At 71.0% G+C, this 57,278-nt stretch carries 49 protein-coding genes (1 of these 49 only partly in view); 22 read left to right on the top strand and 27 right to left on the bottom strand.

All coding sequences use genetic code 11. From position 1 onward, the window contains the following. Positions 1-265, bottom strand: the 5' end (the start) of a protein-coding gene (locus ABZX61_RS13305) for a hypothetical protein (protein WP_355194232.1). It extends 656 nt beyond the left edge of the window; only the first 265 of its 921 coding nucleotides appear in the window; its start codon is at positions 263-265; the stop codon falls past the left edge of the window. A 632-nt stretch (positions 266-897) separates the two neighbouring features. Between ABZX61_RS13305 and ABZX61_RS13300 the strand changes: the two genes are divergently transcribed. The 3 genes from ABZX61_RS13300 to ABZX61_RS13290 all read left to right on the top strand — a co-directional run bounded on the left by ABZX61_RS13300 (position 898) and on the right by ABZX61_RS13290 (position 3,910). After that, entirely contained in the window at positions 898-1,797 is a 900-nt protein-coding gene (locus ABZX61_RS13300) for a PAC2 family protein (RefSeq protein WP_355194230.1), read from the top strand. Positions 1,798-2,032: 235 nt separating this feature from the next. Then, positions 2,033-3,073 (top strand): Gfo/Idh/MocA family oxidoreductase, encoded by a 1,041-nt coding sequence (locus ABZX61_RS13295; RefSeq protein WP_355194228.1) that lies wholly within the window; start codon positions 2,033-2,035, stop codon positions 3,071-3,073. Positions 3,074-3,352: 279 nt separating this feature from the next. Then, a complete protein-coding gene (locus tag ABZX61_RS13290) occupies positions 3,353-3,910 on the top strand; it encodes an RICIN domain-containing protein (RefSeq protein ID WP_355194226.1) in 558 nt (185 codons plus the stop codon). A 90-nt stretch (positions 3,911-4,000) separates the two neighbouring features. On the opposite strand, the gene ABZX61_RS13285 is transcribed toward ABZX61_RS13290, so the two are convergent. Next, positions 4,001-4,783 (bottom strand): tyrosine-protein phosphatase, encoded by a 783-nt coding sequence (locus ABZX61_RS13285; RefSeq protein WP_355194224.1) that lies wholly within the window; start codon positions 4,781-4,783, stop codon positions 4,001-4,003. 73 nt (positions 4,784-4,856) lie between these two features. Between ABZX61_RS13285 and ABZX61_RS13280 the strand changes: the two genes are divergently transcribed. Continuing rightward, on the top strand, positions 4,857-5,729 hold the full coding sequence (locus ABZX61_RS13280; protein WP_355194222.1) for a hypothetical protein: 873 nt from the start codon (positions 4,857-4,859) through the stop codon (positions 5,727-5,729). Positions 5,730-5,739: 10 nt separating this feature from the next. Here ABZX61_RS13280 and ABZX61_RS13275 read toward each other — a convergent pair whose 3' ends face one another. Continuing rightward, the gene (locus ABZX61_RS13275; protein ID WP_355194220.1) at positions 5,740-8,220 is read right to left on the bottom strand and encodes a tetratricopeptide repeat protein; all 2,481 of its coding nucleotides are present in this window, start codon (positions 8,218-8,220) and stop codon (positions 5,740-5,742) included. Between the two features lie 117 nt (positions 8,221-8,337). Further along, positions 8,338-10,440, bottom strand: a complete 2,103-nt coding sequence (locus ABZX61_RS13270) for a M6 family metalloprotease domain-containing protein (protein WP_355194218.1) — start codon at positions 10,438-10,440, stop codon at positions 8,338-8,340. A gap of 106 nt (positions 10,441-10,546) precedes the next feature. Here ABZX61_RS13270 and ABZX61_RS13265 point away from each other — a divergent pair, with 106 nt between their 5' ends. Beyond that, the gene (locus ABZX61_RS13265) at positions 10,547-11,704 is read left to right on the top strand and encodes a helix-turn-helix domain-containing protein (protein ID WP_355194216.1); all 1,158 of its coding nucleotides are present in this window, start codon (positions 10,547-10,549) and stop codon (positions 11,702-11,704) included. A gap of 109 nt (positions 11,705-11,813) precedes the next feature. Next, complete coding sequence (locus tag ABZX61_RS13260; protein ID WP_355194214.1) at positions 11,814-12,803, top strand: amidohydrolase family protein; 990 nt, start codon at positions 11,814-11,816, stop codon at positions 12,801-12,803. Between the two features lie 3 nt (positions 12,804-12,806). Here the strand turns inward: ABZX61_RS13260 and ABZX61_RS13255 are convergent, their stop codons facing one another. Further along, positions 12,807-13,226, bottom strand: a complete 420-nt coding sequence (locus ABZX61_RS13255) for a MarR family transcriptional regulator (RefSeq protein WP_350723039.1) — start codon at positions 13,224-13,226, stop codon at positions 12,807-12,809. A 70-nt stretch (positions 13,227-13,296) separates the two neighbouring features. Between ABZX61_RS13255 and ABZX61_RS13250 the strand changes: the two genes are divergently transcribed. Together ABZX61_RS13250 and ABZX61_RS13245 are read left to right on the top strand one after the other, a co-directional pair. Next, positions 13,297-15,030 carry an ABC transporter ATP-binding protein gene (locus ABZX61_RS13250; protein WP_355194211.1) on the top strand — a complete coding sequence of 578 codons (1,734 nt, stop codon included), beginning with the start codon at positions 13,297-13,299 and terminating at the stop codon, positions 15,028-15,030. Between the two features lie 158 nt (positions 15,031-15,188). Next, entirely contained in the window at positions 15,189-15,515 is a 327-nt protein-coding gene (locus ABZX61_RS13245) for a DUF5709 domain-containing protein (RefSeq protein ID WP_350723043.1), read from the top strand. A gap of 77 nt (positions 15,516-15,592) precedes the next feature. On the opposite strand, the gene ABZX61_RS13240 is transcribed toward ABZX61_RS13245, so the two are convergent. Continuing rightward, positions 15,593-16,246: an HAD family hydrolase gene (locus tag ABZX61_RS13240; protein WP_355194209.1), complete on the bottom strand. Its 654-nt coding sequence runs from the start codon at positions 16,244-16,246 to the stop codon at positions 15,593-15,595. Between the two features lie 77 nt (positions 16,247-16,323). Here ABZX61_RS13240 and ABZX61_RS13235 point away from each other — a divergent pair, with 77 nt between their 5' ends. Together ABZX61_RS13235 and ABZX61_RS13230 are read left to right on the top strand one after the other, a co-directional pair. After that, positions 16,324-18,327, top strand: coding sequence for a catalase (locus ABZX61_RS13235; protein WP_355194207.1), 2,004 nt, complete (start codon positions 16,324-16,326; stop codon positions 18,325-18,327). Between the two features lie 106 nt (positions 18,328-18,433). After that, on the top strand, positions 18,434-19,156 hold the full coding sequence (locus tag ABZX61_RS13230) for a Uma2 family endonuclease (protein ID WP_355194205.1): 723 nt from the start codon (positions 18,434-18,436) through the stop codon (positions 19,154-19,156). Here the strand turns inward: ABZX61_RS13230 and hrpA are convergent. Beyond that, positions 19,146-23,018 (bottom strand): ATP-dependent RNA helicase HrpA, encoded by a 3,873-nt coding sequence (gene hrpA, locus ABZX61_RS13225; RefSeq protein WP_355194203.1) that lies wholly within the window; start codon positions 23,016-23,018, stop codon positions 19,146-19,148. The two genes, ABZX61_RS13230 and hrpA, sit on opposite strands and share 11 nt — an antisense overlap. Before the next feature lie 110 nt (positions 23,019-23,128). Then, a complete protein-coding gene (locus ABZX61_RS13220; RefSeq protein WP_355194201.1) occupies positions 23,129-24,193 on the bottom strand; it encodes an ADP-ribosylglycohydrolase family protein in 1,065 nt (354 codons plus the stop codon). Positions 24,194-24,265: 72 nt separating this feature from the next. Between ABZX61_RS13220 and ABZX61_RS13215 the strand changes: the two genes are divergently transcribed. Beyond that, positions 24,266-26,191 (top strand): Xaa-Pro dipeptidyl-peptidase, encoded by a 1,926-nt coding sequence (locus ABZX61_RS13215; protein WP_355194199.1) that lies wholly within the window; start codon positions 24,266-24,268, stop codon positions 26,189-26,191. 57 nt (positions 26,192-26,248) lie between these two features. Here the strand turns inward: ABZX61_RS13215 and ABZX61_RS13210 are convergent, their stop codons facing one another. The 6 genes from ABZX61_RS13210 to ABZX61_RS13185 all read right to left on the bottom strand — a co-directional run bounded on the left by ABZX61_RS13210 (position 26,249) and on the right by ABZX61_RS13185 (position 32,176). Next, entirely contained in the window at positions 26,249-27,979 is a 1,731-nt protein-coding gene (locus ABZX61_RS13210; RefSeq protein WP_355194197.1) for a hypothetical protein, read from the bottom strand. A gap of 44 nt (positions 27,980-28,023) precedes the next feature. Beyond that, on the bottom strand, positions 28,024-29,190 hold the full coding sequence (locus ABZX61_RS13205; RefSeq protein ID WP_350723058.1) for an FAD-dependent oxidoreductase: 1,167 nt from the start codon (positions 29,188-29,190) through the stop codon (positions 28,024-28,026). After that, entirely contained in the window at positions 29,187-29,891 is a 705-nt protein-coding gene (locus ABZX61_RS13200) for a hypothetical protein (protein WP_350723060.1), read from the bottom strand. The genes ABZX61_RS13205 and ABZX61_RS13200 overlap by 4 nt, the downstream gene beginning before the upstream one ends. A gap of 84 nt (positions 29,892-29,975) precedes the next feature. Further along, complete coding sequence (locus ABZX61_RS13195; RefSeq protein WP_355194194.1) at positions 29,976-30,185, bottom strand: hypothetical protein; 210 nt, start codon at positions 30,183-30,185, stop codon at positions 29,976-29,978. Positions 30,186-30,197: 12 nt separating this feature from the next. Continuing rightward, the gene (locus ABZX61_RS13190) at positions 30,198-31,433 is read right to left on the bottom strand and encodes a hypothetical protein (RefSeq protein WP_355194192.1); all 1,236 of its coding nucleotides are present in this window, start codon (positions 31,431-31,433) and stop codon (positions 30,198-30,200) included. Continuing rightward, complete coding sequence (locus ABZX61_RS13185) at positions 31,430-32,176, bottom strand: hypothetical protein (protein WP_350723066.1); 747 nt, start codon at positions 32,174-32,176, stop codon at positions 31,430-31,432. The genes ABZX61_RS13190 and ABZX61_RS13185 overlap by 4 nt, the downstream gene beginning before the upstream one ends. A gap of 202 nt (positions 32,177-32,378) precedes the next feature. Here ABZX61_RS13185 and ABZX61_RS13180 point away from each other — a divergent pair, with 202 nt between their 5' ends. Continuing rightward, positions 32,379-33,641, top strand: coding sequence for a Scr1 family TA system antitoxin-like transcriptional regulator (locus tag ABZX61_RS13180; RefSeq protein WP_350723067.1), 1,263 nt, complete (start codon positions 32,379-32,381; stop codon positions 33,639-33,641). Between the two features lie 184 nt (positions 33,642-33,825). Beyond that, on the top strand, positions 33,826-34,659 hold the full coding sequence (locus ABZX61_RS13175) for an SAM-dependent methyltransferase (protein ID WP_355194189.1): 834 nt from the start codon (positions 33,826-33,828) through the stop codon (positions 34,657-34,659). 46 nt (positions 34,660-34,705) lie between these two features. Here ABZX61_RS13175 and ABZX61_RS13170 read toward each other — a convergent pair whose 3' ends face one another. Beyond that, the gene (locus ABZX61_RS13170; RefSeq protein WP_355194187.1) at positions 34,706-35,512 is read right to left on the bottom strand and encodes a DUF4253 domain-containing protein; all 807 of its coding nucleotides are present in this window, start codon (positions 35,510-35,512) and stop codon (positions 34,706-34,708) included. A gap of 108 nt (positions 35,513-35,620) precedes the next feature. On the opposite strand from ABZX61_RS13170, the gene ABZX61_RS13165 reads away from it, so the two are divergent. After that, positions 35,621-36,199, top strand: coding sequence for an HAD-IA family hydrolase (locus tag ABZX61_RS13165; RefSeq protein ID WP_355194185.1), 579 nt, complete (start codon positions 35,621-35,623; stop codon positions 36,197-36,199). Here ABZX61_RS13165 and ABZX61_RS13160 read toward each other — a convergent pair. Continuing rightward, positions 36,160-36,843, bottom strand: a complete 684-nt coding sequence (locus tag ABZX61_RS13160; protein WP_350723075.1) for a TenA family protein — start codon at positions 36,841-36,843, stop codon at positions 36,160-36,162. The genes ABZX61_RS13165 and ABZX61_RS13160 overlap by 40 nt on opposite strands. A 280-nt stretch (positions 36,844-37,123) precedes the next feature. Further along, positions 37,124-38,179, bottom strand: a complete 1,056-nt coding sequence (locus ABZX61_RS13155) for a TIGR03118 family protein (protein WP_355194183.1) — start codon at positions 38,177-38,179, stop codon at positions 37,124-37,126. 220 nt (positions 38,180-38,399) lie between these two features. Between ABZX61_RS13155 and ppgK the strand changes: the two genes are divergently transcribed. Then, on the top strand, positions 38,400-39,122 hold the full coding sequence (gene ppgK, locus ABZX61_RS13150) for a polyphosphate--glucose phosphotransferase (RefSeq protein WP_350723078.1): 723 nt from the start codon (positions 38,400-38,402) through the stop codon (positions 39,120-39,122). A 17-nt stretch (positions 39,123-39,139) separates the two neighbouring features. Here the strand turns inward: ppgK and ABZX61_RS13145 are convergent, their stop codons facing one another. Both ABZX61_RS13145 and ABZX61_RS13140 read right to left on the bottom strand, forming a co-directional pair. Continuing rightward, complete coding sequence (locus ABZX61_RS13145) at positions 39,140-39,895, bottom strand: hypothetical protein (protein ID WP_355194181.1); 756 nt, start codon at positions 39,893-39,895, stop codon at positions 39,140-39,142. Then, a complete protein-coding gene (locus tag ABZX61_RS13140) occupies positions 39,895-40,203 on the bottom strand; it encodes a hypothetical protein (protein WP_350723082.1) in 309 nt (102 codons plus the stop codon). Before ABZX61_RS13140 ends, ABZX61_RS13145 begins: the two co-directional genes overlap by 1 nt. A gap of 166 nt (positions 40,204-40,369) precedes the next feature. Here ABZX61_RS13140 and ABZX61_RS13135 point away from each other — a divergent pair, with 166 nt between their 5' ends. Both ABZX61_RS13135 and ABZX61_RS13130 read left to right on the top strand, forming a co-directional pair. After that, positions 40,370-40,774 (top strand): YbaB/EbfC family nucleoid-associated protein, encoded by a 405-nt coding sequence (locus ABZX61_RS13135; RefSeq protein ID WP_355194179.1) that lies wholly within the window; start codon positions 40,370-40,372, stop codon positions 40,772-40,774. A gap of 92 nt (positions 40,775-40,866) precedes the next feature. Beyond that, the gene (locus ABZX61_RS13130) at positions 40,867-41,526 is read left to right on the top strand and encodes an FCD domain-containing protein (RefSeq protein ID WP_350723085.1); all 660 of its coding nucleotides are present in this window, start codon (positions 40,867-40,869) and stop codon (positions 41,524-41,526) included. A 183-nt stretch (positions 41,527-41,709) separates the two neighbouring features. Here the strand turns inward: ABZX61_RS13130 and ABZX61_RS13125 are convergent, their stop codons facing one another. Next, on the bottom strand, positions 41,710-42,588 hold the full coding sequence (locus ABZX61_RS13125) for a hypothetical protein (protein ID WP_355194177.1): 879 nt from the start codon (positions 42,586-42,588) through the stop codon (positions 41,710-41,712). Positions 42,589-42,749: 161 nt separating this feature from the next. On the opposite strand from ABZX61_RS13125, the gene ABZX61_RS13120 reads away from it, so the two are divergent. After that, positions 42,750-42,965, top strand: a complete 216-nt coding sequence (locus ABZX61_RS13120; RefSeq protein ID WP_355194175.1) for a hypothetical protein — start codon at positions 42,750-42,752, stop codon at positions 42,963-42,965. A 105-nt stretch (positions 42,966-43,070) separates the two neighbouring features. On the opposite strand, the gene ABZX61_RS13115 is transcribed toward ABZX61_RS13120, so the two are convergent. Next, positions 43,071-43,589 (bottom strand): nuclear transport factor 2 family protein, encoded by a 519-nt coding sequence (locus tag ABZX61_RS13115; RefSeq protein ID WP_355194173.1) that lies wholly within the window; start codon positions 43,587-43,589, stop codon positions 43,071-43,073. A 460-nt stretch (positions 43,590-44,049) separates the two neighbouring features. Here ABZX61_RS13115 and ABZX61_RS13110 point away from each other — a divergent pair, with 460 nt between their 5' ends. Then, the gene (locus ABZX61_RS13110) at positions 44,050-45,159 is read left to right on the top strand and encodes a histidine kinase (protein ID WP_355194171.1); all 1,110 of its coding nucleotides are present in this window, start codon (positions 44,050-44,052) and stop codon (positions 45,157-45,159) included. Next, positions 45,156-45,824 carry a response regulator transcription factor gene (locus ABZX61_RS13105; RefSeq protein ID WP_350723094.1) on the top strand — a complete coding sequence of 223 codons (669 nt, stop codon included), beginning with the start codon at positions 45,156-45,158 and terminating at the stop codon, positions 45,822-45,824. Before ABZX61_RS13110 ends, ABZX61_RS13105 begins: the two co-directional genes overlap by 4 nt. Here the strand turns inward: ABZX61_RS13105 and nirD are convergent. From nirD to ABZX61_RS13075, 6 genes are all read right to left on the bottom strand, one after another. Then, positions 45,779-46,099, bottom strand: a complete 321-nt coding sequence (gene nirD / locus ABZX61_RS13100; protein WP_350723096.1) for a nitrite reductase small subunit NirD — start codon at positions 46,097-46,099, stop codon at positions 45,779-45,781. The two genes, ABZX61_RS13105 and nirD, sit on opposite strands and share 46 nt — an antisense overlap. Then, on the bottom strand, positions 46,096-48,522 hold the full coding sequence (nirB, locus tag ABZX61_RS13095; protein WP_355194168.1) for a nitrite reductase large subunit NirB: 2,427 nt from the start codon (positions 48,520-48,522) through the stop codon (positions 46,096-46,098). Before nirB ends, nirD begins: the two co-directional genes overlap by 4 nt. Continuing rightward, on the bottom strand, positions 48,519-49,913 hold the full coding sequence (locus tag ABZX61_RS13090) for an FAD-dependent oxidoreductase (RefSeq protein WP_350723100.1): 1,395 nt from the start codon (positions 49,911-49,913) through the stop codon (positions 48,519-48,521). The genes nirB and ABZX61_RS13090 overlap by 4 nt, the downstream gene beginning before the upstream one ends. Beyond that, a complete protein-coding gene (locus ABZX61_RS13085; protein WP_355194165.1) occupies positions 49,910-51,931 on the bottom strand; it encodes a molybdopterin oxidoreductase family protein in 2,022 nt (673 codons plus the stop codon). Before ABZX61_RS13085 ends, ABZX61_RS13090 begins: the two co-directional genes overlap by 4 nt. Before the next feature lie 4 nt (positions 51,932-51,935). Further along, positions 51,936-53,246 carry an MFS transporter gene (locus ABZX61_RS13080; RefSeq protein ID WP_355194163.1) on the bottom strand — a complete coding sequence of 437 codons (1,311 nt, stop codon included), beginning with the start codon at positions 53,244-53,246 and terminating at the stop codon, positions 51,936-51,938. A gap of 207 nt (positions 53,247-53,453) precedes the next feature. Continuing rightward, positions 53,454-53,930, bottom strand: coding sequence for a GNAT family N-acetyltransferase (locus tag ABZX61_RS13075; protein WP_355194161.1), 477 nt, complete (start codon positions 53,928-53,930; stop codon positions 53,454-53,456). A 126-nt stretch (positions 53,931-54,056) separates the two neighbouring features. Between ABZX61_RS13075 and ABZX61_RS13070 the strand changes: the two genes are divergently transcribed. Next, positions 54,057-55,970 (top strand): hypothetical protein, encoded by a 1,914-nt coding sequence (locus ABZX61_RS13070; RefSeq protein ID WP_355194159.1) that lies wholly within the window; start codon positions 54,057-54,059, stop codon positions 55,968-55,970. A 61-nt stretch (positions 55,971-56,031) separates the two neighbouring features. Next, positions 56,032-57,009 (top strand): aldo/keto reductase, encoded by a 978-nt coding sequence (locus ABZX61_RS13065; protein WP_355194157.1) that lies wholly within the window; start codon positions 56,032-56,034, stop codon positions 57,007-57,009. Positions 57,010-57,278 lie beyond the last annotated feature (269 nt).

The raw sequence follows: 57,278 nt of genomic DNA, 5'->3' as shown, positions 1-57,278 counted from the left end.
CGAGGAGCGGCGGCAGGGCGCGGGCCAACGCGGAGGCCCGATGTCCCATCAGCTCGCCCTCGCAGAACGCGTCGTCGAACGCGAAGAGCCAGTTGTACCAGTCGTTGATCAACCGGAGGCTGTCACGCGGCACGGTCGGGTTGGTCCGGGCCGCGAGCAGGCCGATTTTGGAGCGCCGGAAGTGCTCGATCGCCTCGGCGCCGGTGAGCATGTTCGTGGCGGCCAGCCATGCGTGACTCTCCGCGTCGACCTCCGCGGCGTGCACGTGGATCTCGTTCGGGAACGGACATGGCAACGGAGGGATGTGGAGTGGTCGCCTACCAAATGTTTGCGCAGAAGTAGCCACGTCATCCAGCATGACGAGGCGCTGCACGAAAGGCCACAGTCGGCAACTTCGAGGCCTTTAGTGCTTATTTCATACTATGAATCGCTTTGCGTGAACCATTGGATAAACTGGTCATTTACCACAATCGCGTCGCACGCAACGCCGGCGGCGAGCCCGTGCGGCGCTCGTCGCTCTCATTCGGTAACGCTCTGACCACGACAGACTCCTTTTGTGGTGAGCGGCGTCAGACCGAGGCCGTGGACCCGGCGGGAATCGGCGCCCCCGCTGTTACGAGCAGGCGAAACCGTCCTGGCGTGACCGTAATGAGCCGCGAGCACCAGCAAAGTGTCACCTTTGCCGTCGGTCGCCTCGACCGGTGCCCGACCTCGGCCTATGCCCTCAGCATCCCGGCGGCACCCGTCCTGGCCAGGGCGAACATCCCGGTTGCGAACCCCCGATCTTCGGGTCCGTGGCGATGTGTCCTATTGACACTCGATAGGGTGCCGTGCGCGGAATCGTTCCGACTCGCCGTAGGTTCTGGTGAAGAGTACCTAGGGAAAGGCTGTCCAACCGTGTTCGACCCGAAGGATCTCTACGAGCTCGCAGACGACGCGCCCGAGCTGCCCGATCCGGTGTTGCTGTACCACTTCGACGGCTTCGTCGACGCGGGCTCCGCCGGACGCCTCGCACTGGGCCACCTGCTGGCCGAGCTGGAGCACCGGGTCGTGGCGACGTTCGACGTGGACCGGCTGCTCGACTACCGGTCTCGCCGGCCCATCATGACCTTCGACACTGACCGATGGGTGGAGTGCGAGAGCCCGGAATTGGCCGTTCATGTCGCCAAGGACGCGACGGGAACGCAGTTCCTGGTGATGAGCGGGCCCGAGCCCGACCGGGAGTGGGAGCTGTTCACCAAGGCCGTGTCGGACCTGGTGGAGCGCTTGAAGGTGAGCAAGATCGTGACGCTCCACGGCATCCCCATGGCGGTCCCCCACACCCGGCCGCTCGGCCTGACGATGCACGCCAGCCGGCCCGAGTTGATCAACTCCCAGACGAGCGCGTTCGGACGGGTCCAGGTGCCGGGGAGCGTGGCGGCGCTGCTGGAGTTCCGGCTGGGGGCGCAGGGGCACGACGCGCTGGGGTACGCGATCCACGTACCGCACTACCTCTCGCAGGCCGAGTACCCGACCGCCGCCGTCACCGGCCTGGAGGCGGTGACGCGGGGCACGGGGCTGGTGTTCCCGCTGGACGGGCTGCGCGACGCGGCCCGCCGTACGACGACGGAGATCGAGGAGCAGATCCAGGCCTCCACCGAGCTCTCCACCGCGATCACGGGGCTGGAGCAGCAGTACGACGCGTTCGCGGGCGGCGCCGAGCGCGAGAACCTGATGGCCGAGACGACCCCGATGCCCACGGGCGACGAACTGGCCGCCCAGTTCGAACGCTTCCTCGCCGAGCGCGACGACGAGTAAACACCCATATTTTACGGTGGCCCGAGCCGGCACCACCCGCCGCACGTGGCCGGGGCCTGTCCAGGGTGACGCTCACCAGGTGTGCGTGGCGGGCCGCCGTCACGCCGCCCCGTGGGCCGTCTGGGTGGTGCCTTCGTGACCCCGGAAACAGCGATGCCTTCGTGACCCCGGGACCAGGGCCGTGGCCGGGCACCGCCTGAGGGGTCTCGACGGGGCTGCCGGATAGCCTGAGGAAATGACTGACATCCGGGTCGGACTGGTCGGCTACGGCACCGCCGGAGCGTATTTCCACGCCCCTCTCATCCACGCCACCCCCGGCCTGTCCCTGACCGCCGTCGTGACCGGCAACCCCACCCGCCAGACCGAGGTGGCCGAGAAGTACGGCGCGGTCCCGGTGCCCGACGTGGAGGAGTTGTGGGGCCGGTGCGATCTCGTCGTGGTCGCCTCCCCCAACAGGACCCACGTGGCCACCGCCGCCTCCGCGCTCACCGCCGGCCTGCCCGTCGTCGTGGACAAACCCCTGGCCAGGACCGCTGCGGAGGGCCGGGAGCTGGTGCGGCTGGCCAAGGAGCGCGGGCTCATGCTGACCGTGTTCCAGAACCGGCGCTGGGACGGCGACTTCCGCACCGTCCGCAGGCTGGTCGAGGAGGGGCGGCTGGGTGACGTGCTGCGCTTCGAGTCGAGGTTCGAGCGGTGGCGGCCGGTGCCCAAGGGCGGCTGGCGGGAGACCGGGGGTGCGGAGGAGATCGGCGGGCTCCTCTACGACCTGGGCAGCCACCTGGTGGACCAGGCCCTGCAACTGCTCGGCCCGGCGCGCGAGGTCTACTGCGAGAGCGACGTGCGGCGCGAGGGGGTGGCCTCCGACGACGACACGTTCATCGCGCTGACGCACGCGGGCGGGGCCCGGTCGCATCTGTGGATGAGCTCGGTGGCGGCCTGGCGCGGGCCCAGGTTCCGGGTGCTGGGCTCGGCGGCCGGGTTCGTGAAGTACGGGATGGACGTGCAGGAGGAGCGGCTGCGGGCGGGGATGTCGCCCGGTTCGCCGGAGTTCGGGGAGGATGACGAGGGGAGCTGGGGGCTGCTCGGCACGGAGGAGGCCCATCGTGCCGAGCGGACGGAGCCGGGGGCGTACCTGGACTTCTACCGCGGGGTTGTGGCGACCCTGCGCGAGGGGGCGCCACCACCCGTGGACCCGGAGAGCGTGATCGACACGCTGACCGTCATCGAGGCCGCCCGCCTGTCGGCCACCCAGCGCATCGTCACCCACCTGGGCTGACCCACCCAGGCGCCCGGACGGAGCACGCCGGTCTCCCGCTCGGTCGGCTCAGGCAGATCATCTATGTCCACGGCGGTCGGCGGGGTGACGGCGAACGCGTCGATGACGCGGCGCGCGACCGACGGGGACAACAGCGCGTCGCCGTCGGCGGCCACCCGCCCCAGCCCGCCGCTCTCCTCGGCGGCCTGGCTCTGGCCTGGGCTGCCAGGAACCAGGGATCCCGGAAATGAGTAGGCCCTACTCATGAGAAATCCGCCGGTCACGCCCACTCTGGATCACGTGAAACGAATTATGATCATGTCGCTCGCAGCAGTCCGCCGTACCCTCATCGTCTCCTTGACGGCAGCCGCCGGCCTCGCCCTCACCGGGATCGGGGTCGCCCACGCCGAAACCGCCTACTACGAGGTCGTCGCCGAGCACAGCAGCAGATGCCTGGACGTTCAGGACGCCAGCCGCGCCAACAAGGCCAACGTTCTGCAGGCGTACTGCGTGAATGGACGCAACCAGCAGTGGGCTCTCAGGCGAACCGACAACGGCTACTTCAAGCTCGTTGCCCGGCACAGCAGCCTGTGCCTGGACGTACAGGACGCCAGCCGCTTCCACGGCGCCGACGTCCTGCAGGCGAACTGCTGGGACCCGGGCTACAACCAGCAGTGGAGGATGCGGACGGTGCCCGGACCGAAATGGCGCGGCACCGGCCTCCCCTTCGAGCTGATCGCCCGGCACAGCGGCCTGTGCCTGGACGTTCAGGACGCCAGCCAGGCCCACGGGGCCAACGTCATCCAGGCGATCTGCAAGGACCGCCCCAACCAGATCTGGCGTCTCCGAACCCCATGAGCGTCAACCGGAGATGTTGACCCTGGCCCCGCGTCGCTTCGGCGCGGGGCCGACCGCCCGCTGCCACGCGGTAGGCGGCCGGTGGTGGCGTCAGTCGCGGAGGCGGGTGTGGAGGGCGGTCGTGTCGGCGTCGGTCCAGCCGTGCCGGGTCAGCCAGCCCATCGCCCCGCCGAACCGCTCGTCCAGCACCTGGAAGAACTGCTCGATGTAGCGGGCCCGCGGCATGTGGTCGTCCGCCGGCCGCGAGTCCAGATCGCCCCGGTACGTCGCGCTGCTCCGCAGCCGCTTGAGGATCAGCTCCAGCCGCTCCCCCGTCGCCACGTAGTCCTCGACGATCGCCTCGCGGGTCGCCCCCGCCACGTCCAGCGCCAGCGCCGACAGCACTCCGGTGCGGTCCTTGCCCGCCGCGCAGTGCACCAGCGCCGCCCCGTCGTCCAGCGACATCGCGCGCAGCGCCGCCACCACCGCGTCCGGGCGGTCGCGCAGGTAGCCGAAGTAGAAGCCGGTCACCCGCAGTTCCTCGTCCAGCCCGCGCTCGGCCCAGGGCAGCACCCGGTCGCCGTCGATGGTGTCGGCCTCGACGTCGGTGTGCGTGCCGCCCTCCGCGAACAGCGTCAAGTGGTGGTGGCGCACCTCGGGCACCAGGGTCAGCGGCCCCGGGCCCTCCATCGCGACCTCGGCGTTCGAGCGCAGATCCACGACGTGCCGCAGTTTCAGCTCACCCACCAGCACCGCCACGTCACCCGGCGTGAGGCCCTGCAGGTTGTCGGCGCGGAAGATCCGCCCGCGCCGGATGCGGCCGCCGTCGCGAGTCGGCAATCCGCCCAGGTCACGCGCGTTGACCGCGCCTTCCAGGTCTATCCACCTCGTCATCTCATCCATTATTGCGACCCTATATGTCCGCCAAATATGAGCGAATTCGAGGTTCATAACGCAGCATGAACGTATGGATCCACGAGCTCTGCCGCCCCGGCTGGTGATCGATCCAACGCTGCACCCGGAGATCTCGGTCGAGCTGCGGTCCAGCCCGCACATCCTCCGCCTGGCTCGATCCGGTGTGCGCGTGGACACCACGAAGAACCCTGCCCTCCTCTTCGTGATCCCGGCCCTCCTGATGGTGCTCGCCGTAGCGACCGGCACGGCAGCCCTGCTGGTCCCCGGTGTAGGGCTCGGGCTGATCGTCCTGTTCAGGTGGATGGCGTTGGACGGCACCTATCGATCGACCCGGCGGCGGATCCGCGCCGCCCAGGTCCACGCCAACCGCTTCATCCTCCCCGAGGACCTGGACTACCCCTGCCAGAGGCTGCTGCGCAGGGCACAGAACGCGGTCGAGGCGATCATGGCCTCCCGCGTCCACCGGGACGGCCTGATCGACACCATCGACAACCGGGTCTCACTGCCCGAGGAGGTCTGGCAGATCGCCCAGCGGCTGCGGAAGCTGTCGTCCATGCACGCCGAGCACGGCAAGATCGTCCCCCGCGAGCTGCCACCCGGCATGGAGGACGCGTTCAAGCCCTACACCACCGCGCTGGACGCCGCCTGGACGTCGCTGTCGCACCGCGTCCGCCACCTGGAGAAGTACGCGAAGCAGGTGGTCAAGGCGGACAAGGTCTACCACGCGCACCGGCGGCTCGAGGCGCTGGCCGCCAAGACCCCCGAATACCAGCAGCTGATCGCCGACACCGTGCGGGACGAGCTGGCCCACGAGCGCATCAGGGAGCTGGCCGACCAGGCGGCGCACGTGCGCAAGCTGTTCGAGGAGAGCATCGCCCAGGCCAGGCTGGCGGCGGGCGAGCTGATCAGGACCCCCCTCACGTGATCCGGGCCGCTCAGGGGCCGGCGCGTCTGAGGAGCTCCAGGGTACGGCGCATGCCGGCCTCGTTGCCGAGGCTGCGGTAGATGTCCCTGGCCTGCTCCAGCGGCTCCACCGCGGCCCCGCGGCCGCCCGCGTCGAGGTGCGCCTCCCCCAGGTAGCGCAGGCTCCTGGCCATCCACCACCGGTCCTCGAGCTCCTCGAACCCCCGCACCGCCCGCCGCAGCTCCCGCTCCGACTCCTCGATCCGGCCCAGCCGCGCCAGGGCCCGCCCGGCCGACACGGCGGTCCTGGCCACCCCCCACGAGTCGCCCAGCGCGGCCAGGATCTTCTCGGCCCGCCGGACGAAGTCCAGCTCGCGCAGCCCGTTGTCGGGGTCGCCGACCTCCCCCGCGGCCCGCAGGCAGCGGGCCTCCTCCCACAGCTCCCCCCTCTGCCTGAACATCTCGGAGGCCCGGTCGAGGCTGAACCCGGCCCTGGTGAACAGGTTGGCCGCCAGCCGGAGGTCGCCCGCGCGGTGCTCGGCGCGCGCCTGCGCGGCCAGCACCTCGCCGTAGACGCGCAGGGTCTGGGCCTCGGAGTAGCGGTTGCCGTCCCGCTTGAAGATCTCCAGGGCGTCTTCCAGCAGCTCCCTGGCCTCGTCGGGACGGCGTTCCGACATGCGCATCTCGGCGAGGTTGCGCTGGGTGCGGGCCATCCACCACAGGTCGTCCTCGCCCTTGAACGCGGTGATGCCCCCGATGAGATAGTCCTGCGCTCGGTCCAGGTGGCCGTCGCTGAACAGCGTCATGCCGATCGTGCGCATGGCCCTGGCAGCCCACCAGGTCTCCCCCAGCTCCTCGAACGTCTCCAGCGCCCGCCTGGCCTCTTCCAGCGCCCGCTCCCGCAGGCCCAGGCCGCCGTGCACGGAGGCGCTGTCGAGCAGCGCGATGGCCAGCGCGCGCCGGTCGCCGATCTGCGCGGCGGCCTCGCAGCCGAGCTCGGCGACGGCCACCCAGTCGGCCCAGTACGCGCGCAGCGAGTGGCACAGGGAGCAGAACGCCCTGGCCAGCCCCCAGGTCAGCTCCCACAGCCGGAGCTGGCGGGCCAGGTGGATCATGGCGAGCAGCGTCAGCCGCTCGGCGTTGAGCCAGTCGCCGGCCCGGACCTGCCCGTCGGCGTCGGAGCGGCGCCCGCCCTTGCTCCAGTCCTGCGGCCAGCGGTTCTGCGCGGCCTCCTCGGCGCGGCGGCGGTAGCCGTGGAGCACGCGCTCGATGGCGGCCCTGCGCCGCTCGGCCTCGTCCTGCTCGGCCAGCTCCGCGGCGAACACCCTGACCAGGTCGTGCAGCCGGTAACGCATCGTGCCGGTCTGGTCGGTGCCCGAGCACTCGGCGAGCTGGGCGTCGATGAGGGCTTCGAGCTGGTCGGCGCCGTCGAGCCCGGAGCTGTCGAGCAGCTCGCCGGCCACCCAGCCGGGCACGTCGGGCGCGGTGAGCGCGCTGAGCAGGCGCAGCAGGCGGCGCTGCATGCCCGTGCAGTCGTCGTAGCTGAGCTGCACGGAGGCGCGCACGCTCTTGTCCACCGTCGGGGCCACTTCGAGCTGGTCGAGGCGCCGGCGGGTGTCGGCCAGCCGGGCGGACATCTCGCGCATGCTCCACTGCTCGCGGGTGGCCAGCCGGGCGCCGCAGATGTTGATCGCCAGCGGCAGGTAGTCGCACAGCCGCACGACCTCCTTGGCGGCCTCCAGGTCGTCGACGACCCGGTCGCCGCCGGCCAGCCTGGCCAGCAGCTCCACTCCGTGCGCCTCGCTGAACACGCCCAGCCGCGTGTCATGGGTGCCGTTCAGGAACAGCGGCGCGCGCGAGGTGACCAGCACCGCGCAGCCGGGCTCGGCCGGGATCAGCGCCTTGACCTGTTCGGCGTCGTGGGCGTTGTCGAGGCCGATGAGGATCCTGCGGCCCTTGGTCCAGGTCAGCCAGAGCTTGCGTAACTCGTCCAGGCCGCCGGGGTCGGTGGTCAGGCGCACGTCCAGCGCGCGCAGGAACCCGATCAGCACCTCGTCGGGGCGCACCGGTGCGTCCACGCCGCCGCGCAGGTCGGCGTAGAGCCTGCCGTCGGGGAACCAGCCGGCCGTCTCGTGCGCGAACCTGGTCATCAGCGCCGACTTGCCGACGCCGCCCCGGCCGTACAGGGAGACCACGAGGGGCGGTGAGAGGCCGGGGGTCTTCCTGCGCTCGGTGAAGACGTCGTGCAGCTCGGCCAGCGCCTCGGCGCGGCCGGTGAAGTGCTCGGGGACCGGCGGCCACTGGTCGGGCGGGTGCGGGCCGGGCGCGGGGAGCGCCTGCTGCCGGGGCTCGCGCGGCTCGGTGGTGGCCCAGGTGGTCAGCCCGACGAGGACGGCCGCCGCGCCGGTCACGGCGATCTTGGCCAGCGGCGGGATCTCCCAGTCCACGGAGGCGGTCAGCACGCTCGCGGCGGCGGCCGCGAGGCCCGCGGAGATGGGCGCGGCCCATGACACCTTTCTGCGTCTTTTGCGCGGTTTGTCAGGTAGGTCCCCTGTCAACGAACACCCCCTATGGGGTAATTCAAGCCAATGGGGTACGGCTTGCGCCAGCCGTACCCCATCGTTCATCTGTTAGCCGATCACATGACAGGTGGCCGTCGCCGTCTTGCTCGGGTCGCTCTCCGAGGTGGCGGTGAGCTTGACCCTGGCCAGGCGGTCGCCGCCGGTCCCGCGCACGGCGTTCACGGTGACGAGGTCCTGCTTGCCGAACGCGACGGAGTCCAGCGCGTTCGGGAGCTGGGCGGTCCAGCCCTTGCCCTGGATCTCGGCCTTGAGCCGGTAGACGTCGGAGTTCAGGTAAGCGCTGACGTCCTCCGGGTGCTGCCCCTGCGCCGGGGCCGCCTTGCCGGTGTTGAAGAGCGGGAACTTGCAGGTGGAGATGTTCTTGGCGGTGGGCAGGCCGGCCGAGGGGAGCAGCTTGACGCCGCGCTTCTGCGGTCCCGCGCCGTCGAGCGAGCGGATGGCGACCGTGTAGGACAGCTCGCCGTCGCGGCCGCGCTTGACGTCGGTGACGTAGAAGTGCAGGCGGTTGGCCTGGTCGACGTACTCGTACTCGCTGCCCGAGTCCGTGCCGGCGTGGAAGAGGGCGTCGGCGAGCTGGCGGTAGTCGCCGACCGTGATCGGCACCTTCGTCCCGTCGGGCAGCACGTAGTCGGTCATGCCGATGTCCTGCGGGTTCGCGTCGATCACCCACTCGAACGGGGACCGGTCCTGGTTCTTGGTCTTGGCCAGCAGGACGCCGGAGTCGGGCGTGAAGGAGTCGGTGCCCACGCGGTCCACGACCTCGACCGTGTAGTTCTCGTAGCCGCCGCCGTCACACAGCGGGTTCGTCGTGACGTCGCAGGCGGGGCTCTTGTCACCGGTGTCGAAGGAGATGTTGACGCCGGACAGCTCGTTCTTGCCCGGCTGGACGGCCCGGGCCACGACCCGGGCGGTGACCAGGCCCGACTCGTCGAGCGCCTCGCGCGAGAGGCGTAAGACGTTCTGCTCGTCCACCATCTCCAGCTTGATCTTGTTGCGCAGCATGTGCTGGGCGCCCATGGACGCGCCGGCCGTCGGCGGGATCAGCCAGCGGGAGTGCGGGCCGCCGGGGCCGTTGAAGCTGCCGCGGCTGAGCATCTCCCAGACGCCCGTGTACGCCCTGCGCGCCGGCACGCCGTACGGGTTGTTGTAGTTGTCGGCGATGCCCATGATGTGGCTCAGCTCGTGGGCGTAGACGGCCATGCCCGAGCTCTCGGCCTGGACCGAGTCGATGCCGAAGCGGGCGTTCGGCCAGAAGTTGGAGCCGGCCTGCCACGAGGTCCAGTCGACGTAGCGGGTGGCCACCCAGTTGGGCAGCGCGGGGTCCGGCGGGCCCCACTCGTCCGGCACGTCCTCCTTGGTCGGGAACTTCATCATCCCGAACTCCTGCCAGGTGGACGACTCGTCCTGACCGGCGCTCAGGTAGAAGACGAAGTCGAACTGCTTGGCCACCTCCTCGCCGACAGAGGCGATCCAGGCGGCGTTGCCCTCGGTACGCAGGTTCTTGCTGCAGGTGTCGCCCGCCGGGCAGCCGGTGCCGCCCTGGAACTCCATCGCGTACTCGTGGTCCTTGCCCGACAGCGTGTAGGGCCCGAACCCGGTCAGCTCCACCCCGTACCTGCCGCCCGAGTCCTCCATCCAGTACTCGTGGATGGTGTGACCCTTGTTGAGGTCGTTCGGGGTGTTGAGGAAGTCCTGGTAGAACTTGGCCACCTGGTCGCGCGGGACGTCATGGGCCTCGGCGCTCGGGTTCGCGTAGATCGTCGAGCCCTTGGGCTGCGTCACCACGAACGACTGGTTCGGGTAGTCGAGCAGCACGAGCGCGCCCTTGAACGTGCGCTTCGACCCCTTGACGGCGGGGTCGTTCCACTTGGTGCCGGGCGGCCGTTTGTAGTCCGCCCACGTCATGTTGTCGGGATTCTCCCAGTTCTGCGGATCGATCGGCTTGATGCCGCCGGCTGGGTTGGAGCGCAGGGCCTGGGCGTCGGCGGGTTCGTCGCGCTGCCAGGGCTGCGTTTGCGGCCAGTGGTTCTGCCGCCACGGATACTCGGGATCGGTGGGGGGTGCTGCGGAAGCAGGGGTCGCCATCAGGCTCACCGGGATCAGCACGATGGCCGCCAGCAAACCCTTCAGCAGCTTCTTCGGGGCAATCACGGATTGACGGTATAGACGATATTGACGGAGATCACCGATCAGTTGTAGGGAAGAACCGTAGTCGTCTTTCCGACAATTGTTGAAATATCCACGTAAAGGTGTTGGTGTGGCGGATCTCCAGCGGACCGTGGACGAGCTCGCCGCGCGTCTCAGCCGCCCCCTGCTGCTCGAGGACCGCGTGCAGCGCGTCGTGGCCTACAGCGAGCAGAACGGCGCCATGGACGACATCCGCCGCGACTCGATCCTGCGCCGCAGCACCACTCCCGAGGTGCGACAGTGGTTCCGGGCGGCCGGCGTGCACGAGGCGACCGGGCCCGTGCGCACCCCGGGCGCGCCGCACTTCGGCCTGCTGCCGCGGGTGTGCGTCCCGGTACGGCACGCGGACGCGCTGCTCGGCTTCCTGTGGTTCGTCGACGCGGAGCCGGCCATGTCCGCCGCCGAGATCGCCGAGGCCGTGGCCGCCGCCCCGACCCTGGCGCTGGCCCTGTTCCACGAGAGCCTGGCCACCGGGCTGGCCTCCCACCGGGAGCTGGAGGCGGTCACCGGGCTGCTGGCGGGCGAGCGGGACGCGGCCAGGCAGCTCATCGAGGCGGGCGCGTTCCCGCAGGCGCAGCCGGTGACCGTGCTGGTGGCCAAGCCGCGCGGGGCCGAGCCGGACGAGGCGCTCAGGCTGGGGCTGGAGCAGGGGCTGCTGGCGCTGCGGCGGCGGCTGAACGGTCACCATCCGCTGCACCTGGTCCGCTACGACCACGCCGTGCTGCTGACCGCCGGGCCGCCGGTCTCCCCCGACGAGCTGCACGCGGCCATGCCGGTGCCGGTGGTGGTCGGGGTGGGGCGGACCAGGCCGGCGCTGGCGGAGGCGGCGGAGTCGTACCGGGAGGCCAGGCACGCGGCGGAGGTGACCTCGCGGGTGCCCGGGCTCGGGCGCACGGCCGAGTGGGCGCGGCTCGGCGTCTACCGGATGCTCACCCAGCTGCCCGACCAGGAGCTGCATCCGGGGCTGGAGGGACTGCTGGCCGACGCCCAGTACCTGCCGCTGCTGGAGACCCTGGAGACCTACCTGGACCTGGCCGGGAGCGCGGTCGCCACCTCTCGGGCGCTGCGGCTGCACCGGACGTCCCTGTACTACCGGCTGCAGCGGGTGGAGGAGCTGGCCCGTACCGACCTGAAGGACGGGGGCGAGCGGCTCGCGCTGCACCTGAGCCTGAAACTCGCCCGCCTCTCCGGTCGATATTTACCGAGAGAATCGCATAATTTGTCCTAATTGCGAACCTGGCAGGGCTCACGTTTAATGCCCTGACAGGGATGATCCGACGGGAGTGCCGATGCCGTCTGCGAAACGTGCCGGTCCGGTCCTGAACAGGCGCGCGCCCATGCCCGTCGTGGTCCATTCCGGCCCGCTCGTCCTGCCCGTCTGCGCCGATCCCATTCGCGACGGGGCCGTGGCGCTCAAGGGCGACCGGGTGGTCGAGGTGGGCACGCGAGCCTCGGTGACCACGTCCTTCCCCGCCGCCGAGGAGCGGCGGTGGACCGGCATGATCGTGGCCGGGCTGGTCGACGCCCGCGCCGCGGGGTCCGCCTCCGGGCCGGCCGCCGGACCCGGGGTGACGGCGCGGGCCGGGGTGGTCTCCGACCTGGCCGAGCCCGCCGGGGTGCCCGGGATCTCGTACGTCGAGGTGACCAGCGCGAGCGAGGAGGAGTGGGAGACCCGCGGGCGGGACGCGGTGATCACGGCGATCCGCGAGGCCGACCGGCCCTGCCCGGTGGGGATCGCGGCGCACACACCGGACCCGCAGGTGCTGGAGGACGTGGCGGTGCTGGCCAGGACGTTCGGGCTGCGCCTGCTGGTCGATCTGGACCGGCTCTCCCCCGCCGCCCTGGACGAGGCGGGGGTGCTGGGACCGCTGTGCCACGTGGCGGTCTCCCGGCCGCTGGACCCCGGGGAGCGCAAGCTGCTGCGGCTGCGCAAGACCGTGGTGGCCGTCTGCGCGTCGCCCGCCCCCGACGTGCTGGCCCTGCTCGACGAGGGCAACACCGTCGCCCTCGGCACCGGGGCCGACGGCGGTCCGACGGGCGGCACCGGCGGGGTGCTCGGGGTGGCGCGGGGCATCCGGCAGCACGCCCGCGAGCTCGGGCTGCGGACCCGAGGGCTGGACGGCAGGCTGGTGGCGGCCGCGACCATGGGCGGGGCCAGGGCGCTGGGGATGCATCGGGGCAAGGGGCGCATCGGGTCGCTGGCCCCGGGGACCCGCGCCGACTTCGCCGTCTTCGACGCCCGCGGACGCTACCCGTACGCCGCGCTCCTGGCCCAGCCACCCTGCCTCGGCACCGTCCTCGGCGGCACCGTCCTCCCCGCGGCCTGATCGCTAGCGGAACTGGGACTCCACCAGGCCCAGCAGGTCACGGAGCTGGTCGCGCTGCTCCTCCGTCAGGACCGTGAACAGGTCCTGACCCGCGTCCCGGCGGGCCTCGCGGGCGCGCTCGGCCATCCGGCGCCCCTCGGGAGTGATCACCACCAACGTGGAGCGGCGATTGGCGGGATCCACCTCGCGGCGCGCCAGCCCGGCCTCCTCCAGCGCGTCCACCACCGGCGTGAGCGAGCGCGGCACGATCCGCAGCTCGTCGGCCAGCCGCACCATCCGCAGCGCTTCCGGGGCCTCGGCGAGCGCCCGGAGAGCCCGCGCCTGCCCCGGGTTGAGCCCCAGCGGGACCAGCCGGTCCACGTACCCGCGCCGCAACCGCCGGCTGACCAGGTGCAAGAGCTCGGCGAGCTCCTTTTCTCCCATGTCGATAAGTTTAGCCGGAACAAATATGAGTTAACCTCTGTTTGAGTGGACATCTGAAAGGAGGCGCCACTTGGCGGAGGAACCACGCGCGCCCCTCGGGCGCATCATCACGCTGTTCCGCCCCTACCGCGGCCGCCTGGCCCTGGTGGGCTCCCTCATCCTGCTGTCGTCGCTGGTGTCGCTGGCCTCGCCCTTCCTGCTGCGCGAGGTGCTGGACGTGGCGATCCCGGCCAGAGACGCCGGCCTGCTCGCGCTGCTGGCCCTGGGCATGATCGCGGTGGCGGTCATCACCAGCGTGTTCGACGTCGTACAGACGCTGATGTCCACCACCGTGGGCCAGCGGGTGATGCACGACCTGCGCATCGCCGTCTACGGCCACCTGCAGCGCATGTCGCTGGCGTTCTTCACCCGCACGAGGACCGGCGAGGTCCAGTCGCGCATCGCCAACGACATCGGCGGCATGCAGTCGGTCGTCACCTCGACCGCCTCATCCCTCGTCTCCAACCTCACCACCGTGATCGCCACGATCGTCGCCATGGTCGCGCTCGACTGGCGGCTGACGGTCGTCTCGCTGCTGCTCATGCCGGTGTTCGTGTGGATCAGCCGCAAGGTCGGCAGCGAGCGCAAGCGCATCACCAACGAGCGGCAGCGCAAGCTGGCGAGCATCGCCTCCATGGTCCAGGAGTCGCTGTCGATCAGCGGCATCCTCCTCGGCCGCACCATGGGCCGCTCCGACGGTCTGACCGAGCGCTTCGGCCGGGCCTCCGACGAGCTGGCCGACCTCGGCGTGCGGACGAGCATGGCGGGACGCTGGCGGCAGTCGTCCATCCAGATCGTCATGGCGGCCATGCCCGCGATGATCTACTGGGCGGTCGGCCACACGGGCGCGATCTCGGTCGGCACGCTGGTGGCCTTCACGACCCTGCAGACCAGCCTGTTCAGGCCGATGGTCTCGCTGCTGCGGCTGGGCGTCGAGGTGCAGACCTCGCTGGCGCTGTTCGGGCGGATCTTCGAGTATCTGGACCTGCCGGTGGACATCCGCCCCGGCACGCGGGAGCTGGCGGACGTGCGTGGCGAGGTCCGCTTCGAGGACGTCGACTTCTCGTACGGCGAGACCCCCACCCTCACCGGCGTGGACCTCAAGGTCCCGGCGGGCGCCAGCCTGGCCGTCGTGGGCGAGACCGGCTCGGGCAAGACCACGCTCAGCTACCTGCTGCCCAGGCTCTACGACGTCACCGGCGGGCGGGTCACGATCGACGGGGTGGACGTGCGGGAGCTGACGTTCGACACGCTGAGCGAGGCGGTCGGCGTGGTGTCGCAGGAGACGTACCTGTTCCACGCCTCGATCGCCGACAACCTGCGCTTCGCCAAGCCGTCGGCCACCGACGAGGAGCTGGAGGAGGCCGCGCGGGCCGCGCGCATCCATGACCACATCGCCTCGCTGCCCGACGGCTACGACACGCTGGTGGGCGAGCGCGGCTACCGGTTCTCCGGCGGCGAGAAGCAGCGCCTGGCCATCGCGCGCACGCTGCTGCGCAACCCGCCGGTGCTGGTCCTCGACGAGGCCACCAGCGCGCTGGACACGCAGACCGAGCGGGCCGTGCAGGAGGCGCTCGACGCGCTGGCGCGGGGCCGTACGACCATCACGATCGCGCACCGGCTGTCCACGGTCCGCGACGCGGACCAGATCGTCGTGCTGGACGGCGGGAAGATCGTCGAGCGCGGCACCCACGACGAGCTGATGGCCCGCGCCGGCCACTACGCGGCGCTGGTGAGCAGGGATCATCCGCTCGAGCTCGTTTAACCCTCAAATGGGCATCATCCCAGTCCCATGAGTAGCCCTGGCCCCTCTGGCAACCGACGCCCACCACAGTGTCGAAGAGGGACAAGGAAGAGTTGGCCAAGGCCCTAAGCAAGGCCAAGTCATAGGATTTCGGGCCGCGTCCTGGGTAGGGGGCGCGTATGACCGAAAAACCTCCTGACCGGTTCGGCTTCAGTGACGAACAGGCGATCGAGTTCGAGGAGTGGACCGAGGATCTCGGTTTCTACCACGAGGTCAAGGAAGACGACCCCCAGCGCCGGGACACTCTCGACGAACGCCTTCGCCGCGAGGCCAGGGACCGGCTCCACGAGCCCCGCCCCAAGCACCGGCTGACCCAGCCGGACGAAGGGCTGGCGCCCGACACGGAAGGCGAGGAGATCGCCCTCGATTGGGGCGACGACGACGGGAACGACCTGTCGGCGGAGGAGCGTGCCATCCGCATCGACTCCGACGAGAACCTCACGTGATCCGTCCCCGCGCCGCCGTCACCGCTCGCGCGGCGTTCCGGCGCGGGCGTTCATCCAACGCGTCCCCACACTCGCGCTCAGCCGAGGCGTTCCAGCACGGGCAGCACGGCGTGCAGGTCGTCGATGATCGCGTCGGCGGCCGCCGCCTGCGGGCGCTCGGCGTGCAGGTACCCCCACGGGCCGCGGCGCAGCAGCGCCGTGCGCATGCCCGCCGCGGCGGCCGGGAGCACGTCGTTGTCGAGCCGGTCGCCGACGTAGAGGATCTCGCCGGGCTCCCGCCCCGCGACCGCCGCGACCTTGGCGAAGAACCCGGCGTCCGGCTTGGACACGCCCCATCCCTCGGAGGTGTGCACGGAGTCGGCGGGCAGGTCCATGGCGACCAGTGCCCCGTAGGCCCGCGCCGGCTGGTTGCCCGCGATGATCACCTGGTATCCGGCCGCCCTGATGGCGGCCAGGGCGTCGCGCACGTCGGGGTAGAGGTCGTCGGCGTCGAAGTGGTTGCGCAGGCCGTCAGGCTCGTCGCGCTCCCAGGCGGCATCCTCCGCGTCCGCGTCGAAGCCGGGGCGGATGAGCTCGAAGGCGTCGATGTGGGGGCGATCCAGCGCCGCCATCCCGCCGAGCGCGCCCATCAGCACGAACTCGCTCACATCCAGCCGCCCGGCCCAGCGCGTCCAGATGCGCGCCTCGCTGATCAGCGTCTCCCCGACGTCGAACACCACGGCCTTGATCATCAATCCCCCCGTTTCAACCCGTTCGGCCGGGCACCTAGGCAAAAGCGCCCGACAAATCCTATAAGGGGGATTTCTTCATGAAGCCAGAGCGCGATGCGAAGCACCGCCAGCTCGACGCCGATCGCGTCCCACTCGACGACCTCACCATGACCACGGATCAGGGCGTCCCGGTCGATCACACGGACGACTCGCTGCGGGCGGGCACCCGCGGGCCGACGCTCATGGAGGACTTTCACTTCCGCGAGAAGATCACCCGTTTCGACCACGAACGCATCCCCGAGCGCGTGGTCCACGCCAGGGGCGCGGGCGCGTACGGGGTCTTCCGGCTCTACGAGCCGCTCGGCGACCTGACCTCGGCGGCCTTCCTGAACGACACCTCGACGCCGACGCCGACGTTCGTGCGCTTCTCGACCGTCGCGGGCTCGCGCGGCTCGGCCGACACCGTCCGGGACGTACGCGGATTCGCCACGAAGTTCTACACCTCTCAGGGCAACTTCGACCTCGTGGGCAACAACTTCCCGGTCTTCTTCATCCAGGACGGCATCAAGTTCCCCGACTTCGTGCACGCGGTCAAGCCGGAGCCGCACAACGAGATCCCGCAGGCGCAGTCGGCGCACGACACGTTCTGGGACTTCGTGCAGCTCCAGCCGGAGTCGCTGCACATGGTCATGTGGCTGATGTCCGACCGGGCGATCCCGCGCAGCTTCCGGATGATGCAGGGGTTCGGGGTGCACACGTTCCGGCTGGTGAACGCCTCCGGGCAGGGGACGTTCGTCAAGTGGCACTGGCGGCCGGTGCTGGGGACGTACTCGCTGGTGTGGGACGAGGTGCTGCGCATCCAGGGCAACGACCCCGACTACAACCGCCGGGACCTGTGGGAGGCCATCGAGCGCGGCGTCTACCCCGAGTACGAGCTGTGCGTGCAGCTCGTTCCCGAGTCGCGGGAGCACGACTTCGACTTCGACCTGCTCGACCCCACGAAGATCATCCCTGAGGAGCAGGTGCCGCTGCGGCCCATAGGCAAGATGACGCTCAACCGCAACCCGCAGAACTTCTTCGCCGAGACCGAGCAGGTCGCCTTCCACACCGCCAACGTCGTGCCCGGCATCGACTTCTCCAACGACCCGCTGCTGCAGGCCCGCAACTTCTCCTACCTCGACACCCAGCTCCTGCGCCTGGGCGGGCCCAACTTCCCGCAGATCCCGGTCAACCGGCCGGTGAACGAGGTGCGCAACGACCAGCGCGACGGCTTCCACCAGCACCTGATCCACGAGTCGCGCACCAGCTACGCGCCCAACTCCATCAGCGGCAACCGCCCCGAGGCCACCGACGGCTACCGGCACTACCAGGAGCGGGTGGACGGCGTGAAGATCCGCGAGCGCAGCCCCAGTTTCGAGGACCACTACAGCCAGGCCACCCTGTTCTGGAACAGCATGGCGGACTGGGAGAAGCGGCACATCGTGGCCGCGTTCCTGTTCGAACTCGGGCACGTGGAGCGGCCCCCCATCAAGGAGGGCGTGGTCCGGCACCTGGGCCAGATCCACCCCGACCTGGCCGCCCAGGTGGCCCAGGGGCTCGGCCTGCCCGAGCCGCCCAGGACCGAGGTCCACTCCAACGCCTCACCCGCGCTCAGCATGACCGGCCAGCCGCAGAGCATCGCCACCCGCAAGGTCGCCATCCTCATGGCGGACGGGACGGACGCCGGCGAGGTGACCGCCCTGCGCGAGTCCCTGGAGGGCAAGGGCGCCATCTGCGAGGTGCTGGCCCCGGCGGAGGGCACCGTGGCCGGCATCCCCGTGGACCGGCAGCTCGGCGCGGCGAGCTCGGTCCTCTACGACGCGGTGGTGGCCGCCGACGGCGCGGCCCTGGCCTCGCTGGGGCGGGCGCGCTTCTTCGTCATGGAGGCGTTCAAGCACGGCAAGGCCATCGGGGCCGTGGGGTCGGGCCGCGAGCTCCTGGAGGCCGCGCGACTGCCCAGCGACGTGGGGGTGGTGATGGGGGACGGGATCGCCGAGAAGTTCGCGACGGCGGTGGCCGGCCACCGCTTCTACGAACGCGACGTGGACGCCGTCCCGGCGTGACACTCCATCGAATCGGCCGCCCCACGGGGCGGCCGATTCCCGTGGCATCGGCGCGCGCGGGATGGAATACTTAGCGTGCCCGTTCGAATACGAAGGGAGAGAATCCATGGTCGCCATGGTGGAAGAAGAGCTCCACACGGATGTAGTGGAAGTGGAGGAGGAGGACCACACCGACACGGTGGAGGAGGAGCAGCACTCCGGATCCGCCGAAGAGGAACATCACACGGACGAGGCAGAGCACGAAGACGACCCGGAGTCGACCTGGGTGCGTCTCCCCCGACGGCCAAGCACCGCCCGCGAATTGTTCGATGCCCTACCCCCCCTCCCCGGCTTCCGGGTCGAGGTCATCGAAGGGAAGCTGATTGTGAGTCCTATGGGCACCCCAGAACACACCTGGATGGCCGTGGACCTGAACGACGCCCTCTCTCCGTTGTGCAAGGAGCGCGGATGGCGAGGAGCGCCCGGCGGCCTGAGCGTCTGCGTCGAAGGCCCCCGCGACTCGCTCATACCCGACTACGTCCTGACGCACCCCCTCTGCCCTCGCTGGGGCCCGGGGGAACTGTTGTCGTCCGGGGTGCTGATGGTCGCCGAGATCGTCTCGCCCAGCAGCGTCCACACCGACCGTGAGGAGAAGAAGCGTCTTTACGCACTGGGCCGGGTGCCGGTCTACCTGCTGATCGATCCGATCGCCGATGAGCCGAGCGTGACCGCGTTCAGCGATATCAAGGATGGCGCCTATCAGGCGCTGACCAGAGTGATCATCGGCACCCCGATCAAGCTGCCCTCCCCCGTCGACTTCAAGCTCGACACCTCGATCTTCATGGCGTGAGCTTCTCCATCGCCTTGGTGATGCGCTTCTCCGAGACCGGCGTAGGCGTGCCCAACGTCTGGGCGAAGAAGCTCACCCGCAGCTCCTCGATCATCCACCGGATCTCCACCACGTCCGGATCCCCTCTCCGCACCCGAGGGAGCTTCTCCAGCACGTCGTGGTAGTCGTCCTCGACCTTGTGCACCTTGTCCATCCACTCCTGGTCCCGCCAGGGCTCCTCGGGGAGCTTGGTGAGGCGGCGGTCGATCGCCCGGATATAGCGCAAGATGTCGGACAAACGCCGGTAACCGGTCGCCGTGACGAAGCCCGCGTAGACGAGTTTGCCGAGCTGCTCGCGGATATCGTCCGTCGACGCGCTCTCCCGCAGGCCGCTCAGCTGGCCGCCCGCCGCGTGCCAGACGCTCAGGATCTGCTCCACCTTCGACAGCACGTCGGCCGCCGTGTCGTGGAGGTGAGCCCGTACGTGCTGGTAGAGGCGGTCGAAGGCCACCGGATCCCACGCCGCGCCCCCGGCGTCGAGCATCAGCTTGTCGACCGCCGCGTTGACCACGTCCTCGAACAGCGCCACCGCCCCGCCGTGCGGGCTGCGTGACAGCGCCAGCTTGGCCTGGTTGGACAGGCCGCCCAGCAGGGATTTGGCCGGGTTGGTGACATTGAGGAGGAGCAGGCGGCGCACGCCGGGCCAGTGGGAGCGGCGCTGCTCGGCCGCCGTGTCGAAGATCTTGATCGAGACGGAGTCGCCCGCGTCCACCAGCGCCGGATAGCCCTTCATCCGGCCCTGCTCGAACACCTTCGGCAGCGTCCCGAAGCTCCACGTGTGCAGGCCGGTCTGCTCCAGGTCGTCGCCGGCCTGCGAGAGCGTCTCCCGCAGGCGCGGGGCGAGGCGGCGCTTCAGCGCGTCGAGGTCCTTGTCCTCGGCCACCGTGCGCCTGCGCTCGTCGATCACCCGGTACGTGATGCGCAGATGCTCGGGCACCTGGTCCAGCTGCCAGGCCTCGCGCGGCACGCGTACGCCGGTCAGGCGCAGCAGCTCGCGCTCCACGGCCGCCAGCAGCGGCTCGCCGCCCTGCTTGACCCCCTCCAGCACCTGCTTGGCGTAGTTGGGGGCGGGCACGAAGTTGCGGCGCAGGGCCTTCGGCAGGGAGCGGATCAGCGCGGTGATCAGCTCCTCGCGCAGGCCGGGGATCTGCCAGTCGAAGCCGTCGGAGCTGACCTGGTTGAGCACCTGGAGCGGCACGTGGACGGTCACGCCGTCGGCGTCCGCGCCCGGCTCGAACTGGTAGGTCAGCTTCATCCGCTGCCCGAGCTGTTTCCAGGTGTCGGGGTAGTCGCGGGCGCTGACGTCGGCGCCCTCGTTGACCAGCATGTCCGGCGAGAACGTGAGCAGGTCGGGCGTCTGCTGCCTGGCCTGCTTCCACCAGGAGTCGAAGTGGCGGGCCGAGACCACGTCGGCCGGCACCCGCTGCTCGTAGAAGTCGAACAGCGCCTCGTCGTCCACCATGATGTCGCGGCGGCGCGCCCGGTTCTCCAGCTCCTCGACCTCGCCGAGCAGCCTGCGGTTGTCCTTGAGGAAGCGATGGTGGGTGTCCCAGTCACCCTCGACCAGGGCGTGCCTGATGAACAGCTCACGCGACAGGTCGGGGTCGATGCGGCCGTAGTTGACCTTGCGGCCCACCACGAGCGGCACCCCGTACAGGGTGACCTTCTCCAGGGCGATCACCGCACCCTGGTTCTTCTCCCAGTGCGGCTCGGAGTAGGTGCGTTTGACCAGGTGTTGCGCGAGCGGCTCGACCCAGTCGGGCTCGATCTTGGCGTTGACGCGCGCCCAGAGCCGGGAGGTCTCGACCAGCTCGGCCGACATGACCCACTGCGGCTGCTTCTTGGCCAGCGTCGAGCCAGGGAAGATCGCGAAGCGGGCGTTGCGGGCGCCGAGGTATTCCTGGATCGGCCGGCGGCCGTCCTGCCCCCGCTGCTTGTCCATGACGTCCTTGACGCCGATGTGCGACAGCAGCCCGACCAGCAGCGACGCGTGCACGTGGTACGGCTGCGCGGGCTGGCTGTTGGGCTGGGTGCCGAGCGACTGGCGCACCTGGCTGTAGATGTCCTGCCACTCGCGTACGCGCAGGTAGTTGAGGAACTCGGCCTTGCACAGCCGCCGGAAGGCGCTGGAGGACAGCTCCTGCTGCTTGTCGCGCAGGTAGTTCCACAGGTTGAGGTAGGCCAGGAAGTCGGACTCGGGGTCGGCGAAGCGCCGGTGCTTCTCGTCGGCCTGCTGCTGCTTGTCGGACGGGCGCTCGCGCGGGTCCTGGATGGACAGCGCCGCGGCGATCACCATGACCTCGCGCAGGCAGCCGTTCTTCTCGGCCTCCAGCACCATGCGGCCCAGGCGCGGGTCGACGGGGAGGCCGGCCAGCTTGCGGCCGACGCCGGTGAGCTTGCCGTGGACGTCGAACGCGCCCAGCTCGTGGAGCAGGTTGACGCCGTCCTTGACCTGGCGGCGGTCCGGCGGCTCCACGAACGGGAACGCCTCGATGTCGCCCAGCCCGATCGAGGTCATCTGGAGGATGACGGAGGCCAGGTTGGTACGCAGGATCTCGGGGTCGGTGAACTCGGGCCGGCTGAGGAAGTCTTCTTCCTCGTACAGCCGGATGCAGATGCCGTCGGAGGTGCGGCCCGAGCGGCCCTTGCGCTGGTTGGCGCTGGCCTGCGAGACGGCCTCGATCGGCAGCCGCTGCACCTTGGTGCGGTGGCTGTAGCGGGAGATGCGGGCGAACCCCGGGTCGACGACGTATTTGATGCCGGGGACCGTGAGCGACGTCTCGGCGACGTTGGTGGCCAGCACGACGCGGCGGCCGGTATGGCGCTGGAAGACGCGGTGCTGCTCGGCGGCGCTCAGGCGGGCGTAGAGCGGGAGGATCTCGGTGTTGCGGAACTCGGCCTTGCCCAGGGCGTCGGCGGCGTCGCGGATCTCCCGCTCGCCCGACAGGAACACCAGGATGTCGCCGGGGCCCTCCGAGATCAGCTCCCGGCAGGCGTCCACGATGCCCTGGGTCTGGTCGTCGTCCTCGCTGAGCGGCCGGTAACGCACCTCCACCGGGTAGGTGCGCCCGGAGACCTCGACGATCGGCGCGTCGTCGAAGTGGCGGGAGAACCGCTCGGGGTCGATCGTGGCGCTGGTGATGATGACCTTGAGGTCGGGGCGCTGGGGCAGGAGCTGCTTGAGGTAGCCGAGGATGAAGTCGATGTTGAGGCTGCGTTCGTGGGCCTCGTCGATGATCAGCGTGTCGTACTGGTCGAGCATGCGGTCGTTCTGCAGCTCGGCCAGCAGGATGCCGTCGGTCATCAGCTTGACGAGCGTGCGGTCGCTCGCCTGGTCGGTGAAGCGGACCTTGTAGCCGACGACCTCGCCCAGGCCGGTGTCGAGCTCCTCGGCGATGCGCTCGGCGACCGTGCGGGCGGCGATGCGGCGGGGCTGGGTGTGGCCGATCAGCCCGCGTACGCCGCGGCCCAGCTCCAGGCAGATCTTGGGGATCTGGGTGGTCTTGCCGGAGCCCGTCTCGCCCGCGATGATCACCACCTGGTGGTCGCGGATGGCCTCAAGGATGTCGTCTTTCCGCTGGGAGACCGGCAGGTTTTCCGGATATTTCACCACCGGTACGGCTTCGCGCCGCCGGACCAGCCGCTGCTCGGCGCGTTCGACGTCGGCGAGGATCTCCGCGACGATCTTGTCCCGGGCGTCACGTGACCGGACCCGGCGCATGCCGTCGAGCCTGCGCCGCAGTCGCCGCTGGTCGCGCGGCATGAGCTCGGGCAGGCGGGAGTGGAGCTCGGCGAGTGGAGAGGACAAGGAAGGCGTTCCCATACTGCTTTCAGGATATTTGAGCCCCGCGTCCCCGGAGCCAACCGACCATGCTGCCCGACACCGGCGGGACGCGCATCCCAATATCTCGCCCGGCCCGGGGCGCCTGCCGGTTATGCCGGCTCGGCGGCGAGGCGTTCGATCGTCTCACGGCCCTCCAGGGGACGCAGCCAGGCGGCGGGCAGGACGCCGGTGCCGTGGAGGGCGCCGAGCAGGTTGCCGCACACCGAGCCGGTGGAGTCGCTGTCGCCCGAGTGGTTGACCGACAGCAGCAGGGCCCGCTCCACGGAGGGCTCGACCAGGGCGCAGTACACGCCGATGGCCAGCGCTTCCTCGGCCACCCACGCGCCGCCCAGCGACTCGACCCGCTCCGGCGAGTGCGCGCCGCCGTCGGCGGCGAGCGCCACGGCGGCGCGCAGGGCCGCGCTGGTCTCGTCGTGCGCCGGGTAGGCCGCCAGCAGGTCCAGGGCGCGGTGGACGGCGGGCTCCAGGGCCTCGCCCGCCACGAGGTACGCCGTGATCGCGGCGAACGCCCCCGCGGCCAGGTAGCCGGTCGGATGCCCGTGGGTGATCTGCGCGCACGCCGCCGCCACCTCGAACGCCTCCCGAGGGTCGGGCCCCGCGCCGCCGGAGAGCGCGACCAGGCCGAAGGGTGCCGAGCGCATCACGGTGCCGCAGCCCTTGGAGTTCGGGTTCACCGGGCCCGGCACGCCCAGCGGGGACGGCCCGGGGAACTGCTGACGCAGGCCCGACAGGCAGGCGTTGCCCGGGGCCCTGCGCGAGTACAGCCAGATCTCCTCGCGCAGCCGGCCCGTGCGGTGCGGGCGGTCCGCGGGCGGCGGGGCCTGGTGGTTCTGGGTGTCGAGCCAGCGCAGGTACGCCTGCCGCACGGGCTCCACCACCTCGGGGTACGGGTACGCCGCCCGCCCTGGGCCCGGGGGCCCGCCAGCGTGGGCGGCGCGGGCCCGGAGCAGCCCTTCCACGGTGAAGAGCGTCATCTGGGTGTCGTCGGTGATGAGGCCGGACCTTCCTCGCCACGTCGTGACATATCCGGTAATGCCCTCTGTCCCGTGCTCCCTGCGGATCTCCCGCAACGACTGGAACTCGATCGGCGACCCGAGCGCGTCGCCGATCGCGCCACCGAGGAGGCAGCCTCGTACTCGATCCCGTACGCCCATGGGGAAATCTTGTCAGGCTCCGGGCGGTCTGAGAGATTGCGGGTGATTCAGCCCACGTCCCGGAGGTCACGCGTGCCACAATTACGCCCGGCCCTCTTCGCCGTCACCCTCACCCTCGCGATCGCGACACCCGCCCAGGCGGCGGCAGCAGCACCCGCCATCACCGTCCAGAACGGCCGTACACAGCCGGTCTTCTCCTACGCGGACGCGGTCCGCGAGCACGTGTACGTCGAGTCGACCGTCGACAGCGACCTCGACGGCAAACTCGACAGAGTACGCGTGGACGTCATCAGGCCCAAGGAGTCCGGCCCGGGGCTCAAGGTGCCGGTGATCATCGATGAGAGCCCGTACTACGACAACTCCGGCCGCGGCAACGAGGCAGAGCGCAAAATTTACGACGCCGCCGGAAATGTCACGAAATTTCCGCTCTTCTACGACAACTACTTCGTCCCCCGCGGCTACGCCGTCCTCAACGTCGACATGCTCGGCACCACCCGATCGGACGGCTGCCCGGACATCGGCGGCAAGGCGGACGTCCTGGGCGGCAAGGCCGTCATCGACTGGCTGAACGGCCGCGCCAAGGCGTTCAGGGCGGACGGCACCCCGGCCGTGGCCGACTGGACGACGGGCAAGGCCGCCATGATCGGCAAGTCGTACGACGGCACCCTGGCCAACGCCGTCGCCGCCACCGGCGTCGAAGGCCTGAAGACGATCGTGCCCATCTCGGCCATCAGCTCCTGGTACAAGTACCAGCGCTCCAACGGAGTCATCTACAACCACGACTACGCCTCCTGGCTGGCCAACTACGTCGACACCGACCCCGAGGCCAAGTGCCAGGCCGTGCGCGACAGGATGGACGCCGAGGACGGCGACGACACGGGCAACTTCAATCCGTTCTGGGCCGAGCGCGACTACATCAAGGGCCTGCTCGGCGACGCCTCCAAGGTCAAGGCCAGCGTGTTCGTCGTCCACACGGTCAACGACCTCAACGTCAAGCCCGACAACTTCTCGACCTGGTGGAAGGCCCTGGCCGACCGCAACGTGCCGCGCAAGATCTGGGTCGGCCAGACCCAGCACGTGGACCCGTTCGACTTCGAGGGCCGGCGCGCGCTCTGGGTGGACACCCTGCACCGGTGGTTCGACTACTGGCTGCACGGCGTACGCAACGGGATCGTGAACGAGCCCCGCGCCGACGTCGAGATCGGCCCGGCCCGCTGGACCACCCAGCACGACTGGCCGGCGCCGTTCGCGCTCAAGGCGTCCCTGCGTCCCGCGCCCGACGGCTCGCTCGGCCTGAAGCCCGCCGCCAGGAACAGCACCGCCTCCTTCACCGACGTCGCCATGACCGAGAGCGACATGGTGGCCGACATCGGGACGGCGAACCCGGGACGGGTCGCGTTCACCACGGGCGCGCTCCCGCTCGACCTGCGCCTGTCCGGCACGCCCACCGCGGACCTGCGGGTCAAGCTGGACAAGCCCACCTCCAACCTGACCGCCCTGCTCGTCGACTTCGGCGACGGCACCCGCGTCGACTGGCGCCGCGGCCAGGGCATCACCACGCTCACCGAGGAGGACTGCTACGGCGAGAGCACCGCGGCCGACGACGCCTGCTACAAGAAGGTCGTCACGAACGTGGCCACCCGCCCGCTCGAGATCGTCGCCCGCGGCTGGATCGACGTCCAGAACCGCGACTCGCTCAGCCAGGCCGCGCCGCTGCCGCCCGGCACGTACGGGACGGTCAAGTGGCTGACGCTGCCGCAGGACTACACCTTCAGGAAGGGCCACCGGGTCGGCCTCGTGGTGGCCGGCACCGACTCGACCTACAGCGACGAGACCGGCACCGGCGCGACCGTGACGCTCGACCTGGCCAGGTCCAGCGTCGTCGTCCCGTTCGTCCTGGGCACGCCGCTGGCGGACGTGCCGCAGGACACGACCACGTTCCGCGGTCCCGACCGGGTCGAGCTGCCCGAGCCCGATCGCGAGTTCTCGTTCTTCTAGCGGTATGAGGGGGCTTCTAGCGGTATGAGAGGGTCTCGGGCGCGCCGCCCGGGGCCCTCACCCGCAGGAGAGGACGCCGCGCCGGTAGTCGAGCGTCGTCCGCGTGCCCTTCTGCCGGACCGTCCAGGCCACGCTCATGGTCAGGGTGCCGCCCCCGGCGCTGGTGCCGCCGGTGGTCTTGCCGTCACCGGTCGCCCGGCCCGCCCACTGGACGGTGATCTTCCCCCGCTCCACGCTCGACCGCGCGGAGCAGCCGGGCCGCGGGAGCGGCGCGGTCACCTTGAAGGTGTTCCCTGACACGGTGATGCCGTCGGTGCCCTTGGCGGAGACGATCTCGCAGCGTCCGTCGCACGACAGCGCGAACGTTCCGGTACGCCCCGAGCCCAGCCACGCCGTCGCCGGCGACAGCCTGGCCACCGGAGGCGCGGGCTTGGGCAGCTCGGCCTTCCTGGCCATGCTCGTCAGGCCGGCTCCGGCGGCCATCGGGGCCACCCCGGCCACCCAGCGCGACGGCTCGTCCAGCAGGCCGCCCGTCTGCGCCGAGGCCTTGGTGAGCGTCGGGGGATGCTTCTGGGCGTTCACGACGGCCCAGACCAGCCCCGCCACCAGCAGGCCCACGCCCACGATCAGGCCGAGCCTGGCCACGGCCCTGATCGGCGGCCCCGCCTCGGGGTCGTCGTCGTCCAGCCGGTCCCGCCAGAACTCCTGAACCTGCCCGTCCCGCAGCTCGGCCAGATCGCCGCCCAGGGAGATCCCGCCGTACCGGATGATGGCGCCCTCGCTGTGGGAGCCGTTGCCCGAGCCCTTGATGGCGGCGCTGAAGACGAGCTTGTCCCCGTACGCGCCGCCGCGGAAGGCCCGCGTACGGCTCGGCGGCGTGAACGGGTGCCGCCCGCGCACGGCGGGTGCCGCCGGGGGCTCCTGGTCGGCGGCGGCCGCGCCCGCCGCCGACCAGGGCTTTCCCGAGGTCGCCGTCGTGGGGTCGGCGACCGGGATCTGCGGCGTGGCGTCGGCGACCGGAGGAGCCGGGGAAGGACCGGTCTCCACCAGTGTGCGTGCCTGCACGGGGAAGCCGTCCGCCCGCCAGAGAGGCCCCTCGCCGGGCAACGGCTGCGCCAACGCCAGCCGGTTGGGAAGTGTGCCGGGCAGTGTGGTGATCGGCAGGCGGCGCAGCAACGCCGCCGCCGACATGGTCCTGGGCGCGGCCCGGCAGGTCGCGCAGGACTGGATGTGACGGCCGATCCTGGCCCTGGCTCGCCGGCCGGGCGCCGCGACCCACGCCGACACGCGTGCCGTCAGGTCGGGGCATCCGTCGCGCCCCCGCGCGGCGATGATCGCGGCGAACCACTCCTCCAGGGACTCGGCAGCCCGGGTGACGATGGTCCGCACCTCGTCCTGGCGCAGCTCGAAGATCACGGAGATCTCCGCGTCGGCCAGGCCGTGGCGCATGGACAGGTCGAGCAGCTCCCGCTGCGGGCGCTCCAGGGAGAGCAGCGCCTCGGGCAGCAGCTCCGACATCCGGCCGGGCCGCGACCACGAGCCGATGCTCGCGGGCTTGGCGACGAACGCCCGGTGCGCGCGGGCCACCGCGTACAACCAGGGCCGCCGCAGGGCCGGATCGACCACGCGATCCGCGTACAGGTGCGCCGTCAGCATCGCACCGGCCACCGCCTGCTCGGCGTCGCCCGCGGCGAGCTCCGTGCGGCAGTAGTCGTAGAGGCGGGCTCCGTGCTTGTCGCACAGGTCGCGAATGGCCTGGCGAGCGTCGTCAGACAGGGTTCGCCACATCCGGCGTCACACCTCCTCCAGTCAGTACGCGGAACGGGGGGTCGTCACCTCTTCCCTGGCACGGTGTCCAGTAATGAGGCCTGTGCCAGGTAGGCACGTGTCGCGTCAGGGTCTCCGGCGATGGCGCGCAGCCCGGCCATGGCGGCCGCCAGCCTGGCGCTGTCGCGTTCCCGCACTCCCGCGAGCCGGGTCTCGCGAGGTGGGATCACCCGCTGCAGCAGCACCGAGCGCCGCCGCCAGGCCCACGCCTCCAGCGCCGCCGGCGGGGCGAAGCCGCCGATCACGGCCGCGATCACCTGGCCCACCTCGGCCGCGTCGTGGATGCCGGCGTTCATGTTGAGCCCGCCGACCGTGGAGGTCAGGTGCGCGGCGTCGCCGACGAACAGCACCCGGCCGCACCGGTACGAGGTCAGCACGCCTCTGGACAGCCCGAACCGGTCGGCGCCCGTCACGTGGATCGGCCCGCTCGCCCCGGGCAGGGCCCGGCGGACCAGCAGGGACAGGTTCGGCGGCGACAGCGGCTCGTGCGTGTCGCAGGGGATCTTGAAGATGATCCGCCAGTGGTCCGGCAGCCCGAGCAGCGTGCACGACTGCTGCACGTCCCGCACGTACGTCAGCGGCGCCAGGCTCGGCAGCAGCCGGTCCAGCGGCGAGTCGGTGAACACCCGCAGCGCCTGCGTCGGGTAGGCGGACCTGGGGAACGGCAGGCCCAGGGAGCCCCTGACCGTGCTGTGCGCGCCGTCGGCGGCGATCATGTACCGGGCCCGCGTCCAGGTGTGGCCGACGCGGACCCGGATCCCTGTGCCGCCTTCGGCCACGCCGTCCACATGGGTGCCGAACCGCACGTCCACGTCCGGGTAGACGCTGAGGGCCGCCAGCAGCAGCGGGGTGAGCGCGGCCTGGTCGGCGTGGATCCTGAACGGATGCCTGGTCAGGCCGTTGAGCCGGTTCATGCCCATCTCGGCCAGCACGATGCCGGACCGGTCGCGCCACTGCACCCGGTCGACGACGCGGCCCTTGGCGACGAGCTGGGACGCCACGCCCAGGTCGTCGAGGAGGTCGAGCGTGGCCGGGTGAAACGTGCAGGCCCTGGTCTGCTTGCTGAGCTCGCTCTCGCGCTCCAGCACGGTGACCGGGATCCCGGCCTTGGCCAGCGAGAGCGCCGCGGTCAGCCCCGCGGGTCCCGCTCCCACCACGATGACGCCGTTCATGCCGCGCCTCCCATGTACCGCCGGTGCGGCACGCGGCCGAGCGTCACCTGCTGCCCGATGGTCCTGGACAGCGCCCACCAGGCCGTGCAGAGGTTGGAGGTCAGCAGGATCCGGTCGTTGCCGGCGCTGAGGGGGCCGAGCACGGGCAGCGTGGCCATGCCGGTGCCGGTGAACAGCAGCACCGCGTCCGCCGGCAGCTCGGCCAGTTCGACCTGGCTGATCAGCTCGGAGGGGGTGACCGCGTACGAGGAGTAGCCGTTCTTCGCGCGTACCTGGATGACCTGGGTGACGTTCAGCCCGGCCGTCTTCCAGAACCGCTCGGCCAGCTCGGTCAGCCACGGCTGGTACGGGGAGACCAGCACGATGTCGCTCACCTCGGCGTGTTCCATCGCCTCGCGCGTGGCCTGCGTGGCCGAGGCGAAGGGCACCCCGGTCGCGGCCGTCAGCTCGGCGCACTGGTCGCGGTCCTCATCGGGACCGAGGAGGTAGCGGGGCTCGCTGCAGGCCATGACCATCGCGCTCAGCGGCAGGGCGTCGAACGCGTAGACCATGGAGGGCAGGGCCTCGTTGTAGCTTTCCAGCCGTTCGGCCAGAGACTGCCCGGGCCGTACCGGGAAGCGCGTGACGTGCATGTCGGCGCGCGACCCGAGCAGGCGGGTGAGCTCGGGCTCCGCCGAGGGGTTGGCGGGCGCCACGATCACTCCCACCCTCCCGCGGCTCACTGAAGGCTCCGGGCGAGGACGGTGCGCATATGGGTTCTCCTCCTGTGCGGGAAGGGTGTGGTGTCAGATGACCGGGTGGCGTAACGCGTGGTCGATCTCGGTGATCGCCCGCGCGGACACCGGACGGATGCGGCGCAGCCTGTGCACGGTGCGCGGCGGTTCTTCCACCGGCGGCGCGTCGCCCTGGTCCTCGCCCCAGGACGGCGGCGCGTGGCGCGCTCCGCGTGCGTGGACCTCGTGCGGCTGTGATCGGCGCAGTTCATCCGTGAGCATGATCGCTCCTGTTCATAGCGGGTTGACGACCTTGCGGTCGTATGTGGCGAAGCGGGCCAGAACCTCGCTCCGTACGTGGTTGACGTGGCCGCGCGGCTCGGCGAGGAGCCGGCGGAAGATCGCCGGCCCCTCTTCCGCCGCGCGTTGAGATCGAGGTTCGGTCTCATGGCCCGACGCCCCGGCGACCCGCACCAGCGCCGTGGCGGCGAGCAGGACGGCGGCCGGGAGAACGGCCACCAGGACGGAGACGGGCCCGGAAGCGGGCCCCTCCGAGAACGGCCGGCCGATCAGCACTGTGGCGCCCATCGCGCCGATCACCCCACCCAGCATCGCCCACGTGCCGATGGTGCCGATCGCGGAGGCGTGCTGACCGGGTTCGGCGCTCGCGGTGGCCCCCGCCAGAAGACCGACCGCGAGCGCGCCGAATCCGGCGCCCATCAGCACCGCGCCGAGCAGGCTCCACCCGTCGGAAGACGAGTGGGCCGGCAGCGGCGCGCAACCTCCGCCCAGAGCAAAGCCTCCGCCGTAGACGGCTCCGTCGGTCCCGACGCGGCGGACGGCCAGGATGGCCGCCGGAGTCACCGCGATCATGGCCGACAGGAGTCCGGCCTTCTCCACAAAAGGCGGCCCCATGGCGAGCACGGCGAACGACGCCGCACCGGACGGGCAGAACGCGCCCGCCGCCATCGGGAGTCCGCTACGTCGCCGGAGCCGCGGGTCGGTCGCGCGCGCACGATGCCGCCACGAGGTCGCGTACGATCCCGCGTACGACCTCGCGATCGGCTCCGTGGCCGCGGCCGCACGGCCCGGCGAACGCCGATGAAGCCGGCCCCAGGCGCTCCCCCTCGTGTCGGCCAGCACGCCAGCCGCTAACGCGCTGGTCGACAGCACCGCGCCGACTAAGTCGGGCACGTGCCGCGCGATGCCGGAGGGATGGGGAAGCGCCGGGGCCAGCGGCACAAGCGCCACCGTCAGTCCCAGGCGGGGAAGTCGGCCGTGATCGGCCGGCGGCCACCCGCCGTCTGACAGCAGCGCCAGCATTCCCGCTCCTGCGCACGCGCACCAGAACGCGACGCCCCAGGGCCGTTGGCCGGTGGGCGGCGCGCCGGGCGGCAGCGCGTACGCGGCGGGGAACCTCATGGCGACGCCGAGGTGGTGATCCGGCCGCCTCCTGGCCCGGTGCCGCGGCCACGCCACGGCTGCCGGGACCGGTGCGGCCCGGTGCGCGGGGATGGGCGTCGGCGTCATCGCGCCGTCCCCGCTCTGGTGGTTGCCACGTTGGGCACGCTGACGCAGACCATGCGCTCGGTCAGCCCAACCCCCGGGGAGGAATCCGGCGTGGCGGAGCACGATGCCGACGAACGTGCGCGCGACCTGGCCGGCACCGCACCACCGGCCACCGTGCGCGCGACCTTCGAGGCGAGCGCGAGATGTTCGCAGCAGCGGCAGCCGACCTTGGACTCGAGCCCCGCCACCTGGGCGAGCCTGAGCCGCAGCGGCTCCAGCGACGACCGGCGTTCCAGGCCGTCGAGGTCCTCCAGCCGGGCGGGCCAGCGCAGCGCGTCGCGGCAGCGAGCCTCCACCTCGGCCGGGAGTTCCTCCACCGGGAACCCCTCGTGGCGCAGCCGGGTGGCGATCATGACGGCCATGAAGGCCGTCTTGTCGAAGTCGGCCAGCCGTCCCGCCAGGGCCGCGCTCAGCATCCTGGCGCGGTGGCTCAGGCAGACCGCACTCCACCCGAGCAACAGCAGCCGATCAGGTCCCGTCTCCGTGTGCCAGCCGGCCAGCCGCAGCTCGCGGGCCATCCGGTGGTAGAAGCGCCAACGGTGACGAGGGCTGTCCAGCCAGACCTGGAGGCCGCCGAGAGGCAGGCTCGCGACCTGAACGCCGGCTCCCACTGCCGGCCCGGCCACGCGCGCGCAGATCCGCTGCACCACTCGCTCCTGCCCCGTGGAGGACAGATCTTCGAGGTGCGAGGATTCCATGGTCACGTCCGGCCACCTCCTCCCCGACTGTTAAGCCACAGTTACCATGCCCTCCGATAGTCTGCTTACGAGCGAGGCTATGTCAACTGACAGTTTGCGCATAAGTTGATACCTACTCGCGGGGCAGAGCTGCCCCGCATGGCAGGGGACAGTGCGGCTCGCGTCCCTTACGCTGGAAAAGTTCACGGGCGGTGGATGGAGGTGTGCCGTGGCGAACTTCGCCGAACGGCTCGATCTTGCGCTGACCAAGCGCGGCTTCACCGGCGCGCAGGTCGCCTCCGCCCTGACGGAGGCGGGCATCCCCATCACCCGCGCCTACGTCAGCCAGCTGCGCACCGGCAAGCAGACCAACCCGACGCTCCAGGTGCTCAGGGCGCTGGCCTCGTGCCTCCAGGTGAGCGTCGGCTGGCTGGTCGGTGACGACTACCTCGAGTCCGGCGCGGTCGAGGACCTCCAGCTGCGCGCGGCCGCCATCGGCCTGGGCACCTCAGAGCTGTCCGAGAGCTCCCTCACCCTGCTGCGCGGCGTGGTCGAGCTGGCCCGCAGGGCCGAGGGGCTGCCCGACGAGCCCGAGCCCCCCTCCTCCCCCGACATCCCCGAGGCGGCCGCACCGCTGAGCGGGCCGCAGCGCCGGGCGCTCGGCAGGCGGCTGCACGGCCTGCGCCTGGCCGCCGACCTGTCGGTCGCGCAGGTGGAGACGGCGATCGGCAAGGGAGCCGCCGCGATCCCGGCCATCGAGGAGGGCCGGATCGCGCCCGCCCCCATCACCGCCGAGCGCCTGCTCGCCCTCTACGGCGTCACCGCCCCGCCCATCCGCGAATACGTGCTGTCGCTGGCCAGGGGCGAGCGCGAGGCCGCCTGGTACGACGCGCAGTCGGTGCCGGTCTGGCTGGCCACCACGTACGCGCTGGAGCAGCGGGCCACGGTGATCCGCACCTACCACCCCCAGTTCGTCCCGCCGCTGCTGCAGACCGAGGAATACGCCAGGGCGGCCGTCACCGTGACCGGGCCGGCGACGCTCGGGCAGCAGACGGTCGACGAGGCGCTCGCCCTCGTGCTGGCCCGCCAGGAGGCCGTGGCCCGCGACAGCGGCATCGTGGTGTGGGCGGTCATCGACGAGAGCGTGCTGACCCGCTCGATCGTCGGGCCGCACGTCCAGCTCCGCCAGATCGACCAGCTCATCGAGCACGCCAAGCGGCCCAACGTCTCGCTCCACGTGCTGCCGACGGACGATCCCGTCTACGTGCCGCGCACCGGCCCGTTCACGCTCTGGCGCTTCGCCGAGGCGTTCGAGGCGGACATCGCGTGCGCCCACGGCATCGAGTCCGACGAGCTGATCACCGACACCGCCGCGGTGGAGGCGTACCACCAGGCGTTCACCAAGCTGTCGGTGACGACGACGACCCGCGAAGAGACTTTCGAGGTGTTGAATTTCCATCGCGAACGACTTTCGCGTTCCCTCGGAAAGTGATCTCCTTCCCTAATGGATGATCGTTATTCACGGTAGAGGGTTAGCCAGATATACCGAAAACTAATGGCTTTTCCGGTTGTCATCCGCCGCGCAGCGAGGATCATAAGTTCTGGGTCATCGAGTGGGGTCCGAAAGGATCATTCTTTTCCCGAGAAAGTGGGCGAGGGGAAAGGGGCAACACTCAATGCGTCAGCGTGCCATCCGAAACCTGGCGAAGCTGGAGATGACCCAAGCCAGGATCACCCGGGTTCTCGACGCGGCCACGGGTGGGAAGAACAACTTCGTGGCGGACAGAGACGCAGTGCGCCGCTACGACCAGGCCGCTCCCGTCGTGACGACGGCCGCACGGGCCGTGCTCCACTATTTGTGCCGTGTGGTGCGTCATCTGGCCGGCGAATGTGTGGACCAGTTCGTCATTGTCGGGAGTGGAGTGCCCAGCGGCCTGCCGGCGGGCAGACAGTTGCACGACGTGGCCCGTGACGCCCTGTGCGGCGCGGTCCCCCGTGTGGTCTACGTGGAGAACGACCCGATGGTGCTGGCCGGAGCCCGGGCGACCATCGAGCCCGTCACCGACCTCGTACGCGTCGTAGAGGGCGACGTGCGTGAGATCGACGACATCCTCGATGACCGGGTCCTGCAGACGTTCCTCGACTGGGACCGGCCCATGGCCGTGCTGCTGCTGTCGACCCACAGCCTGAACGACGACGAGTACTTCCACTACGTGATCAAGCGGATCCGGCAGGTGGTGCCCGAAGGCAGCTACCTGTCGCTGCTGCAGACCACGTTCGACGCGGTCCCGCCGGAGCTGCTGGGAGCGATTCACGACCTGCTGGCGATGACGCTGCCGGGTCACGCGATTCGCTACAGAGAGGAGGTCGCGGCGTTGCTCGAAGGTCTGGTGCTGGTCGATCCGGGGTTGGTGTGGATCCCGGAATGGCGGCCGGACGGCCTCGACACCGCCTGCGCCGAACAGCCGAGTTCTTCGGGGAGTTACGGGGCCGTGGCCCACCTCCCCTGACACCGGACGGTCCGGCCGAGCCACCCTGTCGTGCGCGCGGCCGGACTCAGTCCCACCAGAACGACCAGGCGTGCTCGCCGATGATCTGCTCGGCATAGCCCTGCAGGTCACCGGGGCCCTGGACGATGTTGTCCGGGCAGAACGTCCAGTGCTCGGCGGCCACGTGCAACGCGTGCTCCGGATCGACCGGTGGCGCGGCCACGCTCAGGTCCAGGGTGTTGAACCCGACGCTCACCACCCGCGCGCCGAACCGGTCCTCCCAGCTGCGCACCACGGCGGCCAGCGGGATCATCCACTCGTTGTGGTGCAGCGCGCCCTGCCAGCCCATCACGGCCAGCGCGTCGGCGCTCCTGGGGGCGGCGACCAGGCCGAGCGGCATCCCCTTGACGGCCAGCTCGCCCGCGAGCCAGTCGGCGACCGCCTCGGGGGCGGCCTTGAGCATCCCGGGCGGGGCCGGGCCGGGACAGATCGCCCCGAACGGGTCCAGCTCCTCCAGCGCGGCCTGCGGCATCTGGGTCACCCACTCCTGCCACACCTCGGCCATGAACCCCTCGGCGGTGAAGTGGTCGATCTGGCGGGGGTCGTCCGGAACGATCTGCCCGACCCCCCAGGGCTGCGCCGACTCGTCCAGCAGCACCGGCCACAGGCCGCTGTGCGGGTGCCACTCCCGCATGCGCCTCCAGTCCTCGCCGGACGCGGCCTCCTCGCTCATCCAGAACGCCGGCCTGAGCGCCTGGCCCTGCCGGGTGTAGCCGGGATCGGGCCAGACCACCTCGCCCGGCGGCAGCCCCGCGGGCAGCCTGTGCCCCCTGCCGCCGTCGGCGAACAGCCGCCCCAGCTCGCGTGCGCTCATGCCCTACCGTTCCGATACCGAATCCTGTCTCGGAGATGGTAGTCCGGCCGGTCGCCCTTGGACCTTTGACGACGCGGGAAATGCTGACGACTGTCACAATGAGGGGCTGTGATCCCCTTTGACGCGGTTCTGTCTGACCTTGATGGAGTGCTCCGGCTCTTCGACCACGCCGCCCAGGCCGACATCGAGGCCCGGTACGGCCTGCCGCTCATGCGGACGGCCCTCGACCCCGCGCTGATCATGCCCGCCACGCTCGGCCAGGCCACCGAGGCGGAGTGGCTGGAGTCGGTCGTCGTCGCGCTCGGCGGCGACGAGCGGGCCCGCCAGGCCGTGGCCGAGTTCGGGCAGGTGCGGTTCTGGGTGGACGAGGAGGTCAGGGCGCTCTTGGCCAAGGCGCAGCAGCACGTGCCCGTGGTGATCGTGACCAACGCCACGGACTCGCTGGAGCAGCACCTCGACCTGCTGGGGCTCACGTACTTCGCGGACGACGTGGTCAGCAGCGCCAGGGTGGGCGTGGCCAAGCCCGACCGGCGGATCTACGAGATCGCCGCGGAGCGGGCCGGGGTCGCGCCGGAGCGCTGCCTGTTCGTGGACGACCGGCTGCAGAACGTGGAGGCGGCGAGGACGCTCGGCATGACCGGCGTCCACTACCGCTCGTTCCAGGACCTGGCGGCCGTACTGGGCTGATGGTCGGTGGCCTGGTCGAAGAAGGCTCGTTCCAGCTCGACCGCCAGGCGGAAGACGTCCAGCACCGCCGTCCGGCGCTCCTCGTCCAGGTCCGCGCCGAGGCGGTCGAGCTCGCCCCGCAGGAAGGCCACCCAGGCCCGGAACTCCGGGCCCTCGTGCAGCTCGATCCACTCGCGGTGCACGAAGCTCTCCGGCAGCGGCCGCTCGGCCCGCGACGCCCAGCCCAGGTAGCACCATTCGGCCACGCAGAGCACGGCGACGATCAGCAGATAGTCCTGTGACGTCCGCGCCTCGTCCATGAGCTGCCTGAACGCGGCCGTCACCGGCTCGGTCGGCGCGTCGGTCCGCCCGTTCAGCGCGGCCAGCGCCCGGTGGAAGTACGTCTTCTCCTCGGTGGTCGCCACCTGGCCGAGGAACTTCCCGTAGGGCACCCGCGCCTCGAACGTGTCCGCGCTCGCCACGGCCGCCCCGAGCAGGGCCGTGAACGAGTCCACGAACTGGAAGTCCTGCTCCAGGTAGCGCCGCATGCCGTCGTCGGGCGCCGAGCCCGTCGTGATCGCCATCGCGAACGGGTGCGTCACCACCGCCGTCCACTCGGGCTCGCACTGCTCCCTGAGCCATTCACTGAAGGATCGCTCGCTCACGATCCGACCGTACCCAAAACGAACGTCAACCCCTTCCTCCCGGAGGACACCAGGTCCTCCAGGAGGAGCCAGCCCTTCCCCTACTCCCTCAAAGACATCCCAGGGACCTCAGCCGGAGCGCGGCGAGGAGTAAGGGTGCGGCGGAAGCACCAACAAGGGGGTTGTTTCCGGCGCGGCTCGCGCCAACCGCGCCGGAAACGTCCGCGGGACCGCCGCCCCCGGCCTTGCTCGGCGAGCTGCGCTTCTCGCCAGGCCGGGGGCGACGGCGAGAGAGCGCCGCTCAGTACCCGCCGTACGGATTCTGGGAGGACGACCGGCTACTGGGGGCGCTCGTCTGGTGGCCCGACGGGTGGTTCGTCGGGGAGCTCGACGGCGAGGACGTGGGCGTCGCGGTGGACGTCGGCTTGGTGCCCTGCGGGGCGATGATGCCGATCAGGCCGTGCTTGGTGCCGTCGATGCCCGCGGAGAACCACATGGAGTTCTCGCCGCCGTTGGTGGCGGTGCCGGGCTCCAGGTCCCACAGGCCGGGCAGCACGATCGGGTTGCCGTCGGCCGTGGACAGCGCGCCCAGGTGGCGGCTGTTCTTGTACGCGTGCACGGTTCCGTCGCCGAAGTTGCCGATGAGCAGCGCGCCCCTGTACTGTCCCCAGCCCTTCGGCGCGGCGGTGATCCCCCAGGGGGCGTTGAGCCCGACCCTGGAGATGCGGCCGGTGAGGCGCCCGCCGGCGTTGAAGCGGCTCACGAAGCCCTTGCCCTCGCCGAATTCGGGCTTGCCGGTGGACGGGTCACGCAGGGCCCAGGACACCCAGATGCTGCCGTTGGCGATCGCCACGTTGTAGGCCTTGTACGTCCTGGGGACGCCCGGGTCGCGGAACTGCCAGCTCTTCAGGCTGATGCGCCGGAAGTCCTCATCGAAGGCGTGGATGCGCCCGCTCGCGAAGTCGGCGGCCAGCAGGAAGTCTCCGTCGTCGGTCTCGACGAGCTCGAGCCCCTTGTAGTCGGCGCCACGGGTGAAGGCCCCGATGATCGCGTTCTTCGGGTCCACGTCCTTGTTCCAGCCCGTGATGGCTCCGCTCGGGCTGGAGAAGATGAACGTGGCGGGCTTGCCCTTGACGGTGAAGCCCTCGCCCGGGTTGAACACCTGGCCGGTGGGTGCTCCGCCGGGGATCCACACCTCGGTCTGCTCCTTCTTGCCCGTGCCGGAGTAGACGGTGGCGGTGCCGGTGCCGGTGTTCGAGACCCACAGAGTCTTGCCCATGGCCAGGCCCCACGGGTTGACGACCTTGGCGTCGGTGACCGGGGCTTTGCCCTGAACGTCCGACACAAGGTTGATCACGTCGAATCGGTTCCTGGTTGTGGTGGCGTGCGCGGGAGTGGTGAGAGTTGCTCCCCACACAACCGCAACAGCGCAGAGTGTGATGATGCGTGGCCGCATCCGTTGCCTCCTAGTTAGCGCTTGTGACGCGAGATACGTGGAGGGCTGTGGGCCGGTTCAGCCGGTTCCGGAAATATCGGGACAGGAGTTTTTTCGTGTCCTGAAGGGGAGAGGGATTGACATGAACGTGTTGGGCATTGACATCGGTGGTTCGGGAATCAAGGGCGCTCCTGTCGACATCGAGGCCGGCGAGCTGGTGAAGGAGCGCTTGCGCATTCCCACGCCCCAGCCGTCCAAGCCCGATGAGGTGGCGGAAGCGGTGGCGGAGATCGTCAAGCATTTCGGCTGGAGCGGTCCCATCGGGGTGACGTTCCCCGGCGTGGTCAAGGACGGGGTCGTGCTGACGGCCGCCAACGTGGACCACTCGTGGATCGGCGTGGACGCGGCCGGGTTGTTCGGCGGGGCGACCGTGCTGAACGACGCCGACGCGGCCGGTGTGGCGGAGGTGACCTACGGGCGCGGGCGCGGGGAGCGCGGGACCGTGCTCGTGCTGACGTTCGGCACGGGGATCGGCAGCGCGCTGTTCACCGACGGGACCCTCGTGCCCAACACCGAGCTCGGGCACCTGGAGCTGCGGGGCAAGGAGGCCGAGCACCGGGCGTCGGCGCGGGCGCGGGAGGAGCACGAGCTGAGCTGGGAGAAGTGGGCCGAGCGGGTGGAGGAGTACCTCCGGCACGTGGAGATGCTGCTGTCGCCCACGCTGATCGTCATCGGCGGGGGTGCGAGCAGGAAGGCCGACAGGTTCCTGCCGCACGTCCACATCGACACGCCCGTCGTCCCCGCCACCCTCCAGAACGAGGCCGGCATCATCGGCGCCGCCCTGGCCGCCTCCCGTCGCTCATGAGCCGCTCCGGGCCGGGCTCACTTCGTACCGGGCCGGCTCGGGGCCACCCACTTGAAGTCCTTCGTGTCGTCCGGCAGGGCCTGCTTCCCCTCGGGGTACTGAAAGGTGGGGAACGCCGACTTGTCGATCTTCACGGTGGCGAAGTCGACCTCGCGCAGCCTCGCCCCCGGCCAGCCGTCCTGCTCGTACGGCTCGGCCATGTCGGCCAGCGCCTGCCCCTGCGTGATCAGGTAGGCGACGATGGTCGCCTGGCCCATGCAGTATGTGAGGAGCGCGCCGATCATCACGGTCAGCACCTTGTCCGCGGCGTTGAGCAGCCATCTCAGGTACAGGCGGCCCTGGACGGCCCCCACGGGTGACAGCACCATCATCGACAGCCCGTACACGCTGGAGGCGGCGACCATCGTGGAGAAGGTCGCCATCGCCCCCTTGAAGAGCCGGAAGGCGTTGGCCACGCCGTCGAGGATGTCGCCGATCTGGTCGAGGGAGTCGCGCAGGACCTCGGTGCCCGCGTGCATCTTGCCGGTCACCCGGGAGAACTCCCGCTGGTCGTCGGCGATCCAGCCGCGGCGGGACTCGGCGGGAATGCCGTCCAGCACCTCCACGGGGTTGTCGAGGTCCCTGGCCATCTGCTTCCAGACCTTGGCGACCTCCGAGACCCGGTCGACGTCCATCTGGAGGGACTCCAGGAGGGCCAGCGACACCAGCGGGACGCCCGCGTACAGCTGGAGCCCCTTGAGCGTCCGGATGATCGGCCACGGCGCGGGCGCCATCACACGTACTCCACGATGCTGGCCTGCTCGGCCCTGCGCCAGTTTCCCGCGCAGGTGGCCAGGCTGTCGGTGATGCCGCGGGAGGCGATGGCGCCGCCTCGCAGGGCCTCCGTGCAGCCTCGCTGCGCCGTCTCGTAGGCCGGGCCGAGGATTCTCGCCAAGATCGTCCCCAGCGTGCCGTCGCCGAGGTCGGTGTCGTAGACGCGGTCTCCGGTCTTCATGAGGCCGGCCCAGACGTCGTCGTAGCGCTCGCCCATGGCGGCGATGACACTGGACGTGATGACCCTTGTCTCCTGCGGGGTGGACATGTCGCTCCTTCAGGTTTTCTGCGTCGAAGGTCATCTTTGTCGCCTTGGAGGCGTTGATCATCTGGGTTCACCGGATGTTCGACGGGGCGCAACCAGCCGCTGCCAACGGGTTCAGGAAATCTTGATCAACTCCATTGGTCGCGCCGACGAACAGGAAGGTCCCGGCATGTTCGACTTCGACCCGGCCGCCGTCACGCCCGAGGAGCTGGACAGGATCGGCCGGCGGGCGGACGAGGCCATGTCGAAGCTCGCCACGGCCATGGACGGGCTCGGCGAGGTCATCGGGGAGGGCACCGCCGCCGGGGGCCGGATCCAGGCCACCGTGGAGGCCGACGGCCTCGTCCGGGACATCCGCCTGGACGCGCGGGTGCTGCGCACGATGGGCAGCGACGAGCTGGCCGAGGCGATCGTGACGGCGCTGCGCGCGGCCCAGCTGTCGGCCCGGGGCCAGCTGGAGGAGCGCCTCGCCGAGGCCCAGGGCGGCGAGCGCCTGCCGTTCGACCTCGGGGACGTCGGCCGCCGCTTCGAGGCCGTCCAGTCCGCCTTCCTCTCCGCCCTGCCCCGGCGCTGACCGGCGGCGCGCCCCCGATCACCGGCCGGACTACCCCGCCTTCGGCGATAGCTCTTAGGGTGGGTGTTCTCCATCCGATGAGGAGAGGGTGCATGCGAAACGTCGCTCGGACCTCGCTCGTGGACGCCGCGATCGACGAGCTCCGCCGAGAGATCGCGCGTGGTGTGTGGCCGGTCGGCACCAAGATCCCGTCCGAGAGCCAGCTCGCGCAGAGCCTCGGCATGAGCAGGCTGTCCGTGCGCGAGGCGGTGCGGGTCCTGGCCCACGCCGGGCTCCTGCACACCCGCCAGGGCGACGGCACGTACGTGACCGCCACCGACGAGTCCAAGGTCGCCCTGCGCCGGCGGCTCGACACGGCGGCCGCCATGGACATCATCGACGTGCGCCGCGGCCTCGATCTCGTGGCCGCCCGGCTCGCGGCGGGCAGGCGCACGGAGGAGGACCTGACCGCGATGCGCCGGACGCTGGCCCGCCGGGACGCGGCCGCCCGCGCCGGCGACCTCGACGGCTTCGCGGACGCGGACGTGGACTTCCACCTGCTGGTCGCGGACGCCGCGCACAACGCCCTGCTCGGCGACCTCTACCGCAGCATGAGCGACGCCCTGCGCGACAGCGTCAGGGACCAGGAGCAGGCGGCCCTGACGCCGGACAGCTCCCACGACGACCTGCTGGGCGCGATCGAGGCCGGCGACGCGGCCCGCGCGGTCGCCGTCTCCGTCGCCATCCTCGACCAGCAGGAACGCGACCTCTGAACACCGCCCCCGCGACGTAGGGCCGCGATCCGGCCCCCGTGGCATCGGGCCGCGTCCGGCCGGCGCGGCGTCGGGATGCGGCGAGGCTCGCGTGGCGGAACCGGGGTGGGCCTGCGACGCGGTGCCGCTCGGGAAAGCGGCGCCGCAGGCGCACCCCGGCGCTCTCCCCGCCAGGACCGCCGATCACTTACCGGAGATGACGATCGTCTCCCCCGGCGAGCCCGTCGGCCCGGGCGGGTCCGATGGGTCCGGCGTGCCCGTGGGCGGGTCCGGCTCGGCTTCCGACCGGCGCGGCCGGCGGATCAGCCGCGCCACGCGGGCCGGCCACCTCGGCGACGCCCCGTCCGGCGAGGGCGGCCGAGGCGGCAGGCCCGGCAGGCGGGACGGCGGCAGCAGCCACAGGGCCACCACCGCGACCAGCGCACCACCGACGGCGGCGATCACCAGCGCGTAGACAGGCACCCCGCCGGATCCCTGCCCCACATCACCGGAGCTTCCCCGCCGGCCACCCGTGTCACCGGAGCCTTCCCGCCCCACGTCGGTAGCACCGGCACTTCCCTGCCCCTTCGGCGACGGGCTAATCACCGCCGGACTCCCATCCGGGACCACGGGCGGCCGCACGGCCCCCCAGAACGACTTCTCCGCCGACATGGGCGCCACCATCTCGGCGGGCACCGGATCGATCTTCAGCCCACCGGGAACGGTCAGCGTCCCCACCACGTACGGCTGGAACAGCCCCTGGACGCCCTCCACCTTCCACACTCCCTCAGGCACCACCACCGACGTGGCGTAATGCCCGGCCTCCGGCAGCGCCGTGCCGCCGAAGAGCAGGCTCTTCCCGTCCGCCCCGGTGAACCGCAGCCCGACCGCCCCGAGATCCCCCTCGAACGGATGGGAGCCGTGCTGGAGCACCCAGAACCCCAGCGCGTACGACGTCCCGCCCTCGAACCGGGACGGCGCCGGATCCAGATAGGTCACCGCCCACCCGCCGGCAGCGGCGGCGGGCAGGCCGCCCAGGGCCAGCGCCACCGTGCCGGCCAGCACGGCCAGAATCCTCTTCATGGGACCACCTCCGGTACAGATACACCGGAGGCGCGGCCCAGGTTCTGACGGGCCTGCGACATTTCCCGTTACGGCGCGCACAATGGAGGAAAGGCGAGAATTCGGCGGGGAGCGAGGAGGCTTGCGCCGTGTCCGCCACCGGACGCGCATATGTGACCGCAATGCTCGACGTCCTCGTTTTCGAGAACGTATTGGTGGCGTGGCGACGGAGCGCGCCCTGGGGCGGATACATGATCGTCTCGCACGAGGGCGAGGAGATCAGGTTGACCGCGCGACAGGCGGAAACGTGGGCTCGGGGTGCCTTCGCCGTCTACCTGGCGATGATCGACCAGGGCCGCATCACCCCGCGCGTCCCGCGCGGCACCGCGCAGTCGTAGCCCGCCCCGTGACTTAACCGGACCGGTGAATCCGCCCCGGAATTCCCGCCATTCCCGGCGGACGTCCCGCAAAGGACGTGTGGCCCATTCCCGGGCCGCCGGCGGTCAGGACGACTGGTTGTTCATGAACTCCGAGATCTTCCACTTCCCGCCCTCCTTGCCGAGCAGGAACAGCTCGCGGAAGCGCGCGTCCCCCTGCTTGCTCCCCGAGCGGACGACGGCGTTCTCGGCGCCGACCGTACGCACGTCCACGATGGTGTGCATGGCCGACACCACGTCGGTCGCGCCCTGCAACTGCTGCTGGTAGAGGCTGCGGATCGCCTTGGTGCCCTCGGCCGTGGCCTCGCCGTCTATCTCGACCACCGCGTTGCCCGTGAACAGGCTGACGATCTGGTCCACGTTCCCCGCCTTGAGCGCGTTGAAATAGGACTCGACGGCACCGCGCGGCTGCCCGGCCGCCGTCGCCGTCGCGGTCGGGGACAGGCTCCTGGTGTAGGGACCGGTCGGGGTCACGGCCGCTTTCATCGCTTGCGTACGGTCACCGCCCACGTCGCAACCGGCGACCAGGAGGACGGGGACGATCGCCGCCGGTAGAAGTGCCCAGCGCTGAAAAACCTTGCTCATGGCCGCTTTGATGCCCGCACCCGCCATGCGCGAATGCGGCGTTTGGCCACTCCGCACGACGCCTTTAGCTCGTTGGGGTGTTACTCACGGTAACGGTTCACTGGATCTGGCTGAGACCGGTCAGAGTTGCGATCGTTGCCGCCCCGAGACCAGCGCACAGGGCACCGCCGATAGCGTCCGTCCAGTGCCGCGAATCCAGGCGAACCCCGAACCCCTCCCCCAGCGCGAGGACGCCGAACGTTGCGACAGCATCGATTCAGGACGGCGTTGCGTGTTGCCACTGACCCATCGAAGCCCGCACGTCTACCCCCCGGTGGAGACTGGAGCATAGCCCTCGGCCTGGCATCGGCGCAGCCGATATGCCAGAACGGCATGACCCCACTCTGAGCAGGCGGAAGACGAGCCACTTCCCCCGTACGAGGGAGGCGGTCCCCGGGCCGGTCGGCTAGCTTCTGGAGCCGTGGCGGTTCCCTGGAAACCCTGGAAGCCCTGGAAGGCGGTGCTCTACCAGCTACTGGGCGCGGCGTTGCTGACGCCGGTGGCGGCGGTCCTGGCGGTGACGCTCGTGACGGAGGTGTCCCTGGCGCGGGTGCTGTTGCTGTGGGCGGCGTGCCTGCCCGCGTCGGCGCTCGTGGCATGCCTGCCCCTGGTGCCCCGGCTGGAGGTCATCGCGCTGTCAGAGCTGCTCGGGGTGGCCGTGCCGGACCGCGCGGACCCGGTCTATCTGCGGGTGCTGACGGCGCTGCACCTGTTCGTGGGGGCGACGCTGAGTGCCGGGGTGCTGGCGCTGGCGCCCGCGTTCACCCGCCGGCAGGCCGCTCAGGGTGACCTGGCGCAGGTGTCCGTCATGGCCGTGGCCGTGCTGGCGGTGATGGTGCTGGCGGGGGCCGGGCAGCAGCGGGTGGCGCGCAGGCTGCTGCGCTCCGACCCGTCGCTGGTGATCGAGGAGCTCGGCCGCCGCCAGAGCCTGGCGCTGGAGCTGCACGACTCGGTGGGGCACGCGCTCAGCGTCGTCCTGGTCCAGGCCATGGCGGCCCAGGCGGCCCTGGGGCGGCCGGAGACGGTGCCGGTGGCCGAACGGTCGCTGGACCACCTGGTGGGCACCGCACGTGGCGCTCAGCAGGAGCTGGACGTGCTCCTTCGGGTGCTCGACGAGGGCAGTACGGCGCAGGCGCCCACGCTGGCCGCCCTCAGTGCGCTCGTGCACGGGCTGGACGTGGAGTGCCGTGCCGACCCGGTGGACCGGGTGCCGGAGGCGGCGTCGCGGGCGGCGTACGCGATCGCCAGGGAGGCGGTCACGAACGCGCTCAGGCACGGGCGGGGGCGGGTCCGGGTGGACCTGGCCGTCCGGCACCGCACCGCCCCCGAGGTGACCGCAGTAAGGGGCCGCGCTGGAGAGGGCGGGAAGGAGGTCGTGCTGGTCGTGGAGAACGCGGTGGCCGGGAGCGCGACGCCCGGGGAGGGGCGCGGTCTGGTGGGGATGCGGATGCGGGCGCGCCTGGCCGGAGGGGTGTTCGAGCGGGAGGAGGTGGACGGCACGTGGCGGGTGACGGCGACACTGCCCGCGTGAGCAGGGGGATCAGGGTGGTGCTGGCCGACGACGAGCCGCTCATCCGCTCCGGCTGGGCCACCATGCTCTCCCCGTACGACGACATCGAGGTGATCGGGGAGGCGGCCGACGGCCACGCCGCCGTCGAGCTGGGCCGCGCGGCCGACGTGGTGCTCATGGACATCCGCATGCCCGGTATGGACGGCCTGCACGCCACCCGGGAGCTGGCCCGCCTCTCGCCGCGCACCCGGGTCGTCGTGGTCACGACGTTCGAGAACGACCAGCTCGTCTGGGGCGCGCTACGCGCGGGCGCGGCCGGCTACGTGCTCAAGCGCTCCCCCGCCGCCGACCTGGTCACCGCGATCCGGCTGCGGGACGGCGTGCTCTTCCCCGACGCGTTGCGCCGCATCGCCGCCCCGCGCCCGCGCGCCACCGCCGCCCACGACCTCACGCCCAGGGAGCTGGACGTCCTGCGTCACCTGGCCCGCGGGCTGAGCAACGCCGAGATCGCCGCCGCCCTGTACGTCACCAGGGAGACGGTCAAGACGCACGTCGGCAACGTCCTGGACAAGCTGGGCGCGAGGGACCGCACCCAGGCCGTCGTGCGAGCCTACGACCTGGGCCTGGTCCTGGCGGGCGATCAGGCGCCGACCTCCACGCCGCCGTCCGCCACCCGTACCCGGTAGATCGGCACGGACACCGCATCCTCGTCCAGGCAGCGCCCCGACACCAGCGAGAACACCTGCTTGTGCAGCGGCGAGGCCACGGTCGGCTCGCCCTTCCTGGTGCCGACGATGCCGCGCGAGAGCACGTACGCGCCGCTGAACGGGTCGAGGTTGCCCAGCGCGTGCAGCGTGCCGTCGTGAGTGCGGAAGATGGCCACCTGCTCGCCGCCCACCAGGGCGCAGACGCCGCGTTCCGGCACCATGGCCTCGTAGTCGCAGATCCGCGTCCAGCTCATCGGGCCATCACCGGCTTGATCTGACCGCGCTCGCTGGCGAAGACGATCGACGGGTCCGGCACGCCGGGGGCGTTGACGAAGGTGACGAACCTGTTCAGCTTCTCGGGGTCGTCCAGCGTGGTCGCCCACTCGTCGGCGTACGTGGCGATGTGGTTCTCCATCTGCGCGTCCAGGTCGGCGCAGATGCCGAGCGAATCTTCCATGATCACCTCGCGAAGATAGTCGAGCCCGCCGTCCAGCGACTCCAGCCAGGTGGAGGTGCGCTGCAGCCGGTCGGCCGTGCGGATGTAGAACATGAGGAACCGGTCGATCGTCCTGATGAGCTCCTCCGAGCTCAGGTCCGTGGCCAGCAGGTCGGCGTGGCGGGGCTTGAAGCCGCCGTTGCCGCCGACGTACAGGTTCCAGCCCTGCTCGGTGGCGATGATCCCGAAGTCCTTGGACCTGGCCTCGGCGCACTCGCGGGCGCAGCCGGAGACGGCCGACTTGAGCTTGTGCGGCGAGCGCAGGCCGCGGTAGCGCAGCTCCAGCGCGATGGCCATGCCCACCGAGTCCTGCACGCCGTAGCGGCACCAGGTCGAGCCGACGCACGACTTCACCGTGCGCAGCGCCTTGCCGTACGCGTGGCCGGACTCGAACCCGGCGTCCACCAGCCGCCGCCAGATCTCCGGCAGCTGCTCGACCCGGGCTCCGAACAGGTCGATGCGCTGACCGCCGGTGATCTTCGTGTAGAGGCCGAAGTCGCGGGCCACCTCGCCGATCACGATGAGCTTGTCGGGGGTGATCTCGCCGCCGGGGATGCGCGGGACGACCGAGTACGTGCCGTTCTTCTGCATGTTGGCGAGGAAGTGGTCGTTGGTGTCCTGCAGCGTGACCCGCTCGCCGTCGAGCACGTGGCCGTTGTAGAGCGAGGCCAGGATCGAGGCCACGGCCGGCTTGCAGATGTCGCAGCCCCTGCCGTGCCCGTGTTCGGTGATGAGCTGGGAGAACGTGGTGATCTTGCGGACCCGTACGATGTCGAACAGCTCGGCCCGCGAGTACGTGAAGTGCTCGCACAGCGCCTTGCTGACCTCGACGCCCGACTTCTCCAGCAGCTGCTTGAGCATCGGCACGCAGCTGCCGCAGGTCGTGCCGGCGCGGGTGCAGGCCTTGATGCCGGGCACGTCGGTGACGCCCTTGTCGGCGATGGCCGTGCGGACGTCGCCCGCGCACACGTTGTTGCAGGAGCACACCTGCGCCTCGTCGGGCAGGTCGAGGCTGGCCCCGGCCCCGCTGAAGAGCAGGTCGGACGGCGAGGCGGGCAGCGCCTTGCCGACGAAGGGCCGCAGGGACGTGTACGGGGAGGCGTCGCCCACGCAGATGCCGCCGAGCAGCGTCTTCGCGTCGTCGCTGATGAACAGCCTCTTGTAGACACCGCCCACCGGGTCCATGTAGGTGACGTCGAGCGCCCCCGACATGGCCCCGAACTGCGCCACCTCGACACCCAGCAGCTTGAGCTTGGTGGACATGTCGGCGCCCTCGAAGGCCGAGGACCCGCCCATGATCCGGTCGGCCGCCACCTCGGCCATCGTGTTGCACGGCCCGACGAGGCCGTAGACCATGCCGCCGACCAGCGCGCACTCGCCGACCGCGTAGATCGAGGCGTCGGAGGTGAGCATCGAGGAGTCCACCACGATGCCGCCCCGCTCGCCGACCTCCAGCCCGGACGACCTGGCCAGCTCGTCACGCGGCCTGATGCCCGCCGAGAAGACCACGACCTGCGCGTCCAGCACCGTGCCGTCCGGCTTGCGCAGCCCGGTGACCTGGCCGTCCGCGGTGACGATCTCCTGGACGCCCGCCCCGGCGTGCACGCCGAGCCCGAGGCCCTCGATGTGGGACTTCAGCACCGCGCCGCCGCCCTCGTCCACCTGCCGCGGCATCAGCCAGGGGCTCATCTCGACGATGTGCGCCTTCAGCCCGAGGGCGCGCAGCGCGTCGGCGGCCTCCAGGCCGAGCAGCCCGCCGCCGACCACGACGCCCTCGACCGCGTCCTTGGCGGCCACCCGGATCGCGTCCAGGTCGTCGATGGTGCGGTAGACGAAGGCGTGCTCGGCGCCCGGCACCGGCGGCACGAACGGCGCCGACCCGGTGGCCAGCACGAGCACGTCATAGGGCTCGGTGGCGCCGTCGGCCAGGGTGACCTCGCGGGCCTCCCGGTCGATCCCGGTGACCCGGCTGCTCAGCCTCGTCACGACCCCCGCGGGCACCTCGTAGGTGAGGTCCTCCACGGTGACGCCGGAGAGGTAGGAGGTCAGTGCCACCCGGTCGTACGCCGGGCGCGGCTCCTCCCCGATCACGGTGATCCGGCCGTCGAAGCCCTTGTCCACCAGGGTTTCGACGAGCCGGTGGGCCGTCGGCCCGTACCCAACGACGACGATCCTGCTCATACTGAAATCCCTTCCTGCTCGCACAGCCAGCCGACGATGCCCTCCACGGCGTCGCGGCAGGTTCCGCATCCGGTCGTCGCCCTGGTCGCGGCCGCCACTCCGGCCACGTCGCGGGCCCCGGCCTCCCAGCACGCCCTGATCTGACCCTTGGTCACGTTGTTGCACTGACAGACCTTGGCCGCGTCCGGCATCAGCGTCGGGCTGTCGGCCACCGGCGCCGACGACAGCCCGGGGAACAGCAGCCCGGCCCGGTCCCCCGGCACCGGCGCGCCTCGGTCGAAGAGCTGGGTGAGCGTGCCCACGGCGTCGCTCTCGCCCAGCAGGATCGCGCCCACCAGCCGCCCGTCGCGGATGACGAGCTTGCGGTAGGTGCCGCGGGCCCGGTGGCTGAAGCGCACCACCTCGGCGTGCTCCTCGGTGAGCTGGGTCTCGCCCATGGCGGCCAGCTCGACGCTCCTGGCCTTGAGCCTGGTGACCAGCCGGGAGCCCCGGTAGAGGGCCTTGCCGCCGGTGATCACGTCGGCGGCCACGGAGGCCTGCTCCCAGGCGGGGGCGACCAGGCCGTACACGGTGCCCTCGTGCTCGGCGCACTCGCCGATGGCGAAGATCGACGGGTCGTCGGTGCGCAGCTCGTCGTCCACGACGACGCCGCGCCGCACCTCCAGCCCCGCCGCGGCGGCCGGCCCGGTGACGGGGCGGACGCCGCAGGCCAGCACGACGAGGTCGGCCTCGATCAGCTCGCCGCCGGCCAGCCGGACGCCGTCCTCCCGCACCGACTCGGCGCTGACGCCGGTGCGGATCTCGACGCCGAGCCCGGCGAGCGTCTCGCCGAGCACCTCGCCCGCCTCGACGTCGAGCTGGCGCTCCATGAGATGCCCGGCCAGGTGCAGCAGCGTCACCGGCAGGCCGCGCCCGGCCAGTCCGCGGGCGGCCTCGATGCCGAGCAGGCCGCCGCCGACGACCACGGCCCTGCGGGCCTGGTCGGCAGCCTCCATGATCCGCTCGCAGTCGTCGAGCGTGCGGAACGGGATGGCCCGCTCCACGCCGGGGATCGGCGGCACGACGGCCTCGCTGCCCATGGCCAGGACCAGCAGGTCGTACGGCTCGCGCCGCCCTCCCTCGGTCACCACGTGCCTGGTCTCCCTGTCGATGTGGGCGACCGCGTCGCCGAAGGCGGCCTCGACGTTGTGGGCGTCGTACCAGGAGGATTCGAGCAGCCTCACCTGCTCGGGACGCGAGCTGCCGGCCAGCACGTTGGACAGCAGCACCCTGTTGTACGGCTGGCGCGACTCCGCGCCGAAGATCGTGATCCTGATGTGCGGGTCCCTGGTCCGTACCTCGCTGACCAGCCGCGACCCGGCCATCCCGTTGCCGACGACGACGAGCCTCATGAGTCCCTCTCCACCCTGACCGCGCAGACCTTGAACTCCGGCATCCTCGAGGTCGGGTCCAGCGCCGGGTTGGTGAGCCGGTTGGCGCCCTCCCAGTGGAAGGGCATGAAAACGGTGTCGCGCCTGATGGCGTCGCTGATCCTGGCCACGGCCTTCCCCTCGCCTCTCCTGCTGCTGACCCGTACGACGTCCCCGGGCGAGATGTCGAGCTGCTCGGCGAGGTCCGGGTGCAGCTCGACGAACGGCTCGGGAGCCGCCTGGACGAGCGGCGCGATCCTGCGGGTCTGGGCGCCGCTCTGGTAGTGGGCGAGCACCCGTCCGGTGCTCAGGTAGATCGGGTAGTCCGCGTCGGTCTCCTCGGCCGCCGGCCGGTGCTGGACGGGCACGAACCTGGCGCGGCCGTCCGGGTGCGCGAAGGAGTCGAGGAACGGGCGCGGCGTGCCGGGGTGCTCCGGCTCGGGGCAGGGCCAGAAGACGCCCTTCTCTTCGGTGATGCGCTCGTAGGTGATGCCCGAGTAGTCGGCCCCCCCGCCCTTGCTCGCCCGGCGCAGCTCGTCGAAGATCTTGACCGGCTCTGTCTCCAGGCGGTGCCCGAGCCGCTCGGCGAGCCCGGCGAGCACGTCGAGGTCGCTCCTGACGCCCTCGGGCGGCGCCACGGCCTGGTTGCGGAGCAGGACGCGGCCTTCGAGGTTGGTCATGGTGCCGGTCTCCTCGGCCCACTGCGTGACCGGGAAGACCACGTCGGCCAGCGCCGCGGTCTCGGACATGACGAAGTCGCAGGTCACCAGCAGGTCGAGGGAGGCGATGCGCTCGGCCACGTGCTCGGAGGCGGGCGCGGAGATCACGGGGTTGGAGCCGAACAGCAGCAGCGCCCGCGGCCCGCCGGGGGTGCCGAGGGCGTCGAGCAGCTCGTACGCCGACCGCCCCGGTCCCGGGAGGCTGTCCGCCGGGACGCCCCACACGCCCGCGACGTGCTCGCGGGCCGCCGGGTCGTCGATCTTGCGGTAGCCGGGGAGCTGGTCGGCCTTCTGCCCGTGCTCCCTGCCGCCCTGGCCGTTGCCCTGCCCGGTCACGCACCCGTACCCGGAGCCGTGCCGGCCGGGCAGGCCCAGCGCCAGCGCCAGGTTGATGAACGCGCTGACCGTGTCGGTGCCCTTGGCGTGCTGCTCGGCGCCGCGCCCGGTCAGGATGTACGCGTTGCCCGCCGCGGCCAGCGCCCGGACCGCCTGCCGCATCCGGTAGACCGGCACCCCGGTGATCCGCTCGACCCGCTCCGGCCACCAGGCGGCCAGCGAGGTGCGGACCTCCTCGAACCCGGTGGTCCTGGCCGCCACGTACGCCTCGTCCACGAGCTCGTCGGCGATGGCCAGGTGCAGCATCCCGAGCGCCAGGGCCAGGTCGGTGCCGGGCGTGGGCTGCAGGTGCAGCCAGGCCTGCCTGGCCGTCTGGGAGCGCCGCGGGTCGATGACGATCACCCGGGGGCCCGACAGGTGGCGCACGAACGGGGGCATGGTCTCGGCGACGTTCGCGCCGGCCAGCAGCACGACGTCGGCCTCGGCCAGGTCGGTGATGGGGAACGGCATGCCGCGGTCCATGCCGAACGCCTTGATCGAGGCGGCGGCGGCCGACGACATGCAGAAGCGGCCGTTGTAGTCGATCTGGCTGGTGCCCAGCGCGACCCTGGCGAACTTGCCGAGCGTGTAGGCCTTCTCGTTGGTGAGCCCGCCGCCGCCGAACACGGCCACGCCGTCGGGGCCGTGTTCGGCGCGGATCGCGGACAGCCGCTCCGCCACGTGGTCGAGCGCGACCTCCCACTCCACCGGCTCGCCGTGCAGGAGCGGGGTGGTCAGGCGCTCGCCGTTGGTGAGCAGCTCGCCCGCCGTCCAGCCCTTCTGGCACAGCGCGCCGGAGGCGTTGGCAGGGATGTCGGTCCTGGGGCTGATGGCCAGCTCCGGGCCGATCTCCATGCCGCACTGGAGTGCGCAGTACGGGCAGTGTGTCTTCACGGGCTCACTCATCGGGTCAGACCCGGGCATAGGCGAGGCTGGCCACGACCGAGGCGCCGACCTTGCGGGTGTAGCACCACCAGGTCAGGGCGAAACAGGACACGTAGAAGGCGCCGAAGGCGAGGAAGGCGGGCGCCGGGGTCCCGGCCGCGGCGAACGACATCCCGAACGCCCGGTTGATGAGGAACCCGCCCAGCGCTCCCACCGCCGAGATGATGCCGATGGCGGCCGAGGCCTGGCGCTTGCCGTACAGCAGGGACTCCTCGCCCTCGCCGCGCTCGGCGACGGCCTTGGCCTGGAAGATGGCCGGGATCATGCGGTACGTGGAGCCGTTCCCGATGCCGGCGGTGACGAAGAGGACCTGGAAGGACAGGAAGAACATCCAGAAGTTGCCGGAGGTGCTGGCCGCCCAGACCAGCAGCACGCCGCCGCCCATCCCGGCGAAGTTCCACAGCGTGACGGGGGCGCCGCCGAGCCTGTCGGCCAGCCAGCCGCCCACCGGCCTGATCAGCGAGCCCAGCAGCGGCCCGACGAACGCCACGGCGGCGAACGGGGCATCGGGGAAGAGGCTCTTGCTGAGCAGCGGGAAGGCCGTGGAGTAGCCGATGAACGAGCCGAAGGTCCCGATGTACAGGAACGACATGATCCAGGTCTGGGCCTTGCCCGCCACCGCGAGCTGCTCGCGCGGGTTGGCCCTGGCGCTGGTGAGGTTGTCCATGAAGAAGAAGGCGCAGGCGCCGGCCACGACGATGAACGGGATCCAGAACCATCCGGCCGCGGCCAGCCCGAGCGAGCCGATCACCAGCGGCATGACGAGCTGGACCGAGCTGACGCCGATGTTGCCGCCTGCGGCGTTCAGCCCCAGGGCGACCCCCTGCTTGTGGCGGGGGTAGAAGTAGGTGATGTTGGCCATGCTGGAGGCGAAGTTCCCCCCGCCGACCCCGGCCAGCGCCGCGATCACCAGGAACAGCCAGTACGGCGTCTCCGGGTTCCCGACCGCCACGCCGAGCAACACGGCCGGGATGAGCAGCAGCGCCGCGCTCACCACGGTGAAGTTGCGCCCGCCGAACTTGGCCGGGCCGAACGTGTAGGGCACGCGCAGCACGGAGCCGACCAGGTTGGGCAGCGCGACCAGCCAGAAGAGCTGGTCCGTGGAGAACTTGTAGACCCCCATCTTGGTGGCCACGATGCTCCACAGCGTCCACACGGTGAAGCCGAGGTGCTCGGCGACGATCGAGAAGATCAGGTTGCGCCGTGCGACGCGCTTGCCTGAGCTTTCCCAGAAAGCTGGGTCATCGGGGTGCCACTCGGCGATCCAGCGCGCCATCGGCTTTCTCCTACGTTCGGCGTCCGGGGGGAACTCCAAAGTAGGAAGCGCGCGTTACGCACTTTGACGATCCGTGGCTGTGCGTTCGTTACGTGTGATTCACCGGCGTAACAAGCCACGCACATGCGTCACGGAGGAAACCTGCTCGTAATACGGGCTGATGATCAGGCGTAATCTTCTGCGTGGCTTGTCACGATACGTGAGCGGTCAGCCCTGGCTGTCGGCCAGGCGCCGCAGCGGCTCGCCGGTCAGCCGGTACTTCAGCCACTCGTCCTGGCGCACCGCGCCGAGCTTGTCGTAGAAGGCGACGCTGGGCTCGTTCCAGTCGAGCACCACCCATTCGAAGCGCTGGTAGCCGCGCTCGGCGCAGATCCCGGCCAGCTCCTTCATGAGCGAGACCCCGTGGCCGCCGCCCCGGTGCTGGGGGCGTACGTACAGGTCCTCCATGTAAATGCCGTGCACGCCCCGCCACGTCGAGAACGTCAGGAACCAGAGCGTGAAGCCGGCCACCTCGCCGTCGTGCTCGGCGATGTGGACGAACGCGGCCGGGTTGTCGGCGAAGAGCGCGGTGTGCAGCTGCTCCTCGGTGACCGTCGCCTCGTGCGCGGCCTTCTCGTACTCGGCGAGCTCACGGATCATGTTGGCGATTTCGGGCACGTCGGCGGGTGTCGCGGGGCGAATCATGGCACCCAGAGTATGACCCCTCCCCGATTGAACCCGCCCAGTGTGTCAAACGTCGTAGTTGTCAGAACGGTATTCGGGGACCGTGGCAGACGCTCAGGCAAGGTATCGGACAGGGGAGCGGAACCGATGGGCGTTGCACAGCAACCGGGGGTACTCCTGCCCTCGTGCCCCGATCTCAAGCTGGCCCTCGTGCTGGGTGAGCGGGCGCTGTTCGTGAACGGCGACCTGCAGACCGCACGGCGCTGGTTCGACTCGGCGTACCGGCTGGCCGAGCTCTGCGGCGACCCGTCGTCGCTGGCGCGGGCGGCCCTGGGCCTGGGCGGGATCTGGGTGCACGAGCACAGGACATGTGCGGAGTCGGAGATGGTACGCGCCCGCCAGCGGCACGCGCTGTCCTTGATCGACCCTCGCTCCTCGCCGGCCCTGCGGCTGCGCGTGCGGTTGCACGGCGAGGAGGACTACCGCGCGGGCCGGCACGCCACGATCATGGAGCTGCTGGCCGAGACCAGGGGCTCCGGCGACGGGGCGGCGCTGGCCGAGGCGCTGAGCCTGGCGCACCACTGCCTGCTCGGCCCCGAGCACGCGGCGCTCAGGCTGGAGCTGGCGAGCGAGCTGATCGGCCAGGCCGCCGTCACCGAGCGCAGGGGCGACCTGCTGATGGGCCTGCTGTGGCGGACGGTCGACCTCTACCTGGCCGCGGACCCGCACGCCGAGCGCGGCCTGGCGGAGCTGCGCGGCCTGCTGACCGGCCACGACCACCTCGCGGTCGGGTACGTGGTCGAGGCCATCGAGGTCATGCTGACCATCCGCGCGGGCCGCTTCGCCGAGGCCGAGAAGCGGGCCGGGGAGTGCTTCGAGCGCGGCGTGACCGCCGGCGACATGGACGCGACCGGTTGGTACGGCGGCCAGCTCGGCGCCATCCGCTGGTTCCAGGGCCGGGCCGCCGAGCTGCTGCCCATCCTGTCGGACCTGGTCAGCTCGCCCACGCTGAGCCCGATCGACAACTCGTACCTGGCGGGCCTGGCGCTGGCCGCGGCCGTCGCGGGCGACCGGCGCGCGGCGGCCGGGCACCTGGCCAGGCTGCGCGTGGAGGAGATGCCGGGGTCGAGCACCTGGCTGCTCTCGATGTACTGCGTCGTGGAGACCGCCCACCTGCTGCAGGACCCGGACACGGCCGCCCGCGCGTACGCGCTGCTGCGCCCGTTCGCGGACCTGCCGGTGGTGGCCAGCCTGGGCGTGGCCTGCTTCGGCTCCGTGCACCACTCGCTGGGCATGGCCGCGCTCACCACCGGGGACCTGTCCACGGCGGTGGAGCACCTGCGGGCGGCCGTGCGGGGGAACTTCGCCCTGGGGCACTGGCCGGCCGCCGCGCTGTCGAGGTGGCGGCTGGGCCAGGCGCTGGCGCTGCGCGACGGGACGCAGGACAAGGCGGCCAACCGGGAGCAGGCCGCCGCCGCGCGGGAGGCCAGGGAGCTGGGCATGGTGCTGCCGTCCGTGGTCGGGCGCTCGGCCTCGGGGCAGGACGGCTGCCGCTTCCGCCGGCACGGGCGGCACTGGCAGGTGGAGCTGGGCGGGCGGCTCGCGCTCGTCGACCACAGCGTCGGGATGGGGCACCTGGCCACGCTGGTCGCCAATCCGGGCCGGGAGATCCTCGCCACCGACCTGGCCGCGGGGTCGTGGACGCGCGAGCCCGAGGGCGGGTCGGCCCAGCCGGTGCTGGACGACCAGGCCAGGGACACCTACCGGCAGCGGCTGGGCCAGCTTGAGGCGGAGATCGACGAGCTGGAGTCGATGAACGACCTGGAGCGGGCGGCGGGGCTGCGGCTGGAGCGCGAGTGGCTGGTGGCGGAGCTGACGGCGGCGACGGGCATCGGCGGTCGGGCGCGGCCGTTCACGGGGAGCGAGGAGCGGGCCAGGATCGCCGTGGGCAAGGCGATCAGGCGGGCGCTGGCGCGGATCTCGGCGGTGGACCAGGCGATCGGGGAGGAGCTGCGCGCCACGGTGCAGACGGGGCTGCGCTGCTGCTACCAGCCCCGTTAGCGGACCTGCGGCGGGACCGGCCTCGGGCCGGAGCGCGGTTCCCATCCGGGAGACTGTTCCCATGGAACAACGCACGTTGGGACGAACAGGACGCCAGGTGGGCACAGTCGGCCTCGGCGCGTGGCAGCTCGGCGCCGACTGGGGCCAGGTGACGGAGGACGAGGCGTTCGCCACCCTGGGGGCCGCCGTGGACGCCGGGGTCACCTTCATCGACACGGCCGACGTCTACGGCGACGGCCGGAGCGAGCAGATCGTCGGCCGCTTCGCCAAGGGCCGGCCGGAGCTGACCGTGGCCACCAAGATGGGCCGCCGGCTGGAGCAGATCCCCGCCAACTACGTGATGTCCAACTTCCGGGCCTGGAACGAGCGCTCCCGCCAGAACCTCGGTGTGGACACCCTCGACCTGGTCCAGCTCCACTGCCCGCCGACCCCGGTGTACTCGACGGACGCCGTGTTCGACGCGCTGGACACGCTGGTGGCCGAGCAGAAGATCGCCGCCTACGGGGTCAGCGTGGAGACGTGCGAGGAGGCGCTGACGGCGATCGCGCGGCCGGGGGCGGCGTCCGTGCAGATCATCCTCAACGCGTTCCGGCTCAAGCCGCTGGAGCGGGTGCTGCCCGCCGCCCGGGCCGCCGGGGTGGGCATCATCGCCCGCGTCCCGCTGGCCAGCGGCCTGCTGTCCGGCCGGTACGACGAGCACACGACCTTCGGCGCGGACGACCACCGCACCTACAACCGGCAGGGAGAGGCGTTCGACGTCGGCGAGACCTTCTCGGGCGTGGACTTCCGCACGGGCCTGGAGGCGGTCCGCCGCCTGGTTCCCCTGGTGCCGGAGGGCCTGACGATGGCCCAGTTCGCGCTGCGCTGGATCCTCGACCAGCCCGGCGTGTCGGTGGTGATCCCCGGCGCCCGCAACGCGTCCCAGGCCACCGCGAACGCGGCCGCCGCGTCGTCCGCGCCGCTCCCGCCGGCCACGCTCGAAGCGGTCGAGGCCATTTACGACGACCTGATCCGGCCGCAGGTCCACGACCGCTGGTAGGCGCATCGACGGGGCGCCGCCCACGCCTCCCCCTCCGGCTGCACGGCCGAGCTCAACACCCAGGAGCGCTGGGCCACGAGCCTGTGCACGTCGGGCACCGGCGAGCACCGCATCCGGGTCCGGCAACGGCACTTCCTGCCCGAGGTCGCCCGATCCGCACGGGGAGCGGCACGGGGAGCGGCACGGGGAGCGGCACGGGGAGCGGCACGGGGAGCGGCACGGGGAGCGGCACGGGGAGCGGCACGGGGAGCGGCACGGGGAGCGGCACG

The organism is Nonomuraea sp. NPDC003709 (genome assembly GCF_040610775.1).
Classification (GTDB): Bacteria; Actinomycetota; Actinomycetes; order Streptosporangiales; family Streptosporangiaceae; genus Nonomuraea; species Nonomuraea angiospora_A.
The sequence above is the reverse complement of the archived record's forward strand: the minus strand, read 5'-3'. Positions and strand labels throughout refer to the sequence as shown.

Bases quoted from the DNA above. Each gene is read 5' to 3' on its own strand.
- ABZX61_RS13240 (WP_355194209.1), bottom strand. From the start codon at position 16,246: ATGATCAAGGCCGTGGTGTTCGACGTCGGGGAGACGCTGATCAGCGAG.
- ABZX61_RS13190 (WP_355194192.1), bottom strand. From the start codon at position 31,433: ATGACGCCGACGCCCATCCCCGCGCACCGGGCCGCACCGGTCCCGGCA.
- ABZX61_RS13140 (WP_350723082.1), bottom strand. From the start codon at position 40,203: ATGTCCACCCCGCAGGAGACAAGGGTCATCACGTCCAGTGTCATCGCC.
- ABZX61_RS13260 (WP_355194214.1), top strand. From the start codon at position 11,814: ATGCCCGTCGTGGTCCATTCCGGCCCGCTCGTCCTGCCCGTCTGCGCC.
- ABZX61_RS13135 (WP_355194179.1), top strand. From the start codon at position 40,370: ATGTTCGACTTCGACCCGGCCGCCGTCACGCCCGAGGAGCTGGACAGG.
- ABZX61_RS13120 (WP_355194175.1), top strand. From the start codon at position 42,750: ATGCTCGACGTCCTCGTTTTCGAGAACGTATTGGTGGCGTGGCGACGG.
- ABZX61_RS13235 (WP_355194207.1), top strand. From the start codon at position 16,324: ATGAAGCCAGAGCGCGATGCGAAGCACCGCCAGCTCGACGCCGATCGC.
- ABZX61_RS13115 (WP_355194173.1), bottom strand. From the start codon at position 43,589: ATGAGCAAGGTTTTTCAGCGCTGGGCACTTCTACCGGCGGCGATCGTC.
- ABZX61_RS13280 (WP_355194222.1), top strand. From the start codon at position 4,857: ATGGATCCACGAGCTCTGCCGCCCCGGCTGGTGATCGATCCAACGCTG.
- nirD (WP_350723096.1), bottom strand. From the start codon at position 46,099: ATGAGCTGGACGCGGATCTGCGACTACGAGGCCATGGTGCCGGAACGC.
- ABZX61_RS13175 (WP_355194189.1), top strand. From the start codon at position 33,826: ATGCGTCAGCGTGCCATCCGAAACCTGGCGAAGCTGGAGATGACCCAA.
- ABZX61_RS13145 (WP_355194181.1), bottom strand. From the start codon at position 39,895: ATGGCGCCCGCGCCGTGGCCGATCATCCGGACGCTCAAGGGGCTCCAG.
- ABZX61_RS13085 (WP_355194165.1), bottom strand. From the start codon at position 51,931: ATGAGTGAGCCCGTGAAGACACACTGCCCGTACTGCGCACTCCAGTGC.
- ABZX61_RS13195 (WP_355194194.1), bottom strand. From the start codon at position 30,185: ATGCTCACGGATGAACTGCGCCGATCACAGCCGCACGAGGTCCACGCA.
- ppgK (WP_350723078.1), top strand. From the start codon at position 38,400: ATGAACGTGTTGGGCATTGACATCGGTGGTTCGGGAATCAAGGGCGCT.
- ABZX61_RS13245 (WP_350723043.1), top strand. From the start codon at position 15,189: ATGACCGAAAAACCTCCTGACCGGTTCGGCTTCAGTGACGAACAGGCG.
- ABZX61_RS13210 (WP_355194197.1), bottom strand. From the start codon at position 27,979: ATGTGGCGAACCCTGTCTGACGACGCTCGCCAGGCCATTCGCGACCTG.
- ABZX61_RS13070 (WP_355194159.1), top strand. From the start codon at position 54,057: ATGGGCGTTGCACAGCAACCGGGGGTACTCCTGCCCTCGTGCCCCGAT.
- ABZX61_RS13090 (WP_350723100.1), bottom strand. From the start codon at position 49,913: ATGAGGCTCGTCGTCGTCGGCAACGGGATGGCCGGGTCGCGGCTGGTC.
- ABZX61_RS13205 (WP_350723058.1), bottom strand. From the start codon at position 29,190: ATGAACGGCGTCATCGTGGTGGGAGCGGGACCCGCGGGGCTGACCGCG.
- nirB (WP_355194168.1), bottom strand. From the start codon at position 48,522: ATGAGCAGGATCGTCGTCGTTGGGTACGGGCCGACGGCCCACCGGCTC.
- ABZX61_RS13065 (WP_355194157.1), top strand. From the start codon at position 56,032: ATGGAACAACGCACGTTGGGACGAACAGGACGCCAGGTGGGCACAGTC.
- ABZX61_RS13130 (WP_350723085.1), top strand. From the start codon at position 40,867: ATGCGAAACGTCGCTCGGACCTCGCTCGTGGACGCCGCGATCGACGAG.
- hrpA (WP_355194203.1), bottom strand. From the start codon at position 23,018: ATGGGAACGCCTTCCTTGTCCTCTCCACTCGCCGAGCTCCACTCCCGC.
- ABZX61_RS13220 (WP_355194201.1), bottom strand. From the start codon at position 24,193: ATGGGCGTACGGGATCGAGTACGAGGCTGCCTCCTCGGTGGCGCGATC.
- ABZX61_RS13170 (WP_355194187.1), bottom strand. From the start codon at position 35,512: ATGAGCGCACGCGAGCTGGGGCGGCTGTTCGCCGACGGCGGCAGGGGG.
- ABZX61_RS13075 (WP_355194161.1), bottom strand. From the start codon at position 53,930: ATGATTCGCCCCGCGACACCCGCCGACGTGCCCGAAATCGCCAACATG.
- ABZX61_RS13255 (WP_350723039.1), bottom strand. From the start codon at position 13,226: ATGGGAGAAAAGGAGCTCGCCGAGCTCTTGCACCTGGTCAGCCGGCGG.
- ABZX61_RS13230 (WP_355194205.1), top strand. From the start codon at position 18,434: ATGGTCGCCATGGTGGAAGAAGAGCTCCACACGGATGTAGTGGAAGTG.
- ABZX61_RS13295 (WP_355194228.1), top strand. From the start codon at position 2,033: ATGACTGACATCCGGGTCGGACTGGTCGGCTACGGCACCGCCGGAGCG.
- ABZX61_RS13285 (WP_355194224.1), bottom strand. From the start codon at position 4,783: ATGACGAGGTGGATAGACCTGGAAGGCGCGGTCAACGCGCGTGACCTG.
- ABZX61_RS13080 (WP_355194163.1), bottom strand. From the start codon at position 53,246: ATGGCGCGCTGGATCGCCGAGTGGCACCCCGATGACCCAGCTTTCTGG.
- ABZX61_RS13125 (WP_355194177.1), bottom strand. From the start codon at position 42,588: ATGAAGAGGATTCTGGCCGTGCTGGCCGGCACGGTGGCGCTGGCCCTG.